The 57,475-nt window shown below is 62.2% G+C and carries 53 protein-coding genes and 1 other RNA gene (2 of these 54 only partly in view); 20 read left to right on the top strand and 34 right to left on the bottom strand.

Annotated elements, in window-relative coordinates:
• On the top strand, positions 1-432 hold the 3' portion of the coding sequence (locus PU133_RS08575) for a hypothetical protein (RefSeq protein WP_126009576.1). It extends 240 nt beyond the left edge of the window; 432 of the gene's 672 nt are visible here — the last part of the coding sequence; its start codon lies beyond the left edge, outside the window; its stop codon occupies positions 430-432.
• A 165-nt stretch (positions 433-597) separates the two neighbouring features.
• The gene (locus PU133_RS08570) at positions 598-2,109 is read left to right on the top strand and encodes an SLC13 family permease (protein ID WP_404864283.1); all 1,512 of its coding nucleotides are present in this window, start codon (positions 598-600) and stop codon (positions 2,107-2,109) included.
• An 80-nt stretch (positions 2,110-2,189) separates the two neighbouring features.
• Here PU133_RS08570 and PU133_RS08565 read toward each other — a convergent pair whose 3' ends face one another.
• On the bottom strand, positions 2,190-3,146 hold the full coding sequence (locus PU133_RS08565) for an MBL fold metallo-hydrolase (protein ID WP_404864282.1): 957 nt from the start codon (positions 3,144-3,146) through the stop codon (positions 2,190-2,192).
• Between the two features lie 9 nt (positions 3,147-3,155).
• On the bottom strand, positions 3,156-3,584 hold the full coding sequence (locus PU133_RS08560) for an organic hydroperoxide resistance protein (RefSeq protein WP_126009570.1): 429 nt from the start codon (positions 3,582-3,584) through the stop codon (positions 3,156-3,158).
• A 129-nt stretch (positions 3,585-3,713) separates the two neighbouring features.
• Between PU133_RS08560 and PU133_RS08555 the strand changes: the two genes are divergently transcribed.
• A complete protein-coding gene (locus PU133_RS08555) occupies positions 3,714-4,187 on the top strand; it encodes a MarR family winged helix-turn-helix transcriptional regulator (protein WP_404864281.1) in 474 nt (157 codons plus the stop codon).
• A gap of 109 nt (positions 4,188-4,296) precedes the next feature.
• Here the strand turns inward: PU133_RS08555 and ilvC are convergent, their stop codons facing one another.
• The 6 genes from ilvC to PU133_RS08525 form a co-directional block, all read right to left on the bottom strand.
• Positions 4,297-5,316 carry a ketol-acid reductoisomerase gene (gene ilvC / locus PU133_RS08550; RefSeq protein WP_126009567.1) on the bottom strand — a complete coding sequence of 340 codons (1,020 nt, stop codon included), beginning with the start codon at positions 5,314-5,316 and terminating at the stop codon, positions 4,297-4,299.
• A 5-nt stretch (positions 5,317-5,321) separates the two neighbouring features.
• Entirely contained in the window at positions 5,322-5,996 is a 675-nt protein-coding gene (locus PU133_RS08545) for a TetR/AcrR family transcriptional regulator (protein WP_404864280.1), read from the bottom strand.
• A gap of 95 nt (positions 5,997-6,091) precedes the next feature.
• A complete protein-coding gene (gene hldE / locus PU133_RS08540) occupies positions 6,092-7,519 on the bottom strand; it encodes a bifunctional D-glycero-beta-D-manno-heptose-7-phosphate kinase/D-glycero-beta-D-manno-heptose 1-phosphate adenylyltransferase HldE (protein WP_404864279.1) in 1,428 nt (475 codons plus the stop codon).
• 57 nt (positions 7,520-7,576) lie between these two features.
• Positions 7,577-8,581, bottom strand: coding sequence for a lipopolysaccharide heptosyltransferase RfaC (gene rfaC, locus PU133_RS08535; RefSeq protein WP_404864278.1), 1,005 nt, complete (start codon positions 8,579-8,581; stop codon positions 7,577-7,579).
• Positions 8,578-9,621, bottom strand: coding sequence for a lipopolysaccharide heptosyltransferase II (waaF, locus tag PU133_RS08530; RefSeq protein WP_404864277.1), 1,044 nt, complete (start codon positions 9,619-9,621; stop codon positions 8,578-8,580). Before waaF ends, rfaC begins: the two co-directional genes overlap by 4 nt.
• A gap of 140 nt (positions 9,622-9,761) precedes the next feature.
• A complete protein-coding gene (locus PU133_RS08525; RefSeq protein WP_404864276.1) occupies positions 9,762-10,508 on the bottom strand; it encodes a pyridoxine 5'-phosphate synthase in 747 nt (248 codons plus the stop codon).
• 118 nt (positions 10,509-10,626) lie between these two features.
• Here PU133_RS08525 and PU133_RS08520 point away from each other — a divergent pair, with 118 nt between their 5' ends.
• Positions 10,627-11,805, top strand: coding sequence for an alkane 1-monooxygenase (locus tag PU133_RS08520; protein WP_404864275.1), 1,179 nt, complete (start codon positions 10,627-10,629; stop codon positions 11,803-11,805).
• On the opposite strand, the gene PU133_RS08515 is transcribed toward PU133_RS08520, so the two are convergent.
• The 6 genes from PU133_RS08515 to PU133_RS08490 all read right to left on the bottom strand — a co-directional run bounded on the left by PU133_RS08515 (position 11,806) and on the right by PU133_RS08490 (position 16,792).
• Positions 11,806-12,933 carry an ATP-dependent RecD-like DNA helicase gene (locus PU133_RS08515; protein WP_126009552.1) on the bottom strand — a complete coding sequence of 376 codons (1,128 nt, stop codon included), beginning with the start codon at positions 12,931-12,933 and terminating at the stop codon, positions 11,806-11,808.
• A 3-nt stretch (positions 12,934-12,936) separates the two neighbouring features.
• A complete protein-coding gene (locus tag PU133_RS08510) occupies positions 12,937-13,326 on the bottom strand; it encodes a type II toxin-antitoxin system VapC family toxin (RefSeq protein ID WP_245451487.1) in 390 nt (129 codons plus the stop codon).
• The gene (locus PU133_RS08505) at positions 13,326-13,571 is read right to left on the bottom strand and encodes a type II toxin-antitoxin system VapB family antitoxin (RefSeq protein WP_126009550.1); all 246 of its coding nucleotides are present in this window, start codon (positions 13,569-13,571) and stop codon (positions 13,326-13,328) included. The genes PU133_RS08510 and PU133_RS08505 overlap by 1 nt, the downstream gene beginning before the upstream one ends.
• A gap of 72 nt (positions 13,572-13,643) precedes the next feature.
• Positions 13,644-14,237 carry a LysE family translocator gene (locus tag PU133_RS08500; RefSeq protein WP_126009548.1) on the bottom strand — a complete coding sequence of 198 codons (594 nt, stop codon included), beginning with the start codon at positions 14,235-14,237 and terminating at the stop codon, positions 13,644-13,646.
• A gap of 101 nt (positions 14,238-14,338) precedes the next feature.
• Complete coding sequence (gene ilvN, locus PU133_RS08495; protein WP_126009546.1) at positions 14,339-14,908, bottom strand: acetolactate synthase small subunit; 570 nt, start codon at positions 14,906-14,908, stop codon at positions 14,339-14,341.
• A gap of 60 nt (positions 14,909-14,968) precedes the next feature.
• On the bottom strand, positions 14,969-16,792 hold the full coding sequence (locus PU133_RS08490; RefSeq protein ID WP_126009544.1) for an acetolactate synthase 3 large subunit: 1,824 nt from the start codon (positions 16,790-16,792) through the stop codon (positions 14,969-14,971).
• A 310-nt stretch (positions 16,793-17,102) separates the two neighbouring features.
• On the opposite strand from PU133_RS08490, the gene PU133_RS08485 reads away from it, so the two are divergent.
• A complete protein-coding gene (locus PU133_RS08485) occupies positions 17,103-19,088 on the top strand; it encodes an ATP-binding protein (RefSeq protein WP_404864274.1) in 1,986 nt (661 codons plus the stop codon).
• Between the two features lie 60 nt (positions 19,089-19,148).
• Here the strand turns inward: PU133_RS08485 and PU133_RS08480 are convergent, their stop codons facing one another.
• Both PU133_RS08480 and miaA read right to left on the bottom strand, forming a co-directional pair.
• The gene (locus PU133_RS08480; protein WP_126009540.1) at positions 19,149-19,928 is read right to left on the bottom strand and encodes a GGDEF domain-containing protein; all 780 of its coding nucleotides are present in this window, start codon (positions 19,926-19,928) and stop codon (positions 19,149-19,151) included.
• 74 nt (positions 19,929-20,002) lie between these two features.
• Positions 20,003-20,899, bottom strand: coding sequence for a tRNA (adenosine(37)-N6)-dimethylallyltransferase MiaA (miaA, locus tag PU133_RS08475; protein ID WP_404864273.1), 897 nt, complete (start codon positions 20,897-20,899; stop codon positions 20,003-20,005).
• Between the two features lie 23 nt (positions 20,900-20,922).
• Between miaA and serB the strand changes: the two genes are divergently transcribed.
• Entirely contained in the window at positions 20,923-21,810 is an 888-nt protein-coding gene (gene serB, locus PU133_RS08470) for a phosphoserine phosphatase SerB (protein ID WP_404864272.1), read from the top strand.
• The gene (locus PU133_RS08465) at positions 21,807-22,382 is read left to right on the top strand and encodes a GNAT family N-acetyltransferase (RefSeq protein ID WP_404864271.1); all 576 of its coding nucleotides are present in this window, start codon (positions 21,807-21,809) and stop codon (positions 22,380-22,382) included. Before serB ends, PU133_RS08465 begins: the two co-directional genes overlap by 4 nt.
• 31 nt (positions 22,383-22,413) lie before the next feature.
• On the opposite strand, the gene PU133_RS08460 is transcribed toward PU133_RS08465, so the two are convergent.
• The 7 genes from PU133_RS08460 to PU133_RS08430 form a co-directional block, all read right to left on the bottom strand.
• A complete protein-coding gene (locus PU133_RS08460) occupies positions 22,414-23,925 on the bottom strand; it encodes a DegQ family serine endoprotease (protein WP_404864270.1) in 1,512 nt (503 codons plus the stop codon).
• 94 nt (positions 23,926-24,019) lie between these two features.
• Positions 24,020-24,205 (bottom strand): DUF2065 domain-containing protein, encoded by a 186-nt coding sequence (locus PU133_RS08455; protein WP_126009530.1) that lies wholly within the window; start codon positions 24,203-24,205, stop codon positions 24,020-24,022.
• A 9-nt stretch (positions 24,206-24,214) separates the two neighbouring features.
• Complete coding sequence (gene hflC, locus PU133_RS08450; protein WP_404864269.1) at positions 24,215-25,240, bottom strand: protease modulator HflC; 1,026 nt, start codon at positions 25,238-25,240, stop codon at positions 24,215-24,217.
• Entirely contained in the window at positions 25,240-26,373 is a 1,134-nt protein-coding gene (gene hflK, locus PU133_RS08445; protein ID WP_404864268.1) for an FtsH protease activity modulator HflK, read from the bottom strand. The genes hflC and hflK overlap by 1 nt, the downstream gene beginning before the upstream one ends.
• 163 nt (positions 26,374-26,536) lie before the next feature.
• A complete protein-coding gene (locus PU133_RS08440) occupies positions 26,537-26,986 on the bottom strand; it encodes a dihydrofolate reductase (RefSeq protein WP_404864485.1) in 450 nt (149 codons plus the stop codon).
• A gap of 65 nt (positions 26,987-27,051) precedes the next feature.
• Entirely contained in the window at positions 27,052-27,846 is a 795-nt protein-coding gene (locus PU133_RS08435; RefSeq protein WP_404864267.1) for a thymidylate synthase, read from the bottom strand.
• A gap of 95 nt (positions 27,847-27,941) precedes the next feature.
• Positions 27,942-28,400: a YHS domain-containing (seleno)protein gene (locus PU133_RS08430; protein ID WP_404864266.1), complete on the bottom strand. Its 459-nt coding sequence runs from the start codon at positions 28,398-28,400 to the stop codon at positions 27,942-27,944.
• 117 nt (positions 28,401-28,517) lie between these two features.
• Here PU133_RS08430 and ssrA point away from each other — a divergent pair.
• From ssrA to PU133_RS08410, 4 genes are all read left to right on the top strand, one after another.
• Positions 28,518-28,891: a transfer-messenger RNA gene (ssrA, locus tag PU133_RS08425) on the top strand.
• 80 nt (positions 28,892-28,971) lie between these two features.
• Positions 28,972-29,529 (top strand): SspB family protein, encoded by a 558-nt coding sequence (locus tag PU133_RS08420; RefSeq protein WP_404864265.1) that lies wholly within the window; start codon positions 28,972-28,974, stop codon positions 29,527-29,529.
• Positions 29,530-29,536: 7 nt separating this feature from the next.
• Entirely contained in the window at positions 29,537-29,746 is a 210-nt protein-coding gene (locus tag PU133_RS08415) for a DUF4169 family protein (protein WP_404864264.1), read from the top strand.
• Between the two features lie 36 nt (positions 29,747-29,782).
• Positions 29,783-30,001 carry a ribbon-helix-helix domain-containing protein gene (locus PU133_RS08410; protein ID WP_126009514.1) on the top strand — a complete coding sequence of 73 codons (219 nt, stop codon included), beginning with the start codon at positions 29,783-29,785 and terminating at the stop codon, positions 29,999-30,001.
• 8 nt (positions 30,002-30,009) lie between these two features.
• Here PU133_RS08410 and PU133_RS08405 read toward each other — a convergent pair whose 3' ends face one another.
• Both PU133_RS08405 and PU133_RS08400 read right to left on the bottom strand, forming a co-directional pair.
• Complete coding sequence (locus tag PU133_RS08405) at positions 30,010-33,924, bottom strand: AsmA family protein (RefSeq protein ID WP_404864484.1); 3,915 nt, start codon at positions 33,922-33,924, stop codon at positions 30,010-30,012.
• Positions 33,925-34,019: 95 nt separating this feature from the next.
• A complete protein-coding gene (locus tag PU133_RS08400) occupies positions 34,020-35,432 on the bottom strand; it encodes an FAD-binding oxidoreductase (protein ID WP_404864263.1) in 1,413 nt (470 codons plus the stop codon).
• A 103-nt stretch (positions 35,433-35,535) separates the two neighbouring features.
• On the opposite strand from PU133_RS08400, the gene PU133_RS08395 reads away from it, so the two are divergent.
• On the top strand, positions 35,536-36,021 hold the full coding sequence (locus PU133_RS08395; RefSeq protein ID WP_404864262.1) for a thioesterase family protein: 486 nt from the start codon (positions 35,536-35,538) through the stop codon (positions 36,019-36,021).
• Between the two features lie 46 nt (positions 36,022-36,067).
• A complete protein-coding gene (locus PU133_RS08390; RefSeq protein WP_404864483.1) occupies positions 36,068-37,702 on the top strand; it encodes a chloride channel protein in 1,635 nt (544 codons plus the stop codon).
• Between the two features lie 24 nt (positions 37,703-37,726).
• On the opposite strand, the gene PU133_RS08385 is transcribed toward PU133_RS08390, so the two are convergent.
• From PU133_RS08385 to PU133_RS08365, 5 genes are all read right to left on the bottom strand, one after another.
• The gene (locus PU133_RS08385) at positions 37,727-40,921 is read right to left on the bottom strand and encodes an efflux RND transporter permease subunit (protein WP_404864261.1); all 3,195 of its coding nucleotides are present in this window, start codon (positions 40,919-40,921) and stop codon (positions 37,727-37,729) included.
• An 87-nt stretch (positions 40,922-41,008) separates the two neighbouring features.
• The gene (locus tag PU133_RS08380) at positions 41,009-42,274 is read right to left on the bottom strand and encodes an efflux RND transporter periplasmic adaptor subunit (RefSeq protein WP_404864260.1); all 1,266 of its coding nucleotides are present in this window, start codon (positions 42,272-42,274) and stop codon (positions 41,009-41,011) included.
• A 330-nt stretch (positions 42,275-42,604) separates the two neighbouring features.
• On the bottom strand, positions 42,605-45,193 hold the full coding sequence (gene ligD / locus PU133_RS08375; protein ID WP_404864259.1) for a DNA ligase D: 2,589 nt from the start codon (positions 45,191-45,193) through the stop codon (positions 42,605-42,607).
• Between the two features lie 12 nt (positions 45,194-45,205).
• Complete coding sequence (locus tag PU133_RS08370; RefSeq protein WP_404864258.1) at positions 45,206-46,108, bottom strand: Ku protein; 903 nt, start codon at positions 46,106-46,108, stop codon at positions 45,206-45,208.
• Positions 46,109-46,190: 82 nt separating this feature from the next.
• The gene (locus tag PU133_RS08365; RefSeq protein ID WP_404864257.1) at positions 46,191-46,376 is read right to left on the bottom strand and encodes a DUF3008 family protein; all 186 of its coding nucleotides are present in this window, start codon (positions 46,374-46,376) and stop codon (positions 46,191-46,193) included.
• A 104-nt stretch (positions 46,377-46,480) separates the two neighbouring features.
• Here PU133_RS08365 and PU133_RS08360 point away from each other — a divergent pair, with 104 nt between their 5' ends.
• On the top strand, positions 46,481-46,966 hold the full coding sequence (locus PU133_RS08360) for an MgtC/SapB family protein (protein ID WP_404864256.1): 486 nt from the start codon (positions 46,481-46,483) through the stop codon (positions 46,964-46,966).
• A complete protein-coding gene (locus PU133_RS08355; protein ID WP_404864255.1) occupies positions 46,963-48,012 on the top strand; it encodes a DNA topoisomerase IB in 1,050 nt (349 codons plus the stop codon). Before PU133_RS08360 ends, PU133_RS08355 begins: the two co-directional genes overlap by 4 nt.
• Positions 48,013-48,081: 69 nt before the next feature.
• On the opposite strand, the gene PU133_RS08350 is transcribed toward PU133_RS08355, so the two are convergent.
• The 3 genes from PU133_RS08350 to PU133_RS08340 form a co-directional block, all read right to left on the bottom strand.
• Entirely contained in the window at positions 48,082-48,966 is an 885-nt protein-coding gene (locus PU133_RS08350; RefSeq protein ID WP_404864254.1) for a dienelactone hydrolase family protein, read from the bottom strand.
• 89 nt (positions 48,967-49,055) lie between these two features.
• Positions 49,056-50,309 (bottom strand): S8 family serine peptidase, encoded by a 1,254-nt coding sequence (locus PU133_RS08345; RefSeq protein WP_404864253.1) that lies wholly within the window; start codon positions 50,307-50,309, stop codon positions 49,056-49,058.
• 75 nt (positions 50,310-50,384) lie between these two features.
• Positions 50,385-50,798, bottom strand: a complete 414-nt coding sequence (locus tag PU133_RS08340; protein ID WP_404864252.1) for a hypothetical protein — start codon at positions 50,796-50,798, stop codon at positions 50,385-50,387.
• 239 nt (positions 50,799-51,037) lie between these two features.
• On the opposite strand from PU133_RS08340, the gene PU133_RS08335 reads away from it, so the two are divergent.
• The 3 genes from PU133_RS08335 to PU133_RS08325 all read left to right on the top strand — a co-directional run bounded on the left by PU133_RS08335 (position 51,038) and on the right by PU133_RS08325 (position 55,007).
• Entirely contained in the window at positions 51,038-51,913 is an 876-nt protein-coding gene (locus PU133_RS08335; RefSeq protein WP_245451484.1) for a PRC-barrel domain-containing protein, read from the top strand.
• A gap of 119 nt (positions 51,914-52,032) precedes the next feature.
• Positions 52,033-54,546, top strand: coding sequence for an ATP-dependent helicase (locus PU133_RS08330; protein ID WP_404864251.1), 2,514 nt, complete (start codon positions 52,033-52,035; stop codon positions 54,544-54,546).
• A gap of 104 nt (positions 54,547-54,650) precedes the next feature.
• Positions 54,651-55,007: a hypothetical protein gene (locus PU133_RS08325; RefSeq protein ID WP_404864250.1), complete on the top strand. Its 357-nt coding sequence runs from the start codon at positions 54,651-54,653 to the stop codon at positions 55,005-55,007.
• A 65-nt stretch (positions 55,008-55,072) separates the two neighbouring features.
• Here the strand turns inward: PU133_RS08325 and PU133_RS08320 are convergent, their stop codons facing one another.
• Positions 55,073-55,507, bottom strand: coding sequence for a MucR family transcriptional regulator (locus PU133_RS08320; RefSeq protein WP_126009480.1), 435 nt, complete (start codon positions 55,505-55,507; stop codon positions 55,073-55,075).
• 377 nt (positions 55,508-55,884) lie between these two features.
• Between PU133_RS08320 and PU133_RS08315 the strand changes: the two genes are divergently transcribed.
• Both PU133_RS08315 and PU133_RS08310 read left to right on the top strand, forming a co-directional pair.
• Positions 55,885-57,150, top strand: a complete 1,266-nt coding sequence (locus PU133_RS08315) for a PQQ-dependent sugar dehydrogenase (RefSeq protein WP_404864249.1) — start codon at positions 55,885-55,887, stop codon at positions 57,148-57,150.
• Between the two features lie 58 nt (positions 57,151-57,208).
• Positions 57,209-57,475 carry the 5' portion of a c-type cytochrome gene (locus PU133_RS08310; protein WP_404864248.1) on the top strand. The gene runs 60 nt beyond the window's last position, so the window shows 267 of its 327 coding nt (coding positions 1-267); its start codon is at positions 57,209-57,211; its stop codon lies beyond the right edge, outside the window.

The following is a 57,475-nucleotide window of genomic DNA, read 5'->3' as shown; positions in this document are numbered from 1 at the left end:
GCTTTTCTCATCCAGTACGCATTCTTCGAACCGGCCAAGCTGATGAACGAGAAGATCTGGGCAAAACTGGCGATCGTGTCGATTCTGACTGCGAATGGCATGTTCATCCACTCGATCGTCATGCCCCGCATCCGGGCGCAGATCGGCCAGACGCTCTTTGCGGGCATGGGCAGGGGTGCGCGCAATGCCTTCGTCATCTCCGGAGCGATCTCGGCCACGTCATGGTATGCGCCGGTGGCGCTCGGCGCATTCTCGCAACTGAACAATACCGTGACGGCCATCGGCATTCTGGCCGCCTACGGGGTCGCTCTGGTGGCGATGACCCTGGCGATGCAGGTCGTCATGCGCATCGCCTCGCGGACTGCTCCAGCTGCACCCGCCTTCGCAATGGCGCATCCGGACTACCAGATCCGGCTGACCTACGGGTCTTGAGGCAGCGAGCCCCGATCCTTCTCGGGTCGGGGTTTGTTGATCCATTGTGCGACGAAATGGCGCTTTGTCCCGGGCAAAGGGTTGCCTCTCGCCGAAAAAGTCTGATTGAACCCCTGAACGTCTTCCCAAGACATTTAGCGAAACGCTCAGGGGTCATCTCATCACATGTCACAGAACTCCAGCAATGCCGGACCGCGCGCGCCCCAGCCCCGGCCGGACACGTCCACGGAACCGGTGCTGTCAGTCTTCAAGATAGGCTCCATCGTCGCCGGACCGTTGGTCGCGTTCCTCCTGCTGGCCCTGCCCGCTCCCGAGGGCATGGCACCGGAAGCATGGCGCATGGTCGCTGTTGCCGCCTGGATGGTCATCTGGTGGCTGACTGAGGCGATCCCAATCCCCGCTACGGCGCTTGTGCCTCTGATCGCCATGCCGCTTTTCGCCATCGGCACCACCGCGGAAATCGCCCGCAGCTACGGCGACCCCATCGTATTCCTGTTCCTCGGCGGATTTCTATTGGCCGGCGCGATGCAGAAGGTCGGCCTGCACCGCCGGCTTGCCCTGATGATCGTGGCGACCATCGGCACCTCGCCGCAAAAGATCATCCTCGGCTTCATGATCGCGACGGCGTTCCTGTCCATGTGGATTTCGAACACGGCCACGGCGGTCATGATGTTTGCTGTCGGCAAGTCGGTGATCGATTTCATCTCCGAGAAGACCGACGACGACACGATCATCCGCAATTTCGGCGTCGCGCTGATGCTGGCCATCGCCTATGCGGCTTCGATCGGCGGCGTCGGCACGCTGATCGGCACACCGCCGAATGCATTTCTCGCCAGCCTGATGCGCGACCAGTACGACATCGAGATCAGCTTCTTCACTTGGATGCTGTTCGGCGTGCCGATCGTCCTCATCATGCTGCCGCTCGCCTGGCTGCTCTTGACCCGCTTCCTTTTCCCCACTCACACGATCGCAATCGACGATGCCGGCGCCGGCATCCGGAAGGAATATCGCGCGCTGCCCCCCATGGGCCGCGGCGAAAAGCTCGTCGGCGTTGTGTTCATGCTCGCTGCGCTCGCTTGGATCTTCCGCACGCTGCTTGCCGACATCACGGGTCTCGCACTGGATGACACCGTCATCGGCATCGCCGCGGCGCTGCTGCTCTTCGCCATTCCGGTGAGCCGCCACACTGGCGAGCGCACGCTCGATTGGGAGACCACGAAGAAGGTGCCGTGGGGAATCCTGCTTCTCTTCGGCGGCGGCCTGGCACTCGCCGGCGGCTTCGCCTCGACGGGGCTGGCGGAATGGATCGGCCAATCGGTCGGCGGTTTGGAGATCAGCGTCTTCATCCTGGTGCTCGTCCTGACCACGGCGATGATCTTCCTCACCGAGATCACGTCGAACACGGCCTCCGCAGCCACGTTCCTGCCGATCCTCGGCGCCGTTGCCGTCGGCCTTGGGCTTGATCCGCTGCTCTTGACCGTCCCGGTCGCCGTTGCCGCCAGCATGGCCTTCATGATGCCGGTCGCAACACCGCCGAATGCGATTGCGTTCTCCTACGACCGCATGCGCCTTACCGACATGATGCGCGCAGGAATCTGGATGAACATCCTCGCGATCATCCTGATCTATGGCCTCTTCCTGGCGCTGGGCCCGATCGTCTTCGGCCTGGAGCTCTGACGAATCCACGCGTCGCATATAAAAAAGGGCCGCGGCACTGGGTTCCGCGGCCCTTTTCATGTGTTCAGACCTGAACGGGATCAGAGCGGGAACTGCCACTCCGCCTGCTGATAACGGAACCGATCACCTTCGGCGACGATGTAGCCGAAGCTCGGAAACGCCACATGGGTGGCAGCGACAAGAATGCCGTCGGCCGCGACGCGGTCGAACTGCGCACGACGCGACTGCGCAGCAAGCGCAGCATCGGTGTCGAAGCCGAAGCCCACATCCGGGTAAGCGGTATGGATCGCGGCATTGTGGAGCGTATCGCCGAGGATCAGCATCTCGTCGTCACCGTTGGCGATGTGCAGCACCGAATGTCCCGGCGTGTGGCCCGGTGCATGAATGAGCGTCAGGCCCGGCGCCACTTCGCCTGCCTGGACCTGTCGCGTGCGATCGGCGTAAGGCGTTAGCGACCGGCGCGCACTTTCGAACAGGCCCTGCGCTGCTTCCGGCGCCTGCGACATCATCCCGTCATCGAACCAGAAGCCGTACTCGTCCTCATGGATGACCACTTCGGCATTGGCGAAGACGGCGGCGCCGCTGCCATCGACGAGACCTTCGACGTGATCGATATGGGCATGGGTCAGGATAACGCCGTCGATCTGATCCGGCGTGATGCCTGCTGCTTCAAGATTGGCCACCGTGCGGCCGAGATTGGGCCCGAAGGCCTGCGACGGACCCGAACCCGCATCGATGAGCCAGGTGCCGGCATCGGAATTGACGACAAAGGTGTTCACCGCCGTCGGGATGGTCGTCCCCTGGCGCACGGAAGCGAGTGCAGCCTCGATGTCGGTTGCCGGAACGCCGGAGAAGAGATCGGCGGTCAGCGCGGTGTAGCCATCGTTGATCGCCGTGATCTCGAAGGACCCGACCTTGCGGCGGACGACGCCTGGAACTTGCACGCCGGCAAGCGGCGCTAGCGCCCAAGCAGGCAATGCCAGAGTGGAAGCGGCGGCAAGCGCCCCGAGGCCAAATGAACGTCTGGTGATATTCATGATCTGTCCCTACGCGCGGTTGACGGAAACGGAGATGTTGCCACGTGTGGCGTGCGAGTAAGGGCAGACGACGTGGGCTTTGGCAATCAGATCGTCGGCGACGGCGTCTTCCACGCCCGGCAGCGAAACGGTAAGTGCCACGTCCAGACCGAAGCCGCCCTCGTCTGCGCGTGGACCAATGCCGACATCGGCAGTCACGTTCGCATCGGCCGGAACGCTGACTTTCTCTTTCGAAGCGACGAACTTCAAGGCACCGAGAAAGCAGGCGGCATAGCCGGTCGCGAAAAGCTGCTCGGGATTGACCCCGTCACCGCCAGCGCCGCCAAGCTCCTTGGGGGTGACCAGCTTGACGTCGACGGCACCATCCTTGGTGGCCGAGCGACCGTCGCGACCGCCGGTTGCGGTGGCCTGGGTGCGGTAGAGAACGTTGACCGACATTGCATATCTCCTCTGTTAAAAGTCGAATTCGCTTATATCGTGCACGATACAAATGACAATAGGATGTCGCTATCGATTGCGTTTTGCGCCGTATCGACCTAACTCAGGGGAACGCGAGCCGGACCAGCCATGTCACAGAACAATGCAGAAGCGCCCGAGACGATCGATCCACAGGCTATGCTGTGTTTCAATCTGTATGCGGTCAGCCATGCCTTCAATCGCTTCTACCAGCCGATTCTGGATCCGCTCGGCATCACCTATCCGCAATATCTCGTTCTTCTGGCGCTGCGCCATGAAGACAAGCGTGGCGTGGGATCGCTCGGCCGCGAATTGATGCTCGATACGAACACGCTCTCCCCGCTTCTCAAGCGCATGGAGATCGCGGGCCTCGTCGGGCGTAAGCGCCAAGCCGACGACGAGCGCCGCGTACTGGTGCACTTGACCGAGCGTGGACAGGAGATCGCTGCCCGCGCGGCACAAATCCCCGATTGTATCCTGTCCTGTCTCGACATGCCCGAGAGCGACTTGCAGCAGGCGACGGAGATCGTCGCGCGGCTGCGCCGGATGCTCGCCGACATCGACCCACCGAAAACACCGGCCTGAGGCAGAGGCATCAGACAACGGCATTTGAGACGGAAAACGGCCGCGGATTGCTCCGCGGCCGCCTCAGTTGTTTGGTGCGGCCGATTAGTCGGCCGCGCCGGTCAATGGATCAGTTGCGTGCCTTGTCGACGAGCGCGTTCGACTTGATCCACGGCATCATGCCACGCAGCTTTTCACCGACTTCTTCGATCTGGTGGCTGTCGTTGACGCGGCGGATGCCCTTGAAGCGCGCGCCGCCCGAACGGTATTCCTGCATCCATTCCGACGTGAAGCGGCCGGACTGAATGTCCTTCAGCACGCGCTTCATCTCGGCCTTCGTCTCATCCGTGATGATGCGCGGACCGGTGACGTACTCGCCCCACTCGGCGGTGTTGGAGATCGAGTAGTTCATGTTCGCGATGCCGCCCTCGTAGATCAGGTCGACGATGAGCTTCACTTCGTGCAGGCACTCGAAATAGGCCATTTCCGGAGCGTAGCCGGCTTCAACCAGCGTCTCGAAACCGGCGCGGATCAGTTCGACCAGACCGCCGCAGAGAACGACCTGCTCACCGAAGAGATCGGTTTCGCACTCTTCCTTGAAGTTCGTCTCGATGATGCCCGAGCGGCCGCCGCCGACGCCGCAGGCGTAGGACAGTGCGAGATCGAGCGCATTGCCCGATGGGTTTTGGTGAACGGCGACCAGGCACGGCACGCCGCCGCCCTTCTGGTACTCGCCACGAACCGTGTGGCCCGGGCCCTTCGGCGCGACCATGAGAACGTCGACGCTCGACTTCGGCTCAATCAGGCCGAAATGCACGTTGAGGCCGTGCGCGAAGGCAATAGCAGCGCCATCGCGGATGTTACCGGCGATGTGGTCGCGGTAGATGTCGGCCTGCAGCTCGTCGGGCGTCGCCATCATCATCAGATCAGCCCACGCGGCAGCTTCAGCGACCGACTTGACCTGAAAGCCATCGGCTTCGGCTTTCTTGACCGTTGCGGAGCCTTCGCGCAGCGCGATCACGACGTTCTGTGCGCCGGAATCCTTGAGGTTCAGCGCATGTGCGCGGCCCTGGGATCCGTAGCCGATGATGGCGACGTTCTTCGACTTGATGAGATTGAGATCGGCGTCGCGATCGTAATAGACACGCATTGGGGTCATCCTTCCCTTGGTTGATCTTTGTGATTGGCAACCCTGCTCGCGGTTCCGAACAGGGCAAGAAACTGATCGACCGCCAAGGCGGCATCCCGCGCGATGCGATCTTCAGTCATGTCGATCCGGTCGCCGAGCAGCAGCCGGATCTGAACGTCGCGGGCAACGAGCCCGAAAAAGGTCTGGAACGCGGCTTCGGCATCGGCAAAGGCAAGCAGGCCGCCTGCCCTTCCGGCCTCCAGCATCGGCTTCATGCGACGGCCGAGCGCGAAGCGGCCGTTTTCCAGCACGATCGCACCGAGCCGGCTGCGCTCTGAGCCGGCATGGCTGATGGCCACGCGGTTCAAGGCAACGGATCGCGGGCCGGAGATGACCCGAAGCCAGCTTGCTGCGTAGTCAGTCAGGTGCATCTTGAGCGAAGAGGCGTCCAGACCGCCCGCCTCGGCATTGGCGATATGGACGCGCGAGGCCTGACGCTGCACGGCAGCCGTCAGCAGACCGTCCCGGTCGCCGAACCACTTGTAGAGCGTTTCCTTGGAGCAGCTTGCCCGGCGCGCGACGGCGGTCATGGTGACGGCGTCGCCGCTCTGGACGAGCAGCGCAAGCACGGCATCGAGCACGTCGCGTTGCCGCTCCGTCCAGTCCGCCTCCCGCTCCATCACCGCTGCCTGCTGCATCATCCTGCCGTACCGTACGTTACGGTTCGGCTCTAAGGCCCCGCCGATGGCATGTCAAGCGCGCGCTGACTGTCGCCTGCAAATTTGGAATGGACTGCTCAGTCCTGACCGCCCGAGCGACCACGGATCGCCTCGACGATGGCCGTCGTCGAGCAATTGTCGAGATGAGACAGCACGCGGACCTCGCCTCCATAGGCACGCACGATCTCGCCGCCGACCACCTGATCGAGCGCATAATCGCCGCCCTTCACCAGGATGTCGGGCCGCACCTTCTCGATCAGGGGCGTCGGCGTGTCGTCATCGAAGGCGACGACCCAGTCGACCGATTCCAGCGCGCTTAACACGACCATGCGCCGATCGAGCGTGTTGACCGGACGCGACGGTCCCTTGAGCCGCTTGACCGAAGCATCGCTGTTGATCGCGACGACGAGACGGTCGCCGAGCGCACGAGCCTGTTCGAGATAGCCGACATGACCCGCATGAAGGATGTCGAAACAGCCATTGGTGAAGACGATGCGCTCGCCCGCTGCCTTCGCGTCGGCGATCGCCGCGACCAGCTGCTCCTCGCTGACAGCGCCGCGATCGTGCTCGCGCTGCACGCTGATCGCGCGGCGCAGTTCCGGGCCGCTGACTGCGGCAGTACCGAGCTTGCCGACCGCGATACCGGCCGCGACATTCGACAAACCGACGGCAGCGACGAGGTCCTCGCCGGCGCCAAGTGCTGCGCCGATGGTCGAAATCACCGTGTCGCCTGCCCCCGTCACGTCGTAAACTTCGCGCGCCTGCGTGGGGAAATGCACAGCCGCCTCGCCGCGCCTCAGCAAGGTCATTCCGCTCTTGCCACGGGTGACGAGCAGTGCGCCGAGGTCGAGCTCTTCGACCAGCGCCCGCGCCTTTTCGAGCAGCACCTGCTCGCTGCCGCAATGGCCGACGACGGCCTCGAACTCCGCGAGATTGGGCTTGAGCAGCGAGGCGCCCCGATAACGCTCGAAGTCGACGCCCTTGGGATCGACGAGCACGGAGCATCCCTTGGCTCGGGCGGCAGTGATGAGAGCCTGGATGTCGCTGAGCGTTCCCTTCCCATAGTCGGACAGGATGACCACCGATGCGCTTTCCAAAGCCTCGTCGAGCGCACCAGCGATCGCGGGAGCATGCACATCGGCAAACCTGTCTTCAAGATCGAGCCGGATCAGCTGCTGGTTGCGGGCGATGACCCGCAGCTTGACGATCGTGCGCTCTCTTTCCACGCCGATGAGCCGGCAGGCGACCCCGGCGGCCTCAAGTTGCCCGGCAAGCGCCTCGCCCGGCTCATCGCGACCGACAAGGCCGATGAGCGAAGCCGCGCCGCCGAGCGCCGCAACGTTGAGCGCCACATTGGCCGCCCCGCCCGGACGGTCTTCCGTTGCGGCGACGCGCACTGCCGGCACCGGCGCCTCCGGCGAGATCCGGGTCGTTTCGCCCATCCAGTAGCGATCGAGCATGACATCGCCAACAATGAGAACGCGGGCGCTGTCGAAGCGCGGCATGGAAAGTTGCATCTTGTAACCGTGACCTTGTTGGCGAATTCGCGCTGGCTGAGCGCTTTAACGCGCTTCTTCGCTCTTTAGAAGCCGATCGAGCGTGGACAGCACGATCTCCGGTGTCAGAGGAGCAAAGATTGCGGGATCGACGTCGCGACCCGAAGGTTGGAAATGTCGGGCTTCAAGGCAGACCTGTCGCTCGCCATAACCGCCGACAAGCCCCGGATCCGTCGGACCGAACAGCACGACATTGGGTCGCCCAAGCGCCGCTGCCAGATGAGAAAGACCCGTATCCACCGACACGATACCCGCCGCCTGCGACAGGACCTGAGCAATGGTGGTGAGCGACGAGCGCGGCAGGACTTCGACCATCGGACCGGCCGATGCCAGCCGCTCCGCACGCGCCTGCTCGGCAGCATTCCCCCAGACAAGCTTGATCCCAAACCCTTGAGCAACCGCAAGCGCGATCAGCTCCGCCCAATAGAGTTCCGGCCAGTGTTTATCGTGGCGCGTGGTGCCGTGCAGGAAGACGAGATAAGGCGCACCATCGGCAACCGCACTGGTCGGCACTTCTATGCCGTAGCGCCCACGCCCCTCCGGCATCGTGTAGCCGAGGGCGCCAGCAAAGAGACGTCGCGTCCGGTCGACAGCATGGATGCCCTTTGGGACTACAATTCCTCGGTCGTAAAAAAGCGCTGCCGCAGGTTCACGTGCGGACGCCCTGTCCATGCCGAACCGCTTGCCTTTTGCCAGCCTTGTGGCGAGCAGCGTGCTTTTCAACAAGCCTTGAGCGTCGATGACGGCGTCGTAGCGCTCGGCAGCCAGCGCAGTGCGATAGCGTCCCCATTCGCCGGAACTCAACGCTTTCAGCGGAGCCTTGCGCCAACGCCTGATAGCGACCGGGATGACCTTTCGAACGCTCGGGTGCCAGGCCGGGACTTCATGAAAAGCCTCTTCGACGACCCAATCGAACACGATCCCCGGCAACGCCTCCGCTGCATCGGTGAGCGCCGGGAGCGTATGGATCACATCGCCCATCGAGGATGTCTTGACGACGAGCACCTTCATGAGGCGGTGGCCGAAAGATTGGGCAGCGCGGCAAGCACCCTGTCCGCGCCGAGATCGCGCATGCATATGTGATGGCCGAGCGGACATTCACGCTTGAAGCACGGGCTGCATTCGATGCCGAGTTGCACAATGCTGGCCCGCGAACTCAGGGGCGGGGTGAAAAACGGCGAGGTCGAGCCGTAGACCGCAACAAGCGGCCGATCGAGCGCAGCAGCAACATGCATGAGCCCAGAATCGTTGGAGATGACGGCATCCGCAAGGCCGAGCAGATCGATCGCCTGTCCGAGCGTCGTCGCGCCGGCAAGGTTGAAGATCTGCGCGCGCAAGTGTTCCGGCACGGTGGCAATCACCGCCTCACCGACGGCCCGGTCTTTCGCCGAGCCGAAGATCCACACCTGATGGCCCTCTTCCAGCAACCGTGTTGCAGACTCCGCATAATGCGTTTCGGGCCAGCGCTTCGACGGTCCGAATTCGGCGCCGGGGCAGAGCGCCAGCACGGGCCTCTCGACGGCGAGGCCGAATTGGGCGAGCGCGGCAGCCGGATCTTGCCGGACCAATCGAGGCTCCGGATGCGGCGCGGGAAAATCGGTCGCAGCGCCGATACGATCCTTGTCGAAAGCGAGCGCATTGAACCGGTCGACCATCAGCGGCAAGGCCGCCTTGTCCAGCCTGCGCATGTCGTTGATCAGGCCATAGCGGCTTTCGCCCCGCCAGCCGGTACGCACCGGGATGCCGGCGAAGAACGGTACGAGCGCGGACTTCAGCGAATTCGGCAGCAGGATCGCCTGATCGTAAGCTTCCTGCGCAAGCGTGCGGCCAAGCTTGAAGCGCGCGCCGACACCGAGCTGGCCATGGGCGAGATCCATGCCGATCGATCGGTCGACTTCGGGCATCCGCGCCAGGAGCGGCTCGCTCCATTTTGGCGCAGCGACATGAAGCTCGACGCCTGGCCGCGTGGCCTTCAGCGTCATGAACAGGCTCTGCGCCATCACCATGTCCCCGACCCAGGCGGGGCCTATGATCAGGATCTTTTCGGGCATGAGCGTTCGGTTCTCCGGCGTCCCGGGCAAAGGACCGGCGACCAGGATGAGGCCGCTGGACCGCAGCCCGCACCGCGTGCAGGCTTTCGTCGGCGCCTCATAGCATTTGGCAGGCGTGAGGCAAATCGAAGCCTTTTCGGCTAGCCCCGGCAAGCCTCAACGAAGCGGCGCACGGTTTCCTTCATGCCGTATTCCAGCGCATCCGCGGTAAGGCCGTGACCGATGGAGACCTCGGCCAGATGCGGAACGCGCCGCACAAGCGCCGGCAGGTTGGCGACCGTCAGATCATGCCCGGCATTGACGCCGAGCCCGAGCGCCTTCGCCGCATCGGCAGTTTTTCCAAGCAGTTCCAGCTCCTTGGCAGCGCGATCGGAATCATCGTGGCAACCGCCGTAGGGTCCCGTGTAAAGCTCGATGCGCGCAGCGCCCGTCGCCTTGGCCAGCGCCACGCTTTCTTCGTCGCCATCGCCATCGGCAAAGAGCGAAACCCGCATGCCCTTGCGATTCAATCTCTCCACGATCGGCGCCAAGTCATTGTGCAGCTTGCGAAAATCCCAACCGTGATCGGACGTCGCCTGGCTCGGATCATCCGGCACCAGCGTCACCTGCTCCGGCTCGATCCGCTCGACCAAATCAAGAAACTCGTCGGTCGGATAGCCTTCGATATTGAACTCGGCTTCCGGAAACTCGTCATCGATCAGCGCGCGCAGATCCGGCAGATCGGAAAAACGGATGTGGCGTTGGTCGGGACGCGGATGAACCGTCAGCCCATGCGCCCCGGCCTGAAGCGCGATGCGACCGAGATGCGTGACGCTCGGCCATGGTAAATCGCGCCGATTGCGCAGCATCGCGACGGCATTGAGATTGACCGAAAGCTTGGTGGACATGGGCTGCTCCGCTGCACTGCTTCTTGGTGTCTTAGTCGGATGATCGCATCCCAACAACCCGCTTGGTTGCCGCACCGTTTCAGCGTATTTTGCCGGATCGCGGCGGAGGGTGGCGTGCGTGATCTTCGTTTCAAGCAGGAACGGCACAGAGGGCATCGAGTACCGGGACACGAAACGCCATCTCTGGCTGATTTCGGTCGTCGCGCCCATCGTCCCGGGCTTTGGCGCCGCGATGCTGATGCTCACCGGCAATCTCGCCTGGGCAGCGTTCGCCATCGTCTTCTATTACGTCGTATTGCCCATCGCCGACACGATCGTCGGTGAGGACCCGAACAACCCTCCCGAGGAGATCGTCGAAAAGCTGTCGACGGACAATTTCTACCGCGTCCTGCTCTACCTTTCGATCCCTATCTATTACGCCAGCTTCCTTTTGTCAGCGGTCGCCATCGGCACGATGACCCTACCCTGGTGGGCCTTTCTACTCGTAACGCTCGGCGCTGGCATATCATCGGGCACAGCGCTTACCGTCGGTCATGAGCTCGGTCACAAGAACAGCGGCGCCGATCGGTGGGCTGCGCGGTTCATCACCGCGCTCACCGGTTACGGCCATTTCTGCATCGAGCACAATCGCGGCCACCATGTGTATGTCGCGACATTCGAAGATCCGGCGTCGGCACGGCTTGGCGAAAGCCTTTTCCGCTTTGCGCTGCGCGAACTTCCGGGCACCGCCCGCCGCGGTTGGGCGTTGGAGCGCGAACGGCTGGCGCGAAAGAGCCTCCCCGTCTGGTCGTCGCGAAATGAAGTGCTGCAGGGCTACGCGATCACGGCGCTGACCGCGCTGATCCTGATCGGGCTGTTCGGCTGGATCATGGTGCCGTTTCTCCTGCTCCACCACCCCATCGGCTGGTTTCACCTGACCATGGCGAACTATGTCGAGCACTATGGGCTGCTGCGGCAAAGGCGCCCCGACGGTCGTGTGGAACCGTGCCAGCCGCGTCATTCCTGGAACACGAACCACATCATCTCAAACCTCATGCTGTTCCACCTGCAGCGCCACTCAGACCATCACGCCAACCCGATGCGACCCTATCAGGCACTCCGCGACTACGAAGATCTGCCGCGGCTTCCCGTCGGCTACGCCGGCTGCTTCGTGCTTGCCGCCTGCCCGCCCGTTTGGTTCGCCATCATGGACAAGAAGGCGCTGGCCTGGGCGGATGGTGACCTGACGAGACTGAACGTCGACCCGAAATGGCGCAGCTGGTATGAGCGCAGGCACGAACAACCGGCCGCAGCCTGATCACCGCACGATCGTCAGGCGTTCCGCTGCCCGTGTGATTGCCGTGTAGAGCCAGCGCTCGCGGGTTTCGCGGAAGGCGAAGCTTTCGTCGAACAGCACGACGTTGTTCCACTGCGAGCCCTGCGCCTTGTGCACCGTCAGCGCATAGCCATAGTCGAAATCATCGAAGCGCTTCTTCGTCGACCAGGGGATGTCCGCGTCGGGATCCTCAAAGGCTGCCTTCAGAAGCCGGATCTTGGCGGAGCCACGATCCATATCGTCGTCTTCCGGCTTGATGAGGAGATTGATGCCGGGCTTGGTCGTCTCCTTCGACGACGTCATCACGGCCCAGAGCGAGCCATTGAGCAAGCCCTTGGCCTGGTCGTTGCGCAGGCAGACGAGCTTGTCGCCCGATTGAGGATGAGCCGCCGTGAAGCCTTTCAGTTCCCGGAGCCGCTGATTGTAACGCCGCCGCGTCCGATTGACGCCGAGAAGCACTTGGTCGGCCTCAAGCACGAGATCCGTCGTCACATCGGATTTCGAAATGATCTTCGCAGTACCCCAGTCGCCATGCATCAGTTCGCGGCCTTCGCGCACATGCATGGCGAGCGTGATGATCGGGTTGTCGCGCGCCTGCCGGTGGATTTCCGTCAGCAGAAAATCCGGCTCGTGATCGGTGAAGAACCCACCCCCGGTGATCGGCGGCAACTGGCCGGGATCGCCGAGAACGAGGATCGGCACGCCGAAGCTCATCAGATCCTTGCCGAGCGCCTCGTCGACCATCGAGCATTCGTCCACCACGATCAGCGCGCATTTCGCGATCGGGCTTTGCCGATTGATGGAAAACATCGGCGAGATCGAGGTCTTGCCGGTCTCTTCGTTCTCGACTTCTTCCTCGCCGCGGGGCCGATAAATCAAGGAATGGATGGTCTTGGCATTTGAAGCGCCGCGCGAGCGCAGCACCTGCGCGGCCTTGCCGGTAAACGCGGCGAACTGCACGTCGCCATCCACATGCTCGGCGAAATGGCGCGCGAGCGTCGTCTTGCCGGTGCCCGCATATCCAAAGAGCCGGAAGATCGGCGAGCGGCCTTCCTTCAGCCAGCGCGCGACAGCCTTGAGGGCTTCGTCCTGTTGGGGTGCAAATTCCATCGATCAGGCAAGATCGGTCTGGGCGAAATCATCGCCCTTGTAAAGGAGCGGCATCCCTGCCCGCTTGGCCATCGCGTAAGAAAAGCAATCGCCCATGTTGAGCCGGGCGGGATGGCCAGAGCCTTTTCCAAAACGGCCATGGGCATCCACCAATCCGGGCAACAAAGAGCGATCGACGCTCTCGATGCTCATATTCAGCCGGCTCACAAATTCATCCACCATGGCAATGGCTGTTTCAAGCCCACCCAGCCGTTTGGAAAGGGCGAGAACAGCCTCGAACAGAGCGACCGTCGAGCTGACGCAGCTTACAGCTTGATCAAGCCGCCCCACAAACTCGTCTCGATCCGGTTCGTTTCCCAGTATAGCGACGATGACCGAAGCATCCACGAACATCAGTCGCCCTCCTGGCCCCACAGCTCATCATAAAATGCCTTATCCGGCTCCGGTCCGGTCTTCGGCAGAGCATCAATCTCGTCGAAAAGCGGCTTCAGGCGTTCCATGAGGGGAATTTTCTGACGCTCCCGCTTCAACTCGTTCTCAACGGCCTCGCGCACAGCCTCGGTGATGCCGATGCCGCGTTTCGTGGCCAACTCCCGCACGAGCTGATCGGTTTTCGGATCGCGGATGTGAAAAGCCATGGCATCGCCCTTCGTCTAGACGTTCAGCACTATCATCTAGACAAAAAGAACACAAGAAGAACGATTTTGCGGCTATCTCAGCATCGGCCAGATCGAAAGGGCGAGCAGGATGCCCATGGAAATGTTGAACCATTTCAGGCGGACAGGGTCCGACAAAAACTGCCGTAGCATCTGGCCGAACGCCGTCCACGCCGTCACGCTCGGCACGCTGACGAGCGAAAACACGAACACGACGATCAGCATCGAGAGAAAGGGCGCTTCGATCGTCGTATAGACGGCAACGCCGGAGACCGAGGCAACCCACGCCTTCGGGTTGACCCACTGGAAGGCCGCGGCCTGCAGGAAGGTGAGCGGCTTGGCGGAGCCATCCGCCGTCGCCACGGTGCGGCTGGATGCGATCTTCCAAGCGAGATAGCACAGATAGCCGGCGCCCGCGATTTTGAGTGCCGTGTGCAGCCAAGGGAATATGGTCAGCAGCGTGCCGAGCCCGAGGCCGACCGCCATGATCAGGACCATGAAGCCGACGCAGACCCCGAGCATATGCGGGATCGTGCGGCGAAAGCCGAAATTGACGCCCGACGCCATGAGCATGATGTTGTTCGGCCCAGGCGTCATGGACGAGACGAATGCGAAGGTGGAAAGCGCTATGAACGTCTCGATCGGCATGTCGGCTCCCTGAAAGCGCAAGGCCTAGCGCCCCCTCGCCTCCCACGTCCAATTCCAAGCGGTGAAGCAGCAATCACCTTCCGTGATCGCTGCACCACATTTCAATCGTCCAGACCGCGGTTCATCGCAGCGATCCCGGTCCGGCAGACTTCCATCAGCCCGAGCGGCCGCATGATGGCGATGAACTGCTCGATCTTCGAGACACGCCCGGTGATCTCGAAGATGAAGTGCTCGATATTGGCGTCGATGACACGCGCGCGGAACGCATCGGCAAGGCGCAGTGCCTCCATGCGGTCCTGCTCGCGCCCACGCACCTTCAAAAGCGCCAATTCGCGCTCCAGCGGTTTTTCATGGCCGAGTTCGCGTGCCCTTACCGTCAGGTCCCTGACGCCGTGGACCGGCACGATGCGCTCGAGCTGCGACTTGATTTGCTCCAGCACGTGCGGCGTGCCGCGCGTCACGATCGTGATGCGCGACAGATGAGCCTCATGCTCGGTTTCCGAAACCGTCAGGCTTTCGATGTTGTAGCCCCGGCCGGAAAAGAGCCCGATGACGCGCGCGAGAACGCCCGGCTCGTTGTCCACCAGTACCGAAAGCGTGTGGGTCTCAACCGCCTCGGTCTCTTTTTGGATGAAATAGGCCGAGCCGGTTGGTTGCTGCTGTGCGTTCATTTCGCTGGTCTCTTTGCTGCCGTGCTATTTCTGAAAAAGCGATTACCGATCAAGTCTGTACTAAACCAGCGAGCGCCCTTCCGCGCTGATGGCATTGGCGACGGCCTCGTCGGTGGCTTCGTCCGGCAGAAGCATCTCGTTGTGCGGCTTGCCCGACGGGATCATCGGGAAGCAATTGGCGAGGTTTGCGACACGGCAATCGAAGATGACCGGGCGCTTGACGTCGATCATTTCCTGGATCTTGTCGTCGAGTTCCGCCGGCTTTTCAGCCCGGATGCCGACGCCGCCATAAGCCTCGGCGAGTTTCACGAAGTCGGGCAGCGCCTCGGTATAGGAGTTGGACAGGCGGTTGCCATGCAGCAGCTGCTGCCACTGGCGCACCATGCCCATATACTGATTGTTCAGGATGAAGATCTTGATCGGCGCATTGTATTGCACCGCGCAGGACATTTCCTGCATCGTCATCAGAACCGAGGCATCGCCCGCGATGTCGATGACGAGCGCATCCGGATGCGCGATCTGCACGCCAAGCGCTGCCGGCAGGCCGTAGCCCATGGTGCCGAGGCCACCCGACGTCATCCACCGGTTCGGCTTCTCGAAGCCATAGAACTGTGCCGCCCACATCTGGTGCTGGCCGACTTCGGTAGTGATGTAGGTGTCGTGGCTCTTCGTCAGCTCATAGAGCCGCTGAACCGCATATTGCGGCATGATCACGTCGCTGTTCGGCTTGTAGGCCAACGAGTTGCGCGCGCGCCACTTCGTGATCTGCGTCCACCACGACTTCATGGCCTCCGGGTCGTTCTTCTTGGAAGACGCCCGCCACAGCCGCACCATGTCTTCGAGAACTAGCCCGACATCACCAAGGATCGGGATGTCGACATGGACGTTCTTGTTGATCGACGAAGGGTCGATATCGATGTGGATCTTCTTGGAGTTCGGCGCGAATGCATCGAGCCGGCCGGTGATGCGGTCGTCGAACCGGGCACCGACGCAGACCATGACGTCGCAATCATGCATCGCCATGTTGGCCTCATAGGTGCCGTGCATACCAAGCATGCCCATCCAGTTCTCGCCGGACGCGGGATAGGAGCCGAGCCCCATCAGCGTCGACGTGATCGGGAAATTGGTCAGCTTGACCAGTTCGCGCAGGAGATGGCTGGCTTCCGGACCCGAATTGACGACACCGCCGCCCGTGTAGAGCATTGGCTTCTTGGCCGAGGCCATCAATTCGATCGCCGCCTTGATCTGGTTCAGATCGCCCTGGATGCGCGGCTTGTAGCTCTTCTGCTCGATGACAGGCGAAGGCGCGTGGTAGGTGCCCTTGGCGAACTGGACGTCCTTCGGGATGTCGACGACGACCGGGCCGGGGCGGCCGGTCTTGGCGATGCGGAACGCCTCGTGAAGGACCTTGGCAAGCTCGTTGACGTCTTTGACCAGCCAGTTGTGCTTGGTGCAGGGACGCGTGATGCCAACCGTATCGCATTCCTGGAAAGCGTCCGAACCGATCAGCGTGGTCGGAACCTGGCCGGTGATGCAGACGAGCGGGATCGAATCCATCAGCGCATCCTGAAGCGGCGTCACCGCATTCGTCGCACCCGGACCCGACGTGACCAGCATGACGCCGACCTTGCCGGTCGATCGCGCGTAGCCTTCAGCCGCATGGCCGGCACCCTGCTCGTGACGCACCAGAATGTGCTGAACGTCGTCCTGCTGGAAGATCTCGTCGTAGATCGGGAGGACGGCACCACCCGGATAACCGAAGATGTGCTCGACACCGTTATCGCGCAGCGCCTGCAGCACGATTTCCGCACCGGTCATCTCCTGGCCTGCCGCATCCTGTCGCCGTGTCGCCTGCGCCGGCGCGTCCTTGGTCGTTACGTTCATGGGTCTCGCTCCCGTCCTGTCGTCTGCGTCCGCTTCACCGCCCGCATCCGGGCATAAAAAAAGGCCCCTTGAGGAGCCTCGTTTGCGCATGGGTGGCTGTCGCCGGGTGGTTACACCACCCTGCCCATGCGCCTTCCCACCACGATAAGAATATGTCTGATCATGACCGTCTCGTAACCGTAAACTGCGCGACCGTCAACTGAACGCCGCGGATTTCAAACTGAGACATGCATTCTGTACGAATCGGCACAACCAAATCTTAACAGCCCGTTGTTAGGCTTGCAGTCTTTCGAAGTGGTTGCGGGGCACGATGGATCTCAGTCACACACCCCGGATGGAAGATGCCGCGCTCAAGGATCGACGAGGCCGTGGTGATCCCCGAGAAAGAATGCTCGGCCGTGTCGTCTCGTGCAATGGCGCCCGGGCCACGATTTCTGCCATCGCTGAAAACGGCGAAGTCGCGCTTGCGGAACTCTGGTCGGTCGGCCGGCTGATTTCCATCAGCGTCGGCGAAAGCCGCATCGTCGCGCTCGTCTACTCCATGAATTCGCCCGCCGAATGCTGGCAGTCGGACGCCGACAATATCCTGCATTTCGAAGTCGAACTCGTTGGCGAGATCCGCAACAGCCCCGATCACAAACCGATCTTCATGGCCGGCATCTCCAACTATCCCTATCTCGGCGCGATCGCTCACCGCATCCGTGCTGCCGATCTTGCGGCAATCTACGACAGCGGCCGAAGCGACAGCGTTGTCATCGGCAAGCTGACCCAGGACGAGACGATGGACGCGGCAGTGCACGTGCCCTCGCTTCTCAACCGCCATTTCGCCGTCGTCGGCACTACGGGCGTCGGCAAATCCTCCGCCGTGTCACTGCTGTTGACCAAAGCGATCGAGACGACGCCCGATCTGCGTGTTCTCATTCTCGATCCGCACAATGAGTTCGCCGCAGCGTTCCCCGATACGTCGATCGTCATCGACACCGAGACGCTGGACCTGCCCTTTTGGCTGTTCCGGCTTGATGAATTTACCGAGGTTCTCTTCCGCGGCCGTCCTGGCATTCCGGAGGAAATGGATTTTCTCCGCGAACTCATTCCCGATGCCAAGCGCGCCTTCCGGGGGGGCCCGGACAATGGCCTTTTCCGTCGTGCGACGGACCGCTCGTCGCTGACCGCCGATACGCCTGTGCCTTACCGCATGGCCGATCTTCTCGCGCTCATCGACGAGCGCATCGGACGGCTCGAAGGTCGAGGCGACAAGCCGCACCTGCGTTCGTTGAAAATGCGCATCATGTCGGCGATCAACGATCCGCGCTTTCATTTCATGTTCTCCACCAACACGATCAACGACACGATCGTGGAGACGATGAGCCATATTTTCCGCATTCCGGGAAATGGCCGGCCAATCAGTTGCTTCCAGCTTGCCGGCATTCCCTCGGAAGTCGTGAATTCCGTCGCATCGGTGCTGTGCCGCATGGCCTTCGAAATCGCGCTCTGGAGCGATGGCGGCATTCGCATCCTGGTCCTGTGCGAAGAAGCCCACCGCTACGTGCCGGCCGATCCCAATCTGGGTTTCGTGCCGACCCGCCAAGCGATCTCCCGCATCGCCAAGGAAGGCCGCAAATACGGCGTCAGCCTCGGCGTCGTGACGCAGCGTCCGGGCGAACTCGACCCGACGATCCTGTCGCAGTGCTCCACCGTCTTCGCAATGCGGCTTGCCAATGATCGCGACCAGGAAATCATCCGCTCGGCCATCGCCGATTCCTCGTCGTCGACAACGAGCTTTCTCTCCTCGATCGGCAATCGCGAGGCGATCGCGTTCGGTGAGGCTGTGGCCGTGCCGATGCGCATGATCTTCGAGCGCATTCCGGAACGCAGCCTGCCCAAGGCCAACGGCTCGACCAAATCTCAGGATGGGCAAGAAGCCGAACTCGATCTGCGCACGATCGTTCAGCGCATGCGCAACCTGTCGACCAATGAGGCAGCCGGCCTGACGGGTGCCCCGGTGCCCGAGTTCTTGCCGCAGGCCGGCGAACCGGCGGCCTATGCCGGCGGCCGGATGAGCCAGCCCGGCGACAATGCGTATGGCACGGCCCGCGCGGCTCCATCGCCCGCTCCTCTCCACCATGGCGAAGTGCAACGACCGGCGCCATCGCTGATGGATGACTCTCGCTACCGGGAACCGCAGCCTTCATTGGGCTCGCAGGATCCGGAAACCGCACCGCCGAGACCGACAAGCGGAGGCAGTTCGCTGCGTGCGCAATTGCTGAAGAAGCCGCTGAGCTCTCTGCGCAAATAGGTCGATCGAGGCAGGACGAAACCTGCCTCGCGCTGCACCATCATTTATATTCTAAGAAGATCAGGCGCAGACGCGGTTGCGGCCCTGCCGCTTGGCTTCGTAAAGCTGCGCATCGGCGCGCTTGTAGAGATGCTCGCCGCTTTCCTGGCCATCCCACAATGCGACGCCGGCACTGACCGTAATGCGCAGGGTCACGTTTCCAGTGCCGACCTTCAGCGACCCGATCGCGGTGCGGACACGATCGGCAAGGCCGTAGAGCTGGCTTGAATTGACGTTCGGCGACAGGATAGCGAACTCTTCACCGCCGAGCCTGGCGACCACATCATGGTAGCGCGTGAAATCGGCGAGACATGCCGCGATCTGGCGCAGGACCTCGTCGCCCACATCATGGCCATGGGTGTCATTCACCTGCTTGAAATGATCGATGTCGAGCAGGATCATGCCCATCGGCTTTTCGATATCGCGAAACGCCAGGAGATACTCATTGAGGGCGTCATCGAAATAGCGGCGGTTGTAGAGGCCGGTCAGCGGATCTGTCACCGCCGCATATTCCAGCGTTTGCGACCGCGCGCTGAGAGACGCCGTCATCCGGCGCAGTTCACCTTGCTCGCGCAGGCCGTGCCAGATCATTGGATAGACGAGAAAAACACCGCAAACGATTGCCAGGCCAGCAAAGACGGCGCTGAGAAAGGTGAAGCGGTAGATCAGGTCGATGTCGGCGATCCGCGCCTGAGCGACGAACGAGTCCACATGCCGAAACGCGCTCCAGCTGAAAAACCCGGTCAATCCAATCAGGATGACCAGGAAAAAGAACAGCAGCTCTGCTTTGTGCAGACGCATCGGCCTAACGGACTCCTCTCGTGCCAGCGCTTTTAAAACTAAAGGCTACCGGCAGTTGGTTGTCTTAGGATTAATTACAGATCGACATTGCTAAGTGTCGGGCTGGAATTCCGGTGCCAGTCCTCAGAAAAGCGATTGCGGAACCACGTCGTCTGCCGCTTCGCATAGCGCCGTGTCGCCGCCGCACCCTGCTCGATGGCGCTCTCGAGTTCGAGGGTGCCACCAAGATGCGCGGCAAGCTCCGGCACCCCGATCGCCTTCATCGCTGGCATCGACGGATCGAGATGCAGATCGAGCAGCCCGCGCACCTCATCCAGCGCGCCGCCCTCGACCATCTGCCTGAATCGGCGATCGATGCGTTCGGTCAGGATGTCGCGCTCGGGCATGAGGAGAATGCGGCGGGTGTTAGAGCCGTCGAGAACCGGCTCCCCGCGCGCTGCCTGCAGGACGCTGATCGACTTGCCCGTCGCATCCAGAACTTCCAGGGCGCGCGCGATCCGCTGACCGTCATTCGGCGAAAGGCGTGCCGCCGTCTCCGGATCTTTCCCGGCAAGCTCACGATGCATCCCCGCCGGCCCGTCTGCCAGCAGCTCGGCGCGACGCGCCATGCGGATTGGTTCGGGAATGTCCGGCATCGTCGCCAGCCCACCCAGGAGCGCCTCGAAATAAAGGCCCGTGCCGCCAACGACGATCGGGACTTTGCCGCGGGCATGCACATCGGCAATCACCTCGGCGGCCTCGCGCATCCACTCCCCGGTCGAATAGGCCTGATCCTCTGACCGGTGCCCATAGAGGCGGTGTTCCACCTGCCCTGTATCGGCCTGGCTTGGGCGTGCGGTCAGGACATGAAGCGCGCCATAGACCTGCATGGAATCGGCATTCACGATCACGCCACCGATCCGCTCGGCCAGATCCAGCGCCAGCGCCGACTTGCCGCTGGCCGTCGGCCCCGCTATCAGGATCGCATCCATCTGTCCCCCGGAGTTCTGTATCGATGGCCCTTGTCGCCACGCTGATTGCTGCGCCCTCAAGGCCGGTCCTCACCCCGTCTCTCGCAGAAGCTGCTGCCGAGCGCCTCTCCGCTGCCGGCCTCTATTGGCTTGCCGACGGGATCGCCTGCGATATCGCATTGCGTGACGGACACGACAAGGCCGACGCCGAGTCCATTCTGGCTTCGATGATTGGTGATGCGCCGATCGATGTGGTCGTGCAGATCACCGAAACCCGTCGGAAAAGCCTCCTCCTGGCGGACATGGATTCCACGATGATCGGCCAGGAATGCATCGACGAGCTGGCCGACGAGCTCGGCCTGAAGGACAAGGTCGCGGCCATCACGGCACGTGCCATGAACGGCGAAATCGCGTTCGAGCCGGCACTGCGCGAACGCGTGGCGCTCCTGAAGGGCCTGCCGGTTTCGGTGGTCGAAAAGGTGATCGCCGAGCGTATCACGCTGACGCCCGGCGGCCGGGAACTGATCGCGACGATGAAGCACTATGGTGGCTACGCCGCGCTGGTGTCGGGCGGCTTCACCGCTTTTACCGGCCCCGTCGCCAACATGCTCGGTTTCGATGAGAACCGCGCCAATGTGCTCTTGGATGCCGATGGCCTTCTCGTCGGCGCCGTCCAGGAGCCGATCCTCGGCCAGCAGGCGAAGCTCGATGCACTTCTGGAACTCTGCGAGGCACGCGGCATCGAGACCGACGATGCGATGGCCGTCGGCGATGGTGCGAACGATCTCGCCATGATCGAGCGGGCCGGCGCAGGCGTAGCACTTCACGCCAAACCCGCGGTCGCCGAGCGCGCGCGCCACCGCATCAACCACGGCGACCTCACCGCCCTCCTCTACATGCAGGGCTATCGGAAGACGGATTTCGTCACATGACGCCCATCGAGACCGACCGCCTCATCCTCCGCAATTGGGTCGACAGCGACCGCGCGCTCTTTCACGAGATCAACTCGGACGAAGCGGTCATGCGGTTCTTCGAGTTTCGGCGCAACCGCGCCGAGGCCGATGCGAAGATGGACGAGATCAGGGCGGAGATCGACGAGCTTGGCTACGGCTTCGGTGCGGTGACCGTGAAGGCGACAGGAGAGCCGATTGGGTTCGCCGGCATCAGGCCGTGCTCCAGCCTGCCCCACTATGCCGAGCAATGCGTTGAAATCGGGTGGCGGCTCGTCGAGCGGTCATGGCGAAAGGGTTATGCCAGCGAGGCGGCGCAGGCCTGGCTGCGATATGGTTTCGAGACCCTGCGCCTCGGCGAGATCATGTCCTACGCCGTCCACGACAATCATGCCTCCACCGGCGTGATGCGCAAGATCGGCATGCAGGCACTGCCGGAATACACGTTCGACTATCCCGGCATTCCCGATGAGCTGTCCCATCTGCGCCGATGCGTCGTCTATCGCATCACCCGCGAAGAATGGGCCGAGCGCCGGCCCGATCCCGCCTCCTGACAGACAGGCCTGCCGGCTTTCCTGGCATGGCTCAGTCCATCCGCAATGTCACGAATCGAAGTGTCCCATCTGCCTGCGCCACCATCAATAGCGCGTTGCGACGCCCTTCTTCGCGCAGCTCGGAAATACGCGCCTCGACGTCCGCAGGCGTCGCCATCGTTTCCTGAGCGATTTCCACGATCACTTCGCCGGCGACGACACCCTTCTCTTCCGCTTCCGAACCTTCCGACACGTCTGCAATCAGCACACCGTTGACGGCAGCATCGATGCCGAAGGCGTCGCGCTGCTCATCATCCAGTACGCTGAGCGTGAGCCCGAGCACATCGACCGTGGCGCTCGGCTCCTCCTCGCCATTCTCTTCGCCTTCGGTGCCGAGTTCGGCTTGCTCCTGGCCGCTTTCCAGTCGACCCAGCGTAACCTCGACAGTCTGCTCCTCGCCATTGCGCAGGATCAGAACGTCGACCACGTCGCCCACCGGGCTTTCGGCCACGATGCGCGGCAGATCGCGCATGTCGTTGATCGGACGACCATCGAATTCGAGAATGACATCGCCGGGCTCGATGGTACCGTCATCGACAGGACCACCATTGATGACACCGGCCACAAGGGCACCGCGCGCGCGGTCCATGTCGAGGCTTTCCGCAATCTCGCTGGTCACTGGCTGGATGCGAACGCCGAGCCAGCCACGGCGGGTCTCGCCGAAATCGCGCAGCTGATTGATGACATTGACGGCAAGATCGGCGGGAACGGAAAAGCCGATGCCGATGGATCCACCGGTTGGCGATATGATCGCCGTGTTGATGCCGATGACTTCGCCGCGCATGTTGAACAGCGGGCCGCCGGAATTGCCCCGGTTGATGGCCGCGTCAGTCTGGATGAAGTCATCGTACGGGCCGGCATTGATGTCGCGGCCGCGTGCCGACACGATGCCGATGGAAACCGACCCGCCGAGACCGAACGGGTTGCCGATCGCCATGACCCAGTCGCCGATGCGCATGGCATCGGAATCGCCGAATTCGACATGGTCGAGCGGCTCGGCCGGTTCGACGCGCAGCAGCGCGAGATCGGTTTGCGGGTCGGTGCCCACGATTTCAGCCGAGAGCGAGGTGCCGTCGGCGAAATTCACTTCGATGTCGTCGGACTGCTCGATCACGTGATTGTTGGTCACGATCAGGCCGTCAGCGGAAATGACGAAGCCTGATCCGAGGGAATTGACGCGGCGGGAGCGCGGAACCGGCGGGGTCTGGCCGTTTTCCTCACCGAAAAAATCATTGAAGAAATCCTCGAAAGGCGAGCCCTCGGGGATCTGTGGCATCGGCGATGTCTCGTCGTCGCTGACGCGCTGCGATGTCGAAATGTTGACGACGGAATCGAGAAGGCCTTCTGCAAGGTCCGCCACCGAGGCAGGGCCATCGACGGGTGCGCGCGGCGGAACGGGGTCCGCCATTTCCTGCGCAGCGGCCGGAAGAGGAAGGATCGAGACGGCTGCGAGAAGCGAGAGCGAACGCGCCCATCTCGATGCTACGCTGATCGTGTGGGTCATTGCCGCCTTCTCCCTGCGATTGCATCCGGCGAGCCTGCCGGTTGCATGGGTATAATAGTTCATTCCGCCGCGGCGGAAATAGGGCTTCGTCGCGTCAGCCGCGAACAAGCCAGATCACGAAGACGCCTGCGGCAAGCGCCACAATACCGGAAAGCCGGAGCGTCTGATCAGACAGCTCCGGCAATCGTTCGGCCATTTTACGCATGGCGGTGGGGGCTGCAGCATAGACCAGACCCTCGATGACGAGGACGAGGCCTATGCCGACGAGCAGATCGCTCATTTTGCCCGCTTACTCGGTCGCGCCTGTCGAAGGCTCGATTGCGACCGGCGGTGTCGACGGCTGAGGCGCTGCAGCGGCATCGCCCGCAGCATCCGCACCTTCGTCGGCAGGCTGCGTGACAGGCTGCTGGGCGCCGCTGGCGACGGGAACAGTGCCGCCGGACGCATCCCGGAAGTAGCGGAAGAACTCCGAATCCGGCGACAGCACCATGGTCGTGTCCGAGTCCTGGCTCAGCGAAACAGCATAGGCCGACATCGAGCGGTAGAAATCGAAGAAGTCTTCGTCGCGCGAATAGGCTTCGGCGTAGATGCGGTTTCGTTCCGCGTCGCCCTCACCTCGAAGGATTTCGGAGTCACGGGTCGCTTCCGAAACGATCTCGACGACCTGACGATCGGCAACGGCACGCAGACGCTGCGCCCCTTCCCGACCGCGGGCGCGGATCAGTTCTGCTTCGGCCAGACGCTCGGCGATCATGCGCTCGTAAGTCTGCTGCGAGACCTGCTGCGTCAGGTCGGTCCGGCGGATACGGACATCCTCGATGCGAAGACCCAGATTCTCGGCGTCCGTACGAAGCTGCGAAGCGACTTCATCCATCATCGCCTGCCGCTCTTCGGAAAGCGCCGCTTCGAAACCGCGCAGACCATAAGCCCGACGAAGAGCCGAATCGAGACGCGTTCTTAGACGCGCTTCCGCGGAAACGATGTCGGCCGACACCGCCTGGCGGAACCGCTCGGCGTCCTGGATGCGATAAACGACGAAAGCGTCGACATCATAGAACGCACCACCGGATACCTGAACGCGGATGTCATCCAGGTCAAAGCGCATGGCACGGTCTTCGACGAACTGTACCGTGTCGGCACCGGCAAACGTGAATGGCAGCTTGAAATAGAGGCCTGGCTCACTGTGCACCGCACGGATTTCACCAAAGCGGGCGACGATCGCTTGCTCGCGCTCGTTCACGACGAAGATGGACGAGAACACCGCGAAAACGACGACCGCCAGGACGATAATGATAGCGGGAAGCTTGTTACCCATTACTGGTTCCCTCCCTGATTTTGCGACTGCTGTGCCTGGCGATTGACCTCAGGCAGCGGCAGATAAGGAACCACGCCCTGACCACCGGTCTGCTCGACGATGAACTTGTTGGAATCGCGGAACACGTTTTCCATCGTTTCGAGGAACATGCGCTTGCGGGTCACTTCCGGTGCGGCAGCATATTCATTGTAGATCGACACGAAGCGCTGCGCTTCACCTTCTGCGGCATTCACGACCTGATCGCGATAGGCTGCGGCCTCTTCGCGAACCTGGGCGGCCTGACCGCGTGCCTGACCAAGTTGCTGGTTCGCATACTGGTTGGCTTCTTCGACGAAGCGATCTTCGTCCTGCTCGGCGCGCTGCACTTCGTCGAACGCATCGGCCACTTCACGCGGCGGCGCCGCGTCTTCGATCGAGACGGTATTGACCGACATGCCGGAGCCGTAACGATCCATCGTCACCTGAATGACGTCGGTGACTTCCATGGCAATCGCTTCACGATTGTCACGGAAAACGTCCTGTGCAGGACGGCGACCGACGATCTCACGCATGGCGCTTTCGGCAACCTGGCGCAGGGTTTCTTCCGGGCGCTGCAGGTTGAAGAGATAGGCCGCGGGGTCGGTCACGGAATAGAGAACCGAGAACTGGACATCGACGATGTTCTGGTCGCCAGTCAGCATCAGGCCCTGCGTGCTGTTGGCCTGATCGCCACCGCCCACGTTGATCTGGCGCTCGACGATCGTGGCACGCTCAACCGTTTCGAAAGGCCAGAAATGGAAGTGCAGGCCGGGCATGGACATTTCGTCCTTGGGAGCACCAAAGCGAAGCTCGATGCCGCGCTCATCCGGCTGGACGGTGTAGATCGATTGGAAAAGCCACAGCGCGACGAGACCGACGCCGATCAGACCGAACAGGGCTGGGCTGGGCCCGCCGCCGCCCGGGATCGCGTTCTTCAGTCGATCCTGGCCACGCCGAATGATTTCCTCGAGGTCTGGTGGACGATTGCCGCCACCGCCGCCACCACCATTGGGACGTTGAGGCCCCTGACCCCATGGGCCTTGGTTGTTGCCTCCTCCTCCTCCACCGCCGCCGCCCCAAGGGCCGCCGCCGCCATTCTGATTACTCCAGGGCATTCAGTCCTCATTCTGTTGGAAGCGTCATGCCGGCTGTTGGGAACAACACGCCGGAACACGCATTTTTATCGTTATGTCTCAAATGCGTTATAGGTGTGACTGGCCGCGCTTTCAACGCGGGGGGCCAACGGCTACAGACGATTTCGGCCGCCAAGCGCAGTGTCTAGCGCTGCTTGCGACGGTAAACCGCATAGCGTGTCGGCTCTGAATCCGACGGCCCGACGGGAATGGAAACCTCTTCCAGACACTCCCAGTCTTCGGCATCGATGTCCGGAAAGTGGGTATCGCCCTCCGGCATCGCTTCCACATGGGTCACATGCAGGCGGTCGACATAGGGCAATGCGTGATCATAGATCTCGCCGCCGCCGATGATGAAAATCTCGTCGGCGCGTTCGGAATGGGCAACCTGGCGGGCAAGGCGCAGAGCCTCGCGCATGTCGCCTGCACGGGTCACACCTTCGGCATGGAACGCGTCGTCCCGCGTCATGACGATATTGGTGCGGCCCGGTAGCGCGCGCCCGATCGTTTCATAGGTGCGACGCCCCATAATGATGGGTTTGCCCATCGTCAGCGATTTGAACCGCTTGAGATCGGTCGACAACCGCCAGGGCATTTCGCCCGAGCGGCCGATAACGCCGTTCGAGGCGACGGCTACGATAATAGAGACAATGGGATCGGTCACACAGCGACCTTTGCGCGGATGTGCGGATGCGGCTCGTAACCCGACAGCGTGAAGTCGTCGAATGTGAAGGCGAAGACGTCGTCTACGCTCGGATTGAGTTCCATCTTCGGCAAGGTCCGCGGCGCCCGCTTCAGCTGCTCGCGTGCCTGCTCGAAATGATCGGAATAGAGATGTGCGTCACCGAGCGTGTGAACGAAGTCACCCGGCTTCAGGCCGCAGACTTGCGCGATCATCATCGTCAACAGCGCATAGGAAGCGATGTTGAACGGCACGCCGAGGAAGATGTCGCCGGAGCGCTGGTAGAGCTGACAGGAGAGCTTGCCTTCCGCCACGTAGAACTGGAAGAGGCAATGACAGGGCGGCAAAGCCATTTCGTCGACTAGCGCCGGATTCCAGGCCGACACGATCAGGCGGCGCGAATTGGGGTTCGTCTTGATCTGGTGAATGACGTTGGCGATCTGGTCGACATGCCCGCCATCGGGCTTAGGCCAGGAGCGCCACTGATAGCCATAGACCGGGCCAAGATCGCCATTCGCGTCCGCCCAGGCATCCCAGATCGAAACGCCATTTTCCTTGAGGTAGGCGATGTTGGTGTCGCCCTTGAGGAACCAGAGCAGCTCATGGACGATCGATTTCAGATGCAGCTTCTTCGTCGTCAGCAACGGGAAGCCTTCGGCAAGATCGTAGCGCATCTGGTAGCCGAACACGGCACGCGTTCCTGTTCCGGTTCGATCCATGCGGTCGACACCGGTCTCCAGCACGTGCTCGAGAAGATCCTGATACTGCTTCATGCCACTCACCGCAGGTCGCTTGTCGGGCGCCGACTATAGAAGCTCAGCGCCGTGAAAGCACGAATTCGCGCGATGCCATCAACAGGAAAGCAAAATCACTTCGAAAGCGTCGGCCAGTTCGTCTGCGCCGAGCGCACATAGCCGGGGATATCGCTCTGCCAGGTCCGCTGAACGCCGCGGCTGTAGTTGAGATAGAGCCGCCCGTCGACGATGTCCCAGATTTCGGGCTCACCCTTTGCGGTGTAGCCTTCGGCCACCGCGTAGGCGCAATACCCGCCGAACTGTGGCGCATAGCGATCCGGATCGGCGCTGAATGCCTGCCGATTTTCGACAGTCGCGAAGTGGAAGATAGCGCCCTCATGCGTGAGCGCAATCGACGGATCGCCACGTCGGGCTTGGCCTTCGGTGAAATAGGCAACGGGGTCATAGCCGCCGACCGCGACACCGTCAACCAGGCCGGTAAACCAGCGATCGGCTTTCTCTGCCTGCGCCTGCGGCATCAGGGGCCACAAGGCAGCGGCGGTCACAACAGCAAGCAGCATGCGACGTTTCATCACGACATCCATCCACGACGAATTCCTCGATCATGGATGCCATCTCTTCGCACAATGCGCATCACACGACTTTTCACGAGCGCGTCACGTGCGATCTGCCGGGATGCGAGCGCATTCCCTCTTTCAATCGAGCGGCGGAAACCCTATATCTCGACTGTCGTCGCAAGGCGACTATGGCAATAAACGGGCGGTGTAATAAGCTCTTCGGACCCGGGGGCGGTACCCGGCGCCTCCACCATGAACCGACGGTTGCAAGCGCGCTTGCCAGGCCGGTTGATGATGGGGGCGAAATAGGATCGACGGGAGTGTAAAGATCGACTTTTTGCCCGGCATGATACCACCGTTATCGGGTCAAACTTGTAGTTGCAAACGACAACTATGCAGAAGCTCGTCTCGCCGCCTAAGGGCAGCGCGACAGTTTCAATTCAAGCCCTAGTCGGTATGCTCGGCTAGGCGGGGTCCGGAGGCACCTGGCAACAGAAGCCTCCACCTTCTCAATGATTTGGTCTATAGACGGCGCATGCCGACTCGCACGGTCGGCCGAAACAGCGAATAAGAAAGAAATGGCCCCATGGTGCAGGACCACATCCGCTACGACATTCTTGCGCAGGACGCGCTTCGCGGCGTGATCCGCAAAGTGTTATCGGAATGCGCCGCCACGGGGTCCCTCCCCGGCGAGCACCATTTCTTCATCACCTTCATGACGAACGCTCCCGGCGTGCGCATTTCGCCGGCGCTGCGCAAGAAGTATCAGGACCAGATGACGATCGTCATCCAGCACCAGTTCTGGGATCTGAAAGTCACCGAGACGCTGTTCGAGATCGGCCTGTCCTTCTCCGATACGCCCGAAAAGCTCGTGATCCCGTTCTCGGCCGTGCGCGGCTTCTATGATCCCTCCGTCAATTTCGAGCTCGAATTCGACAGCGCACCCGGCGAAGTCTCGCTCGTTGGCGAAGACGACACTGCGGAAACCTTCGATCCCGTCGCTTCGCTGACGGAAGAACTGATGGAAGGCCCGCTCGACGACGCGCCTGCCGCATCCGGTGAAGGCGACGACGACAAGCCCAAGGGCGGCAAGAAGTCCGGCGCCGACGTCGTGTCGCTCGACGCATTCCGCAAGAAGAACTGAGCCGACGATGTCCGGCGATGTCGTCAATCTGCGCCAGGCTCGAAAGCGCCGCAAACGGGCAGAGGACGAAAGCCGCGCGGCTCAAAACCGCATCACATTTGGTCGCACGAAAAGCGAGAAGCAAGCGACATCAGCGCTGAACACGCTCGTCGACAGACGCTTGGAGGCCGGCCGCCGTGAAACGACCGAGCCGGTCAAGCCGGATGATGGAAACTGACGCATCCGCTTCTCGTTCCGCTGCGGGCGTCACGGCATGATCCGTAAGCATTCGATTTCGCTGAGCGGCCATCGTACCTCGTTTTCGCTGGAAGACGCGTTCTGGACTGAGCTTCAGGCACTCGCCAAAGCGCGCGAATTGCCGATCGCTGCTTTGATCGGTGAGATCGACGCGGAACGAGCGCCGGACTGCAACCTATCCTCCGCAATCCGGCTTCACGTATTGGCTGCGCTGAAAGCTTCAGCCGGCCACTGATCCGTTGATCATTCGACAGCGTTGAGATCGACCCCGGGAAGCGTCTGGAAATCAGGCGTTGGAGCAGGTCCGCTAGGCAAGCCATTGGCGGGCACGTCGCCAGGAAGTGGCGGATTGATCGCCTGGCCTTCGAAGCTTTGCTCGTCGAACGGCTGATCCCAGCCTTCGAGCGCCGGCTGTTCGCCCGGCACATCGCTCGGGGGTATCTGGAAGGGTGGCGCAGCCGGTAGCGGCACCTCCGGCGGCGGTGCATCGCGCAACGCGTCTTCGGCTGCTTGCGCCTCGGCTGCACGCCGTGCAGCTTCCTCCGCCTGCCGTTCCGCTTCCCGCGCCAACCGCTCGGCTTCGGCCGCAGCGCGCTCTTCGCGCTCCGTTGCCCGTGCGGCGATATCCGCACGCAGAAGCGCTGCTTCACGGCGCAGCCTCTGCTTTTCGAGCACCGCCGCCTGCACCCGTTCGACCCGGCGTCGCTCACGCTCATAGGCACGCAAGGACAGGAAATTGGCGAGGTCGATCGCCGTCAGCGAAACCTCCGGCGCCTCCAAGGTGCCGCGCACGGCGACGTCAACGGCCGGCAATGCGCCGGGCATCGCTTCGTCTCCAGCCTCGAAAGCAAGATCGAAGCTGGCGTTCAGCGCCATGGTGCGAAGATCCACTGCACCGTCACCCGATAAGGAAGCGCCCTCGCCTTGCATCACCATGCTGGAGGCGCGGGCGACGCCGCCGGCCACATTGACCGGCACTGCCAGCCTGCTCGAGGTGAAAGCGCCTGCATCCAGGGCTTCGGCGGCCAGCTCCGCGACCGTCGCCTCGTCGATGATAAAGCCTTGTGCATCTGCGCCTACGAGGATGGCAGAAAATGCCTGCTGATCGAAGCCGTCGATGCGGAGTTTGTCGAGCTGCAGTGTCGCCGATCCGCTAAGTGCTCCAACCACCGCCTGCGGACTTTTGCCCGTGCCATCGAGAGCGATGGCGATCCCTGCCCGGCCGGACAGGTTCTCGAGTTCGGGGTTGTCGGCGAATATCCGCGCGATATCGGCGTCGACCAGCTGTGCCTGCAGCCGCACGACGCCCGTATCGTCGGCAACACCGAATGCCGTATTGCCCGAGATGCGTCCGCCCAGCCAATCGCCTTCGGTCTGGGACAGCATCAGCGTGCCGTCCTGATAGCCAAGCCGCGTCGAGAGTGTCTGGGCAGGTTCGGCGTGACCCAGTTCCGCCGCATCGGCCGTGACGGCAATATCCAGAACGAACGGATAGGGAGCAGTCTGAAGCAGCTCTCGATCGGACCACGCTCCGGTATCGCCGGAACGAAGCGGAGCGCCTGCCAGCGCTTCGGCGAGCCAGGGCAGATCGAGCAAACCGATGTCCAGCGATCCGTCGATGCGGACATCTTCGTCACGACTGACGGTCAAATCGGCCGACAGCGGATTATCCGCAATCTGCCCTTCCAGCCGCTCGATCCTCCAGAGATCGTTCTCGACCGTGACGCTGGCAGTGAGATCGGCGGGCAGACCGCTGCCGAAACCCGGCAGTCCGAGCCCCGTCAGCAGCAGATAAGGATCGAGGTCTTCAGCGGCGAGCACGACATCAAGCTCGCCGGCCGTGAGGCGTGATTGCGCAAACGACGTGGCGCCATCGACCCGCAGGGATAATCCCGGGCCGGCAAGCGTAGCCGCGACCGAAGCGCTGTTGGAAAGAACCCCGTCCACGGCAACGTTGATGCGCATTGGTCCGCCGACATCGAAGGGGAGAACCGGCAACCCGATCTGCGCCAGAAGATGATCGGACCGGGAATGTTCTGCCTCGAACGTCAGATCGAGCGGAACATCGGCCCCGATTGTGGAAACATCACTCGACACGCTGGCGGCGATGATGCTGCCGCCGCTCGTGCCTTCGATATCCAGCGAATAACCGCTGCTGCCGTTCTGACGCGGCGTATCGCGGGCCGAGCCGAGCGTCAGTTCGACAGTCAGATCCGTCTCGCGGAAAAGTGCGGCGTTTTGCCGGAAATGCGACAGGTCGATCACGCCCCGCAACCGGCGCTCGGCCAGAGCCAGTGCCGCAGCCGGATTCTCGGAGGAAATGCGGATGTCTGCCCGCCCCTGCGGTTCGATGCGCAGATCGGAGAAAACGCCGACCGCGGAAATTGCGGCACCTTCGATGTCGCCCACCGACAGCCGCTCGATGTCGAGCAGCCCGCTGCCGTAGGTGAATGCCGTGTCCACATCGGACATAGCGATGCCGTCGGCCGTAAAGTTCTCCGCCCTGAACCGCGCCGCAAGATCATGCCCTGCAATGCCGGGCTGGCTCTCACCATCGCCGAACAACCCGACCAGCGCCGAAAGCGCGTCGAGATCGAGCGTGTCGCCGGAAAGATCGACCGCGAGCGACGGCACTTCCGATTGCGTCACGCGCTCGAAGCGGCCCTGTAGCGTCGCCGGTCCGATCGCGAGTTCCAGGTTCTCGAAGCGCTGGAAACCCGTCGTCAGGTGAACGTCGGCCTGGAAGCCGGCGGCTGTGAGCCCGCGGATGGCTGGCGGCACGGAGCCGCGCAACCAGGATGCCAAACCACTCGGCTGGCTCGATGCCACGACGAGGTCGCCTGAAAAGCCGAAATCCTGTCCAAGCGCCAAGTCTCCCGACGCTTCGATCAACGTCCGGCCCGGCAGCGATGCGCGGAACCGGTCGACACGCCAGGCGTCGCCATTGTCCGGCGCCGCCTCGATGCTGACATCGCGCAGCGTCGTCTCGCCGGCCACGACGGCAGGAAGATTGAGGCTGACGCTGCCCGGAAGATCGGGAATTGGGATTTGAGCGATGATATCGCGGAAGGTCGCGACCCGTTCTGCGGCCGAAAGCGCGACCACATGCTCCTCGGGTTCGGATTCGGTCGCTTGAGTGTCGGTAGCCGCCTCGCCGTATGCCGGCGGGGCCGCATCGCCGATCCGGTCGACATCGATCTGCTGGCCGTCGGCTATAACGAGAAATTCAGGTTCGGGACCGGTATCGAGCGTCGCCTCGCCGGTGACGACATAAGGGTCGGTGGCAGCGCCGACCTCAAGGCGATAATCGGGAATGCGAAGCCGGTCGCTTTCGGCCTCAAACCTTCCGCTGCCGCGCAGCGCCGCCGCTGCAGGCCCAGCTCTCACCGTTTGCGAAGCGCCTGGCTCCGCCTGCGCGCGCAACATCTGCACCACGAAATTGCCGGCATAGCGCGGCTGGCCGTCCGCAAAACGGGCATCGCCATCAAGCTCGAGCGAGATCGGATGGCGATCGGGCGAAAGCCGCGTTGTCACGCGGATCGTGCCCTGATCATTCACGGGGCCGGTCGTGATGGAGAATGCAGCGCTCTCGTCGCCGCGCCGGGCGGTGCCGGTGACGCGCCAAGGTCCGATCAGCGCATCCGCCGAGACGGTCGCTTGGACATCCTCGATTTCATGCACGCGCCCGTTTTGTCCATCCTGAACGGTCAAATGGCCATTGGTGATCGCAACCCGCTCCAGAACGACATTTGCGGTTGGCATCGCCTGTTCGGTGCGTTGCGCCCAGTCGATCACGCCATTTTCGTCGAGTTGCACGGTCAGATGCGGATCCTCGATGCGCATGTCGAAGATGCGCACTTCCCCGCTGAGGAACGGCGCCAGTTCGGCATCCATCGAGAAACGCGCGATCCGCATCATCGCGTCTTCTGCTGGAACGCCCTCGCCGGCCGATCCGCCGACTTCCACATCGTTGAAGGTGACCGAAGGAAACGGCAAAAGCCTGGCGTCGGCGCTGCCGTGAACGACGACCCGCTGGCCAAGAATACGGCTCGCCTCCCGCTCGAATTCAGCGCGATAGTTGCTCCAATCGACGAAGGGAGGAACGATCAGCGCCGCAAACAGAACGACGACGATCAGGCTGCCGATGAAGACGAACAGACGAGCCAGCGCAAAAGTCTCCTTGAACCGCGGGTAGCAATGACGATCCGTGACCGGCTACCGGTCAGATCCGGCTCCGCACTGATACGGGAGAATCACGTCAAATCAAAGATTTTACCGGGGTTCATGATATCGTGAGGATCTAGCGACCGCTTGATGGATCGCATCAGGTCTACAGTGCCGCCGAGTTCCATGGGCAGATACCGCTTCTTGCCTTGGCCGACACCGTGTTCGCCGGTACATGTTCCATCCAAAGCGAGGGACCGGGCGTTCAACCGTCCGATGAAAGCTTCCGCGCGCTCGATCTCATGGGGATCGGCCATGTCCATCAGCACGAGTACGTGAAAATTGCCGTCCCCCGCATGGCCGACGATCGGCGCGATCAGGCCCGTCTCGATGATGTCTCTCTGCGTTTCCTCGACGCATTCCGCCAGCTTGGAGATGGGAACGCAGACATCGGTTGAAACCGCACCGGCACCCGGCCGAAGCTGCAGAGCCGCCCAATAGGCATTGTGCCGCGCCTTCCAGAGCCGTGCTCGCGCCTCCGGGTCCGTTTCCCAGGCAAAAGTGCCGCCGCCGCACTCTTCGGCGATGTCGGCGAAAAGGGCCGCCTGCTCGCGCACGCCTGCTTCCGTGCCGTGGAATTCGAGGAACAGTGCCGGGGTCTCCGGGTAGTTGAGCCCCGAATAGGCGTTGCAGGCCCGAATCTGCAAAGCATCCAGCAGTTCGATGCGGGCGACGGGTATTCCCATCTGGATCGTCATGATGACTGCCGAGCAGGCATCATGGATCGTCTTGAACGCGCATACACCACCGGACACGGCCTGCGGGATGCCGGCAAGCCGCAGCGTCACCGACGTGATGACGCCAAGCGTGCCTTCGGCGCCCACGAAGAGCCGCGTAAGATCATAGCCCGCGGAAGATTTGCGCGCGCGGCGCGCCGTTCGGATCTCTTCACCGCTTGCCGTGACGGCCGTCACCGCGATGACATTGTCCCGCATCGTGCCGTAGCGCACCGCGTTGGTTCCGGATGCACGCGTTGACGCCATGCCGCCGATGCTCGCATTGGCGCCCGGATCGATGGGGAAGAAAAGGCCCGTATCGCGCAGCTGGGCATTGAGCGCTTCGCGCGTAATGCCGGGTTCGACCGTGCAATCCATGTCTTCAGGATTGACCTCGATGATGCGGTTCATCCGCGACATATCGAGCGAGATCCCGCCATTCGGCGCATTCACATGACCTTCCAGCGAACTGCCGACGCCGAAGGGAATGATCGGAATGCGGTGGGCGGCCGCGATCTGAACGACTGTCCGCACATCCTCCGCACTTTCGGCGAACACCACGCCGTCGGGCAGTTGCCCGGCGATATAAGTCGTGGTGTGCGCATGCTGCGCCCGCATCGCCTCGCCTGTCTGCAGCCGATCGCCAAACCGATCGCGCAAGGTCTGGAGCACCTCGCCGATCGCTGTCTCGTCCCGTGCGCCCGATCGGATATCCGCCAAAGCCACTGATCGTCCCTCCACCCCAATGCAATTGCCTGCCTTGCCGGCACGGCCTCGACCGTTAAAGTGTCATCTGCACCTTGATACAATCGAAGCAGCGGGACGATCCATGCTTTTTGATAGTCCGGTCCTCGCTCCGCCCGAGGAAGTGCGCCAGGAGTGGATCGACTTCAACGGTCATCTCAACATGGCCTACTACAACGTCCTCTTCGATCACGCGGTCGACCACCTGTTTGCCAAGCTCGGCTGCGGGCCGGAGTATGGAGAGCAGCGCAAGCTGAGCTTCTTCACGGCCGAGGCGCATGTCCGTTATGTCAGGGAACTGCATGCGGGCGACATGACCCGCTGCTCGCTGCAACTCGTGAACCACGACGGCAAGCGGCTCCATCTCTATCAGGAACTGGTTCACGCCGATGGCTGGCTGTCGGCCACCAGCGAAACGCTGCTGCTGCACATCGACATGAGCGTTCGAAAGGTGGCGACCATTCCGGATGATATCCGCGAGAAAATTGATGCTCTTGCCGCCGCCCACCAGTCGCTGCCGCAACCAGCCACGATCGGTCGCGGCATCGCATTGAAGCGGCAACAGCCTTGAAGGCGATGTTTGCGCCAATGGTCTTGTGGAGGCAGCATTGAAACCTGTGCTGCCGGATTACATTGCCGGACTTCCGCGTCTGCTGAAAAGTTGGATCGCACCGAACTTCCACGCCTTTCGCCGCGATCGACTTTCCCTTCTCTGGCTCCTGTCGCTTCTGATCGGTATCGGGGTCGCTCTTGCTGCAATTGCATTCCGCGAGGCGATCGGCCTCGTCCAGCTGTTGTGGCTCGGCGATCGATCGGAGCGTGTTTTGAGTGCCGCGCGTGAGGTTCCTGCCTACGTCATCTTCCTGGCCCCGGTCGTCGGCGGCCTCGTCGTCGGAGCGATGCTGCATTATTTGATGCCCTCGAAGCGCACGCAAGGCGTGGCGGACGTGATCGAGGCACGGGCAATGTCGGGACGGCCCATCGGCTTTCGCGAGGGGCTTCTGTCTTCGATCATCACCGCGATCTCGCTCGGCAGTGGCGGCAGCGCCGGACGTGAGGGACCCGTCGTCCACCTCGGCGCGACCCTTGCAAGCGGCATCGCACGGCATCTTTCGCTGCCGGAGTGGAGCCGCCGCACGTTGCTGGGCGCGGGCGTTGCGGCGGCGGTCTCGGCAAGCTTCAATGCCCCGATCGCAGGCGTCCTGTTTGCTCATGAGGTCATTCTCGGCCACTACGCCATGCGTGCCTTCGTGCCGATCGTCATCTCCTCGGCGGTGGCGGGCGTTCTGTCGCGCGTCTATTTCGGCGATGCCGCCGCCTTCATGCTGCCGGCCTATGGCATCACATCCTACTGGGAGTTCCCAGCCTTCGCCCTGCTCGGCGTCGTCTCGGCCCTTGTCGCCATCGGCTTTCAATTCACCTTGTTTTCAGCCGATTTCCTTGCGCGGCGGATGACGGTGCCGCTTTGGACGCGACCGGTCATCGGTGGTGCCGCGATTGGCCTGATCGGCATGGTGCTGCCGCACGTACTCGGCGTCGGCTACGAAGTGACTGATCTGGCGCTGTGGGGGCAGTTGCCACTTATACTGATGCTGGTCCTCATCGTGGCGAAGACGATCACGACCGCAATCACGCTTGCCTCCCGCTTCGGCGGCGGCATTTTCTCGCCTGCTCTCTATCTCGGCGCGCTGACCGGCGGAGCGTTCGGCATCGTTGCGGCAGCCCTCTTCCCTGACCTCGCTTCGAGCCGGTCCCTCTACGCCATCCTTGGCATGGGCGCTGTCGCCGGCGCGGTCCTGGGGGCGCCGATCTCCACGACGGTGATCGTCTTCGAACTGACCGGCGGCTATGCGCTGTCGGTCGCGCTGCTGCTGTGCGTCGCGATCGCCCATGGCATCAACCATGCGCTCCACGGCCATTCCTATTTTCAGTGGCAATTGGCGAGCCGCGGTATCTTTGTGCAGGATGGGCCCCACCAGACCTTGCGCCACGCGATCAAAGTCATGGACTTCATGACGCCAATAGAGCCGGACAGCGAAGGCTCGTTCGACCGCGAAAAACAGCCGGATGCCCTGAAATCGTCCGACACGTTGGAGCGCGCCTTACGTCTCTTCGACCATGGCGGCCACTCCCGCCTCCCGGTGCTCGACGAGAAGAGCGGAACGACCCTCATCGCATGGGCAAGCCAGATACAGGCACTGGAGTATTACAACGCCAGACTGGTTGCAGCGAGCGAAGAGGAGCACCGCTAGTCAGCGGCGCTCCTGCCGGTCTTGCTAAGTGTTGCGCATGGCCGCGGCGGCATCGAGCTCGCCGAGCAGCTTCACTTCCTCTGCTGCGCGCGGCTTGCTGAACCGGGCCAGCAGCAGATAGGCGACCGGCGTGACGAAGAGCGTCGCTGCAACGGCAAGACCCAGCCCCCCCACGATAATCCAGCCGAGAGCGATGCGCGCTTCCGCGCCCGCGCCTGACGCCGCCACGAGCGGCACACCACCGATGATCGTTGCGATCATCGTCATCATGACCGGACGCAGGCGAATGGCGCAGGCCTGTTCGATGGCCTGGCGCACATTGCGCCCCTGGTCGCGGAGCTGGTCGGCAAATTCCACGATCAAGATGCCGTTCTTGGCCATGATCCCCACCAGCAACACCAGACCGATCTGGCTGTAGATGTTGAGGCTGCCTCCGGTCAGCACCAGCGCGAACACCGCACAGGCGAGCCCGAGCGGCACGGTCGCCATGACGATCAGGGCGCTGACGAAGCTCTCAAACTGGGCCGACAGCACCAGGAAGATGATCAGGATGGCGAAGCCGAAGGTAATCAGCATGCCGCTGGAGTTTTCCTGCAGCGTCGCCGCCTCGGCCAGCGGGATGATGCGTTCGCCGGCCGGGAGGATCTCGTCCGCCATCGCCTGAACTTCGCTCAGCGCTTCCCCGAGCGGGAAATCTCCCACCAGCCCAGCGTTGATCGTGATTGAGCGCAGTTGACGCTCGCGGTCGAGAGACGGCGCGATCGCCCGTTCCTCCACCGTCGCGATGGTGGCCATCGGCACGTTCTTGCCGTCGGCGGTGCGGATGAAAATGTTTTCCAGATCCGTCGGGTCGTTGATCGGGTTGGTGGTCGATTCGATCAGCACCGGAACCGCGCGACCATCGACGAACACATCGGCGAGCTCCCGCCCATCGACCATCGCCTGGATCGTGTCCGAGAGGCCGGTGATGTCGATACCGAGATCGTAGGCGCGATCACGGTCGATCGACACATAAAGCTGCGGCTGCGTCGTCTCGAAGGACTGCCGGACCTGGTTGAACCGTGGATCTTCCTCCAGCCGCCGCACGATCTGATCGGCGGAGTCTGCGAGCGATTCGTAGGTGTTGCCCACGATCGCGAACTGAAGGCCGTTGCCGGCCCCGCGGATGCCGAGACTGTTCGGCTGGATTGCAAAGGCACGCACCGACGGCACCTGCGCGACGGCCGCGTTGATGTCGGCCACGATCATGGCCTGGGAGCGCTCGCGCTCGCTCCAGGGCGCCAGCGTCATCACCACGAACGCGCTGTTCGGTTCGCCGCCCTGCCCTGTATTGGTGAAGATGTTGCGGATTTCGCCGCTGTCCATCAGCGGCTGCAGCGCCTGCTCGATCTTGCGAACCTGCACGCCCATGTAGTCGAGGCTGACACCCTGCGGTGCCGAAACGCGCATCAGCGCGAACGAGCGATCTTCCGCTGGCGTGAGCTCCTGTCGCACGCCACCCAGAGCCAGGAGCGACGCCCCGAGGAACAGCACCGACACCAGCACGACGATAAATGGCGCATTGAGGCAGGTCGCCAGGGCCCGATTGTAGAGCTGCGCACCCGCGCCCGCGATGCGCATCTTCAACGATTTGCGACTGCCTTCCATGTGCGGCAGCGAATCCTTCGTCAAAAGCAAGGAAGCCAGCATCGGGCAAAGCGTCAGCGCAACGAGCGATGATAGGGCCACGGCAAAGGCGAGCACGAAGCCGAACTCGCGAAAGAGACCACCGGTCTGGCCAGGCAGGAACGAGATCGGCACGAAGACCGCTGCAAGCGTCGCTGTCGTGGCGATCACGGCGAAGAACATTTCGCGCGTCCCGATGACCGCTGCGGCGCGGCGGCCAACTCCTTGGGCGCGACGCCGGACGATGTTCTCAAGCACGATGATCGCATCGTCCACCACAAGCCCCGTCGCAAGCACGATGGCGAGCAGGGTCAGGATGTTGAGCGAGAAACCCGCAAGATACATTGCTGCGAGCGTACCGATCAGCGCCACCGGAAGCGTCAGCATCGGGATCAGCGTCGCCCGCCAATCCCCGAGGAAAAGGAAGATGACGACCAGCACGGCGACGACCGACACGGCGAGCGCAAGCTCGACCTCGTGGAGCGCACCTTCCACGAAGACGGCGTCGTCGCTGGTGATCGCGATCTGCACGTCATCCGGCAGCACGTCCGCCTGCAATTGCGCGACGGCAGCCGCGACACCCGACGAGATGTTCAGCGTGTTCGACTGCGCCTGGCGGATGATGCCGAGGCCGACACCGGTCCGGCCGTTCGATCGAAGGCCGCTCGCGCCGTCGTCGGCGGCAAGCGTCACGGTCGCCACATCGCCAAGCCGCACGCGGCCATCGATGTAGAGCTGCTCGAACTGTTCGGGCGTCGTGACATCGGCCGTGGCACGGACAACGAGGTCCTGGTTGGCGCTCGATAGCGAGCCGGCCGGCACGTCGTATGAAACGGAATCGAGAACCGCCCGCATACTGCCGACCGTCAGGCCGCGCGCAGCGAGCTTGGTCTGATCGACATCGACGCGGAAGATTTTCTGGCGGTCGCCATAGACCTGAACGTCGGCCACACCTTCCACGGCGGCCAGTCGGTTGACGACTTCGTCTTCCACGAGGATCGTTAGATCCTCGATGTTCATGGCGTCGGCCGTCACCGCCAATCGCATGATTGCCTGGGCGTTCGCATCGGCCTTCACGATGATGGGGTCGTCGGCGTCATCGGGCAGCCGCCCAAGCGCGCGCCCCATCGCATCGCGCACGTCCGACGCTGCGACATCCAGGTTGACGTTGTCGTTGAACTCGATCGTGACCCGACTGTCGCCGAACTCCGACGACGAGGAGATCGACCGAACGCCGGAAACGCGGGCGACCGCACCTTCAACGACTTCGGTCACCTCACGGTCCATCGTCTCGGGCGCAGCGCCTGTGAACGAGGTACGCACGGTGATGACGGGACGGTCTACATCTGGCAATTCGCGGATTTCGATGCCGACGAAGGCAGCAAGCCCTGCAACGATGATGAGCGCGTTGAGCACGAACGCGAAGATCGGGCGGCGGACGAAAAGCGCGATGCCGCCGGTGGAGCGGTTTGCAAAAAGAGCCTCTTCCTCGCGGTCGGCCAGTTGTTCGGCCGCGCGCTTGTCGTCACTGGGGCGAATCTCCGTTGGGCTCATCAAATGCGCTTTCTCGGAACGATGTCTCGGGGCTGATCTCGAAACCTAGACGGGTCCAGGATCGAGGCGGCGAACAATTGGAGGCTTTCAAGAGCCCGACGGTGCGGCGGAAGGCGTGACCGGATTATTTCGTGCAACCGGAAGACCATCGCGGCCGACCGCGACCGCATCACCGGCTTCTTCACCGGCATCATCCGTCACGGTGACGACTTCGGCGCCATCGCGCAGCTGCATCAGGCCTTCTACGACCACGTTGTCGCCTTCCTTCAGCTCGGCCTCGACCAGAATGGAATCCGAGTTGCGCTGAACGATGCGGACAGGCACGCGCTCGCTGCGACCGTCCACCACGCGCCAGACGAACGAGCCTTCCGCGCTCCACTGCAGTGCGAGCGGATCGACAGTCGGGAAGTCGTCACCATCGAAGGTCAGCTCGACCGAAAACGACATGCCGGCGCGGAGGCGGTCGTTCTCGTTCGGAATCGACGCCCGAACCCAAAGCGTGCGGCTTTGAAGATCGACGCGGTTGTCCACTGCGCTGATCTCGCCTTCATGCACCTGATCGGGGCTCGAAATCGCGTGTGCTCTGACAGGCAAGCCGACGTCGATCATGTTGGCGAAACGTTCGGGCACCCAGAAATCGACCAGCAATTCCGAGCGGTCGTCGATGCGCACGATCTCCGTGGTGGTCGTGACGTAGTCGCCGGGATTGACCGAGACGATGCCGATGACGCCGCCGATCGGGGCAGTGATCGAGCGGCGCGAGAGATTGAGCTCGGCTTCGCGCAGCTGGAGACGTGCGGTCTGCACTGCAAGCTCCGCCTGCGTGATCTCGACATTGGCGACGGACGACGCGGAGGATTCGCGCAGCGTCCGGCGCCGCTGCAGCGTGGTTTCGGCATCTTCCAGGTCAAGGCGCGCCCGTTCGACGGCGATGGCCTGCTCGTCGGAGGCAAGCTGTGCGATGACGTCGCCTTCTTCGACCGATTGTCCCGACTGAACGAGGACTTCTTCGAGGTTACCCGTCACATAGGGCGTGACGTTGACTGTGCGCACGGCCTCGCCATTGCCGATCGCCGACAATCGGTCGTTGACCTGTGCCCGGCCCGCGGGTTCGGTCATGACAAGCCGCGCCTGCGAACCCATGCCGCCGCGACCACCGGCGCCGGGAGCCCCACCAGGGCCCGCGGCAGGTGCCGATTCCTCAGCGCCGGTCGCTGCAAGCGCGGTTAAAGCGGGATGCGCCAACCCGACCTGCTCAAGCCTCGTCACCGCACTCGGATCTAGCTTCAGCCAAGCGAAACCGGCACCCGCCACGATGATGAGGGCCACAGCCCCCTGCTTGAATGCTGACATTGATGATCCTCAAACCGCAAAAACGGAAGGTTGTTCGCTTGCTGCACTGCAAACTTAACACGCAAATGAAATTCTACAGATGTGCGATAGGACGGCGAACCTGAACGCACTCTGAAGAAAGATAGCCGCACTATCGCGTAACCAAGAGGATGACGAGAATACGTCGACACCAATGCGCCGGTTCAGGCGCGATCATGGTCGATTTTGCGCCGAATTGACAATGTATCGGCCATTTTCTGGCCTCAGAGGCGATTTGGCGGCCCGTTCAATTGCCATAACTTTTCCGTGAGTGCGTCGATCGGCGTTGTCCAAACGACACACCAGCTGCGTTCAGCCCGAGAATGCCTTGAGCATGGCCTTCGTCAAAGACTGGCGCCAGCCTGCCGCGTCCGCCCAAGGGTCTGGCGCTTCCAGACGCTCGGGCATGTCGTACAGCCGGAACGAGTTGGCCTCCTCCAGACCCGCCAACTCTTCCCAGGAAACCGGCGTTGCCACCGGCGCACCCTCGCGCGAACGTGTCGAATAGGGTGCAATCGCCGTGGACCCCCGCTCGTTTCGCAGCCAGTCGATGAAGATGCGCCCCTTACGCTTCGCCTTGGACATGGTCGCGACGAACCGATCGGGCTCCTCCTCGGCAAACGCCGTTGCAAAGCTCTTCGCAAAGGCTTTCACCTCAGTCCAGGTTGCCCGCCTTTGCAGCGGTACGATCACGTGCACGCCCTTGCCACCGGTCACCATCGGTACGCTCTGCAACTTCAACTCCGCGAGCCGGTCGCGCATGGCGAATGCAGCCTCGCGCACATCATCGAAAGTCAGCCGCTCGTCGGGATCGAGATCGAAAACCATGCGAACCGGCTTTTCGAGGTCGGTCATGTTCGAGCCCCAAATATGGAACTCGAGCGTTCCCATCTGGACTGCGGCGACGAGGGCCTCGGCGCTGTCGAGGACCATGTAATCCTCGGTGTCGCCGGAATTCTCCTTGATCGGCACACGCTTGATCTCGGCGGGGAACCCGTCGCTGGCATGCTTTTGGAAGAAGCACTGCTTGGTCCGTCCCTGCGGGCAGCGCACAAGCGACACGGGATGACCGGCAACGAAAGGCAACATCCGGTCCGCAGCCACCGCAAAGTAACGAGCGAGGTCGATCTTGGTAACGCCCTGCTTTGGAAAGACCACGCGATACGGACTGCTGATCTTGATGCCGAGCACTTCTTCCGAAGCCGCGCTCTTGGCGCGCGCATTTTGTTTGGGCGTGATGGGCTCGTCGTCCGCGCTCACATCCGTCCCCTTGTCTGAAGATGCACTTTCGAGCGTAATGTCGTCCGCCGCCTTGTCCTCGCGCAGGCCAAGAAATGAGCCATGGCGGATGTGCCCGTCATCGGTCAGCTCCGCATAGTCGACCTCGGCAACGAGGTCGGGCGTTACCCAGACGGCGTCACGACGGAACTGTGCGTCGACACTTTCGAAGGGCATCGATTTGCGGGCGCGCTCCTTTAATAGCGCGCCGAGTTCCTCGAGCGTCTCGCCTGTGAACCCGGTGCCGACACGCCCGCGATAAACGAGCTTGTCGCCTTCCCGCGTTCCAAGAAGAAGCGAGGCGAAAGCCCTGCCGCGCTTGTCGGATTTCGAATAGCCGCCGATCACGAATTCCTGCCGCTTGGTGCATTTCACCTTCAGCCATTCGCGTCCGCGACGGCCGCGATAAGGCGCATCCGCCTTCTTCGCGATGATGCCTTCCTGACCAGCCTTGCAGATGGAGCGGAAGACGCTCGGACCATGGCCGCGCACATGCTCGCTGTATTGCACCACCGGCGAGCCCGCACTTTCAGAGATCAGCGTCGAAAGCGCCGTCTTGCGATCGATCAGCGGATCCTTCTTCAGATCCTTGCCGTTCAGCGACAACAGATCGAAGGCGAAGAAACGCTTGGCATCGCCGCTCTTGATCGCCTTTTGCAGTGCCGAGAACGCCGAGCCGCCATCCCTGATGTCGCTTGCCATCACCTCGCCGTCGATCAGCGCGCTCTTGCAGTTCAGCCCTTCGAGCGCCTTGGCGACGTCCGGAAACTTGTCCGTCCAGTCCAAACCGGTGCGGGTGTAGAGAGCGACGCCTTTCCCGCCGATCGCCGCCATCAGGCGATAGCCGTCGAACTTCACCTCGTGCAGCCAGTCGTCGCCCTCGGGCGCGGCATCCACGAGCGTCGCCAGCATCGGAGGCTCGAAGTCCGGCATCGCGATGTTGGATGATCGCTTGGGGCGCTTTGCCTGCGCCGCTTCCGTCTTGGCGGTCTTGGCTGCCGGTTTCGCGTTTGACGACCATACGGCATCGGCGGACGCTGCGATCTCCTCCATCGACCGGCCGGACGTGATGCTGGTCATGTTGGCGGTGGTGATGATGTCGCCCGTTTCGCCTTCGAAGCTTTCGGCCACGGCGTCCCGCTCCTTGATCAGAAGCCAGTTGTCGCGCTTCTCGCCCTTGCGCGGCTTTATCCGGACGAGAGCCCAGCCGCCCGTCATCCTCTCGCCGTGCAGGTTGAAGTGTAGCTTGCCTTCCTTGAGGCCCTCTTCCGGGTCGTGCAGCGGCTCCCACGTGCCCTGGTCCCAGAGCATCACGGTGCCCCCGCCATATTCCTTCTTGGGAATCACGCCCTCGAAATCGCCATAGGACATCGGATGATCCTCGGTCATGACCGCGAGCCGCTTGTCTCCGGGATCGACGCTCGGGCCGCGGGTGACAGCCCAGCTCTTCAGCACCCCTCCCCATTCGAGGCGCAGGTCGTAGTGCAGACGCGTCGCGTCGTGCTTCTGCACAAGAAATCGGAGCTTGTCCTTCCGCGTCCGCGCCTTCTTGCCCTTGGGCTCGCGTGTGCGGGTGAAATCCCGCTTGGCGTTGTAGGTTGAAAGCGGATCAGCGGACGCCATCGATCAGGGCCCTCAAGCCGATTTCTTGCGTGGAGCGGCCTTGGGTTTCGCCGCAGCTTTCGTCTCCGTCTTGGTGGAACGAGAGGCGCTTGGTTTCGCGGCCGCGGCCTTCTTCTTGCCGTCGGACGTTTCCAGGCTCTTCTTCAGAGCCGACATCAGGTCGACGACATTGTCGCCGCCCTTGGCCTGCTTGTCGTCGTCGCCCGTGTCGATGCGCTTCGACGTCTTGCTCTTCGTCTTGGAATCGATGAGATCGCGCAAGGCGTCGGCATAGTGGTCCTTGAAGACTTTCGGATCGAACTTCGCGGTCTTCCGGTCGATCAGCGCAGTCGCCACTTCGAGGAGTTCCTCGTCTGCGCCGGCCCCGCTGATTTCAGAGAACAGCGGATCTGCCTTTCGGATCTCGTCAGCATAATGCAGCGTCTCCAGCAGCAGACCATCGCCACACGGCCGGATCGCACACAGATATTCGTGGCCGCGCATGGCAAGCTGGCCGAGGCCCACCTTTTCGGATTTGCGGAGCGCATCGCGGACAACGCGGTAGGCGTCCTCAGCAAGTTCATCGGTCGGCACGACGTAGTATGGCTTGTCGTAGTAGAGCGGCGAAATCTCGCAGGATCCGACGAACTGGACCAGTTCGAGCGTCTTTCGCGTCTCGAGCTTCACCGCTTCTATCTCGTCTGGATCGAGCAGCACATAGTTGCCCTTGTCGTACTCGAAGCCTTTGACGATCTCGTCGGCATCGACCGGGCCGTGCCCGTCGACGACCTTTTCGTAGCGAATCGGCTTGCCTGTCGGTTCATGGATCTGGCGGAAACTGATGCGGGCGCCCGTCTTGGTGGCGCTGTACAATTCAACCGGGATGGAGACGAGTGAAAGGCGCAGCTGGCCTTTCCACATTGCACGTGCAGCCATGGCATTCCCCTTGACGCGAGACAGTTTTCAACAAAACGCTAATGTGACGTGCACGTTCCCCCGGTCGCAAAAGAGCTGGCGATCACGACTTCTTCTTGTTCGGCAGCTTCTCGCGCTTGGTCTCTGCCAGCTCTTCCAGTTGCTTTTCGGTCATGGACTCGACCATGTCCTTCGAAGCACCCTTAAGATCGGATTTCTTGGTGTCGCCGCGCTTGGCAGAGAGCGCCGCACCGGCGGCTTTCTGCTGGGCTTTCGATTGTGCAGGCATCGTCGATCTCCGGGAAGCAGTTTGGATCTCCTGAAAATCCGCACGCGCACGAATGTTCCCGGGCGCCGATGGAACAATCGATGCGATGCTGAATTTCAGCGGCGATGGAAAGCATCATCGCCGACATGACCCACTCGACCTTCCTTCCGACGCCCGTCATCTGGGCACGGTTCGTCGGAGCGCTTCTCTTCGGCGCCGTGATCGGCTTCGAACGGGAATTAAGGTCACGTCCGGCAGGGCTGCGAACCCACGCGCTGGTGGCCGTCGCCGCCAGCGCCTTTGCAATACTCGCAACCGAAGTCATCCACTCCGAGAATCTGGGCGACAATGACGTTCAGATCGATCCGTTGCGCGTCATCGAAGCGGTCACTGCGGGCGTCGCGTTCCTCGCAGCCGGATTCATCGTCTTCGCCAAGGGCGAGGTCAAAGGTCTCACGACCGGTGCCGGCATCTGGCTCGCCGCCGCGATCGGCCTTTCCATCGGCTTCGGCTATTGGATGATCGCTCTACCGGCCACGATCCTCGGCGTTGTGGTGCTTGCACTTCTTCGCCGATTCGAAGGTTTCGTCGAATTGAAAGCACCTAAATGATAGAGCGTATTTCAGCTGAAGAGCATGCTAAGGCAGCGCGTCTCATCTATGTGAGCGACGAAACACCCGGCTTTCGCCGCCGCAAGGCCGGGCGGGGTTTCTATTATGTAACGCCGGAGGGCGACAAGCTCGGCGCCGGCGATCATATCGATCGCATTCGGTCGCTTGCTATCCCGCCTGCCTACCAGGATGTCTGGATCACGGTCGAACCGCTTGGCCATCTTCAGGCTACGGGGCGCGACCAGCGCGGGCGCAAGCAGTATCGATATCACCCAAAATGGCATGAATCCCGCGACGCGACGAAGTACGGCGAACTCGCCGCCTTCGCACAGCTGTTGCCCACGATCCGCGAACAGGTGGATGCTGATCTTCGCCGCCGATCACTGTCCTATGAGAAGGTCACGGCATCGGTGGTCTGGATGCTGGACAATCTTCTGATCCGTGTCGGCAACGAGATTTACGCAAAGCAGAACAAGAGCTTCGGCCTGACGACGCTGAAGAAGCGTCATCTCGATATTTCTGGCTCTGTCATGCGGTTCCGCTTCAAGGGCAAATCCGGTAAAGAATGGAACCTGACCCATACCGACCGGCGGATCGCCAAGATCATCCGAACCATCCACGAACTGCCCGGCCATCAGCTCTTTCAGTATGAGACGGGCGATGGTGGACGCTCTACGGTCAAGTCGGATGACATCAACGCCTATCTGCGCGAGATCACCGGCTCGGAGCTGAGCTCCAAGCTATTCAGGACGTGGTCCGGCACAAGGCTGGCCGCCATTGCCTTGTCGGAGCTGGAAGCCCCTACCTCAAAGACGGATGCATCCCGCAAGATCAACGCAGCTGTCGACGCAGTCTCGTCGCGTCTTGGCAACACTCGCGCGGTCTGCCGCCGGTGTTACATCCATCCCGCAGTGATCGACGCATTCGAGGAAGGCTCGCTGAAAGATGAGCTGAAAGCCATCCGCCCATCGCGTGGGGCAGCGTCGGAATGGATGGACGACACCGAGCTTCGGCTGATGCGCTGGCTGGAAAACCAGCGCGGCTGAACCGGGAACGAATCCCCGTTCAACCACTTCGACCAGTTGCCGGATCCGGGCTCTCAGCTAGATGGATCGTCAGGCGGGCGTCGCTAGCTTTTCTCTGAAAAAGTCCAGCGTCCGCTCCCAGGCCACCGCCGCCGCGACAGGGTCGAAACGGGCGCTCGACGTGTCGTTGTTGAAGGCGTGGTTTGAGCCCTCATACATGAACAACTGATATTCGACGCCGTGTTCCTTGAGGGCAGCTTCATAGGCCTCGATGCCGGCATTGATGCGATCATCGAGCCCTGCATAGTGCAGCATGAGTGCCGCGCGGATATTCGGCACCTGATCAACGGCGGCCTGCCGACCATAATAGGCGACGCCCGCGACGAGATCCTCCGAAGCACCGGCCAGATCATTGACCATGCCACCGCCCCAGCAAAAGCCCACGGCCCCGACCCTTCCGTTGCTGCTTTCATGGCCTTCGAGGAAGGCAAGGGTTGCTGTGGCGTTGGCGATGGTTTCGGCAGCATCGAGTGCACCGATCATTTCGCGGGCGCGGTCTTCATCTTCCGGCGTTCCACCATCCGGCGAAAGGAAATCGGGGGCGAGAACGAGGAAGCCCTGCAGCGCGAGCCGCCGTGCGACATCGCGGATATGGGGGTTGAGTCCGCGGTTTTCGTGAATGACGATGACGGACGGCATGGGGTTTGCGGCGTCGCGCATGCGCACCAGATAGCCTTGCATCTCGCCATTGCCGCCCGGATAGGTAATGTCTTCCGCCACCAGGCGATTATCATCCTCCGGCACCTGCTGCGCCGCCGCGTTGCTTGCGGCCAGCATCGGCGCAATGGCAGCGGCCGCCGCTCCCGAGCCGGCAAGCTTGGTCAGCTTCTCCATGAACCCACGCCGGTCGAGGGTGAGATGGGTGTACTCGTCATAAGCGGAAATCATGTCTTGGGTGATGGTCGGGCGGGTCATGCTCTTCCTCCTGCGCGTGTCATAATGACAAGCATAGGCTGCAATTAGGGCCACAACCCGATCCGACCATTGCCCCCACCCGACGATCCCTAGCGGCAGATCCCATCCGTTTGCACGAGGCCCCACCCGAACACCTCGTCGCGCCCGGGAGCGCCGAGATCGGCAGCCTGCGCTGCAAGTGCCGAAACGAGCTGCGCGCTCGGCGTTTCCGGCTCGCGTGCGCGCGCAACGGCCAACGCAGCCGAAACGAACGGAGCGGCATAGGATGTACCGGATCGGAAGCGCCCGCCGCTCACGGAAGCGGCAGTCCACAGCTGAACGCCCGGCCCTGCAAAATCGATATGCGGTCCATTGACGGCGCGCCGATAGACACGTCGCTCGCCATCCACCGCGGTGACGGCCACCACACCTTCGTAGGCTGCCGGGTAAAGAGGCTCCGACCGGGGCCCGGCATTGCCGGCCGCCGCGACAAGAATGACGCCGCGCTCGGTTGCAGCAGCCGTCACGCGCTCGAGCACACCATTGGACGGCCCGGCGAAGCTCATATTGATGACGGAGACGTCCTGTCGAACAAGTTGGTCGATCGCGCGCGCGATGTCGAAGGTGTCGGCGCGATCCTCACCATCGCTCGCCCGATGGAATGCCTCTGCCGCCACCAGCCTCACGCCGCTCAGGAGACCGGGCGTACGCGTGTCGCTTCCGCCGGCGAGAAGGATCGCGATTGCCGTACCATGAACGGCGCTGCCGACCATGCGATCCGCGGCCAGGACTGGCACCTTGTCCAGTGCGACACCGGCCAGCGCCGCATGCTCGGCATTGACCGTCGTGTCGATCATCCCGATCGTCACCCCTGCCGGGCAGGCCCGCGCGTCGTCCGTCCAGCCGATCAGCTGGAATGCCTGGCAGTCGCCATCGGCGCAGGCGAGTTCGCCCGGCTCATAGAGATGGTTGAGGTCGAAGATTGCGCCCGGAACGAGACCAGTGATCTCGGCTTCGGCTTGCGCCACGCTTCGGTTCGGCGGCAACGTGAAACGCCCAAGCTCCAGCGTCACGATACCGATCGAGGCACGCTCGATAAGGGCGTAGCCCTGTGCTGCGATGAGGTCGAGACCGCCTGCATCCGGCGTGGCGACGACGATTTCCGGTCGCGGCGGCGCCGGCCGGGATACGACGCCCGAACCACTGCCAGATCCCGCCGAACCAGCCGAGCCGTCAGAAGCGCGGGCCCGCGTCACACCCGTCAGAAGGGGAGCCGCATACACCGCCGAGGCAGCAAGACCCATGCGCCGCAACACCATCCGGCGCGTTAGGCGCTGCGATCGAGAGGAAGGCGGTGATGTCATGCTATCTCCTGTTGCCGTGAGGCGCGGCGCTCTCAGAGCGATAAAGCTCGCAGGAGAACGCGTGACGGCGTGCCTTTATTCCCCGTTCTCTTCCGCGCTCAACCCGAAACGATCGACAACGCTCGGCTGGATCAGCTTGGAGTGCAGCGTGAGCAGGATCAGATCGGCATCCACGCCCTCCCCAGCTTCCAGCGCGGCATCGATGCGAGCTTCGATTTCTCGGGCGCGATCCGGGCCAACTTCCCCCTCGAACGTCTCATGACCGAGCAGGCAATAGGCAACCAGATCTGCGACATGGGGATAGGTGGCAACGTCGGCGTATCGTCCGCCGTTGTCATCCTTCAAGAGATTGGAGATGGCGAGTTTGGCGCCCTCAGGGACGAGCGCCGGATGCAGGCCAGCTCCTCGGAAGGCAGCATCCAGTTGGCGGAGATCCTCAGATCGGCCGAAAAGCCCGAACAAACCCATGGATGATCCGCGTCGTGCCATGTTCGGCCTCCTTTGGGACATGTGTGATGTCGCCTTGGTCGAGCGGACTTAAAACGCTAGCTAATTCATCCAAGCGAGTAAAGTTCCGTAATAAATTGTTTCATTTCGTTACCGTCAATTGATCGGACCGTTACCGAACCAACCCGGATGTGCACCGTTCCTCCAGCATCGATCTGCCGATAACAAAATCGTGAAATCGCATCAGACGGATGCCGGCCGATCATAAAGAGGAGAAGACCATGAAACGCACGCTTCTTACATCGGTCGCCCTGGGGGCAATGTTCGCCGGCGCAGCCTTCACCAACCCCGCAATTACCGACAGCATTGTCGGCCCGGCAGCCGCTCAGACACAGCCTGCTCCGGGCGCTGACGCGACGACGGATCAGCCGGCAGAAACGATGGACGACGCTACCGACAGCATGGGCGAAGCCGCCGATGATGCAGGTGACGCGGCCAGCGACGCTGCGGAAGACGCCGCCGACACGGTCGATAACGAGATGGAGCCGGATGCCGATATCGAGGACGGCGATGAAGTTTCTCCCGTGACCACGACCGGCGACACCAACGATGCAAATGACGGCACGGTCGACGACGCAGACGCCAGCCAGGAAGCTGACGAAATGCTTAGCGACACGGACGACACGACGACGCCCGACGCTGGCGCAGCCGCTCCCATGACGGACGACAGCGCTTCGATGGACGCACCGTCCGGCGAAATGTTCATCACCATGCAGGAGCAGAACGAAGTTTCGGCCAATACCTATATCGGCCAGTCGCTCTACAACATGGAAGACGAGTCGATCGGTTCGATCACCGATCTGATCTTCTCCGATGACGGTGGTGCGCGCACGGCAGTTGTCGGCGTTGGTGGCTTCCTCGGCATTGGCCAGAAGGACGTCGGCGTAAACTTCGACATGATCACCATCGAGCAGCAGCCGGACTCCACCGATGTCCGACTGGTAATCGAAGCTACCCGCGAAGATCTGGAAAACGCTCCGGAATTCATGGATCTCGATGATCAGGCATCCGAGCAGGACGCCGAGATGGCACCGGCAACCGATACGGGCGGCGCCATGGATCCTGCCACGGCACCTGCACCGGCTCCGGCGCAGTAAAACCTGCAACGAAGGGTCTGAATGGAACCGGCGGTCGCAAGACCGCCGGTTTTTCTATGCAATGTGGTCACCGAGGTCGATTGCTGGCCTTCGACGCCCGAATCACTACATTGGTGGCCATGATCGACAGCAGCGACGATATTCCTTTCTTCGGCGACAGCGAGCCGGTAAAGCGCCCCTCCGGCTTGGCGGCGCGCGCAATGGCCGCGCGCAATCAATCGGCACCGGCCCCTGATTATCTGATTGGCCTCAACCCCGAACAGCGACAGGCCGTCGTCACGACCGAAGGCCCCCTGCTGGTGCTCGCGGGTGCCGGCACGGGCAAGACGCGCGTGCTGACCACGCGTATCGCCCATATCCTGGCGACAGGCCTCGCCTTCCCGTCGCAGATCCTGGCGGTGACCTTCACCAACAAGGCTGCCCGCGAGATGAAGGAGCGGGTCGGCATGCTCGTCGGCGGTGCCGTCGAAGGCATGCCCTGGCTCGGCACCTTCCACTCGATCGGCGTGAAGCTTCTGCGCCGCCATGCCGAGCTTGTCGGGCTGCGCTCGGATTTCACCATTCTCGACACCGACGATGTCGTGCGCCTGATCAAGCAGTTGATTCAGGCCGAAGGTCTGGACGACAAGCGCTGGCTCGCCCGCCAGTTCGCGCAGATGATCGACGGCTGGAAGAACAAGGGTATGGCGCCGCACGAGATTCCCGAAGGCGACGCACGTGCCTTCGCCAACGGCAAGGGCCGCGAGCTCTATGAGGCCTACCAGAACCGCCTGAAGACGCTGAATGCGTGCGATTTCGGTGACCTGCTCTGCCATCCGATCCGCATGCTGAGGGCGAATCCGGATGTGCTGGCGGATTACCACCGCAAGTTCAAATATTTGCTGGTCGACGAGTATCAGGACACCAACACGGCCCAATATATGTGGCTGCGCCTGCTAGCCCAACGCCCCCAATCAAAGGAACCAGGCCAGCGCGGCGGCAGCGTCAATGTCTGCTGCGTCGGTGACGACGACCAGTCGATCTATGGCTGGCGTGGTGCTGAGGTGGACAACATCCTGCGCTTCGACAAGGATTTCCCGGGCGCGACCATTATCCGCCTGGAGCGCAATTACCGTTCGACAGAGCATATCCTTGGTGCAGCTGGCCATTTGATCGCGCACAATGAGGGGCGTCTTGGCAAGACGCTGTTCACCGAACAGTCCGACCCGGAGCACGAAAAGGTTCAGGTTCACGCCGCGTGGGACTCCGAGGAAGAAGCCCGTGCGGTCGGCGAAACGATCGAGCAGCTACAGCGCCCCGACGCCAATGGCCGCCGGCACAATCTGAACGACATGGCGATCCTCGTGCGCGCCTCGTTCCAGATGCGCGAATTCGAAGATCGCTTCGTGACGATGGGGTTGAACTACCGCGTCATCGGTGGACCGCGCTTCTATGAGCGGCAGGAAATCCGCGATGCGATGGCCTATTTTCGCGCCGTCTGCCAACCTGCCGACGATCTCGCTTTCGAGCGGATCGTGAACGTGCCGAAGCGCGGCCTTGGCGACGCAACGATCCGCCAGCTGCACGATTACGCCCGCGCGCGGGACATCCCGATGATCGCCGCCGCGCGCGATCTCGTCGAGACCGAAGAATTGAAGCCCAAGGCGCGCAAGAGCCTGCGCGACGTGGTGGAGGGTTTCACCCGCTGGTCGGCAGCACTCGAAAACACGCCGCATACCGAGCTGGCCGAACGGATTTTGGAGGAGTCCGGCTACACCGAGATGTGGCAAAACGACAAATCCGCCGAAGCGCCGGGTCGCCTGGAAAACCTCAAGGAACTCATCCGCTCGATGGATTTTTACGAGTCCATGCGCGGCTTCCTCGAACATGTCGCGCTCGTTATGGACGCCGAGCAGAACGAAGACATGGATGCCGTCAGCATCATGACGCTGCACTCGGCCAAGGGCCTCGAGTTCGAAACGGTTTTCCTGCCGGGCTGGGAAGAAGGTCTCTTCCCGCATCAGCGCTCGCTCGACGAAGGTGGCCGCTCCGGCCTCGAGGAAGAGCGGCGGCTCGCCTATGTGGGTCTGACGCGTGCCAAGAAGCGTGCGCATCTGTGGTTCGTGTCCAACCGGCGCATCCATGGGCTGTGGCAATCGACTATTCCATCGCGCTTTCTCGACGAGTTGCCGGAAGCCCACGTCGAGGTGGCCGAAGCGGAAATGTCCTATGGCGGCTACAACCGGTTTGGTGGCGGCTCGTCCGGCTTCTCGGCGGGACGGCAGAACCCCTATGGTGCGTCGCGCTTCGACAACCCGGAAATATTCGCCTCGACCTATGAGACGCCGGGCTGGAAACGCGCCCAGGCGAACCGCACCGATGCCACCGATCGCAACTGGGGCAGCCGCTCCGGCCATCAGGTTGAGCGTGTCGGTTACGGCGAAAGCGGGCCACGCGGCGTGCGCACGATCGAAGGCGAGCTCGTCGCGAAATCGACGACGGACACACCCAGCGCCTTCTCCATCGGGGATCGCGTCTTCCACATGAAGTTCGGCAACGGCAATGTCGCGGCGATCGAAGGCAACAAGCTGACGATCGATTTCGACAAGGCCGGTCAGAAGCGCGTGCTTGACGGCTTCGTCACACCCGTCTGAGCACAAATCTAAGAACGCCTTCCGCATCGGCCGTTGGAACCGGATGCGCGAAGGCGCGTTCTTGAGCACTTCATGCTAAAACAACTGCTTAAGGACCACCGATCATGAACCGTGCCCTTCCCATTCTGCTTGCCGCGCTCGTCGGCCTGGCTGCTTGCGGTGACGATCCCAGCCAGACCGGGAACGCCACGGCTCCCGGCGTCGAAGACAACGATACGTCGCGCGAAGCCGGCGAAGCCATGGACGCTATCGGCAATGCCGCGCGCGAGACGGGCGAAGCTGCCCGCTCTGCAGCCGAGGACGCGGCCGATGCCGTCGGCCCTGCCATCGATCGTGCGGGTGAAGCTGCACGTGATTTTCTGAATTCCGCCGAAGACACGGTGAATGACGCGACCCGCTCGGCAGCCTGCCAAACGGCACGTGCGGCCGAGGACCAGGAAGGCATTCGCGCCAACTGCTGATCCAGATGAGGCGAAGGCGGCCGCAGGTGTGCGACCGCCTTTCGCATCGTCATGCTTGAGAAGATTTACTGGCTTTCGACCGCGCGCAGCGGAGGAGCCGACCGTGGGGCTTCGCGTCCCAATCCCATGGACTTTGCCAGTTGGGAACGCTTTGCGGCGTAATTCGGTGCAACCATTGGGTAATCGGCCGGAAGACCCCAACGAGCGCGGTATTCTTCGGGTGAAAGACCGTATTGTGCAGCCAGATGGCGCTTCAGCGATTTGAACCGGCGGCCGTCTTCCAACGAAATGATGTATTCCGGAGTCACCGATTTGGCGACGGGGACGGCCGGCACAAGCGGCTCGGCAGGCACTTCGCCGGCGGCCAGTTGATCGAGCGATGCATAGACGTTTTGCAGCAGAGCCGCCAATTCCGACGATGGAATGGAGTGTTTGCCGACATATGCGCTCACGATCGCGCCTGTCAGTCTTAGTTTATTTTCATTATCAATCTCGGACATGCCGGGACTCCCAATATGACGCAGCATTCCGCTTCAGAGTACTCGTCACAGTTTAGCCGCCCAGCCCGACAGCATAGATTTTATCACCAGCCCCCATGGTTTGACACCCATCAAATATAGCAGGTTACCAAAGGTTTATCTTGAACAGGCCTGCGTGGGCGAGCGGTCCCGATTCGGCACATCCCAAGCCAGTGTCTCGCAGGATGAGCGCGCCTGCCCCAAGAAGAGCGCCGAATCAGAAGGCGCACATCCATTTCCGTTCGACGGCGCTGATCCGCGCTTGTACCAAAGCGGCAGAATTACCGCCTTGACGGGTTGTGCAATCTGGCCGCTAATTCTTGCACCCGGTGGTGGAGCACCGGTCTTGGGAGGAAAACATGAAGACCAGATTGATCTGTGCCGCCTTGGCGGCAAGCGCTGCCTATTGCGTGCCCGCTTTCGCACAATCCAACGACACGCTGGAGCGGCTTGGCAGCTTCCGCACCACCGGCACCACCGAGTTCATTACCGTCGATCAGAACAGCGAAAGTGCCGATGCGATCCGCTTGACGCTCGAGCGCATCGAACTTCCCGACGGGTTCTCCATCGATCTCTATGCCCTCGTGCCGGATGCCCGTCACATGGCCGTCGGACCGCAGGGCATCGTCGTCTTCGTCGGCACCCGCAAGACCGAAGTCTGGGCCGTCACCGATCGCGACAAGAACCGCGTCGCGGACGAAGTGAAGAATTTCGCGCCGTCGCTCGCCAAGGCGATCCCGAACGGGCCCTGCTTCTCTCCTGAGGGCGTGCTGTTCATCGCCGAGCAGAACCGCGTTCTGCAGTACCCGGCCGCTGAATTCTTCTACGAGAGCCCGGACGTCGTCGCCGTCCCGGTCATCGCCGATGGTGAACTCGTGCCGGAAGAGGAAGTCAGCTACAACCACACCGCGCGCGTCTGCGACATCGGGCCGGACGGCAAGCTCTACGTGTCGCTCGGCCAGCCCTACAACGTGCCGCCGGCTGAAAAGATGGATCTCTACAACGAGCAGGGCATCGGCGGCATCATTCGCGTCAACCAGGATGGCTCGGATCGCGAAGTCTACACCCACGGCGTGCGCAACTCCGTCGGCCAGGATTTCCACCCCGAGAGCGGCGAACTCTGGTTCACAGATAACCAGGTCGACGGCATGGGCGACGACATCCCGCCCGGTGAGATCAACCGCCAGACCGAAGCCGGCCAGAACTTCGGCTTCCCCTGGTATGGCGGCGGATCGATCCGTACCAACGAGTACAAGGATGCCGAGATCCCGGCAGACGTCGTGATGCCCGTCGTCGAGATGGAAGCGCATGCAGCCGACCTCGGGATGATGTTCTACAGCGGAAACCAGTTTCCGGATGAGTACAAGAACGGCATCTTCTCGGCCCAGCACGGGTCCTGGAACCGTACCGAGCCGGTCGGGGCACGCGTGATGTTCACCCCCGTCGATGCCGAAGGCAATGTCGGCGAGACCGTACCGTTCGCCGAAGGCTGGCTCGACGAGAACGGGGAATATCTCGGCCGTCCGGTGGATGTGGCGCAGCTGAGGGACGGGTCCATTCTCGTCTCGGACGACCTGGCAGGCGCGATCTACCGCATCTCCTACGAGGCGCCCCAGGCCCAGTAATGCGTTCCGGCGGCGGGCAGCATCATGCCCGCCGTCCTTCTCAGCCAGGATCAAAAACATGCGTTACATCGTTGCTTCAACGGCACTTATCGCTGCCTGCTCTATCGCCTCCCCCTCACTTGCGCAGGATGCCGCATCAGGCCGCACGTTGGCTGGCCAGTGCCGGACATGCCATGGTCTCGACGGCATCGCGCAAATCCCGATCGCGCCGAACCTCGCCGGCGAAAGCCAGATCTATCTCGAAAAGCAGTTGAAGGCCTTTCGCAGTGGCGAGCGTGAAAACGAGATGATGAGCGTCGTTGCCAAGAACCTGACCGACGAACAG

The organism is Georhizobium sp. MAB10 (assembly GCF_045012825.1).
Classification (GTDB): Bacteria; Pseudomonadota; Alphaproteobacteria; order Rhizobiales; family Rhizobiaceae; genus Georhizobium; species Georhizobium profundi.
Note: the sequence above shows the minus strand (reverse complement) of the source record. Positions and strands in the feature narration are given on the sequence as shown.

Coding starts and splice junctions, on each gene's coding strand:
- hflC (WP_404864269.1), bottom strand. CDS start 25,240: ATGGGTAACAAGCTTCCCGCTATCATTATCGTCCTGGCGGTCGTCGTT.
- PU133_RS08500 (WP_126009548.1), bottom strand. CDS start 14,237: ATGCCGATCGAGACGTTCATAGCGCTTTCCACCTTCGCATTCGTCTCG.
- PU133_RS08315 (WP_404864249.1), top strand. CDS start 55,885: ATGAAGACCAGATTGATCTGTGCCGCCTTGGCGGCAAGCGCTGCCTAT.
- PU133_RS08505 (WP_126009550.1), bottom strand. CDS start 13,571: ATGGCTTTTCACATCCGCGATCCGAAAACCGATCAGCTCGTGCGGGAG.
- ilvC (WP_126009567.1), bottom strand. CDS start 5,316: ATGCGTGTCTATTACGATCGCGACGCCGATCTCAATCTCATCAAGTCG.
- hldE (WP_404864279.1), bottom strand. CDS start 7,519: ATGCCGCGCTTCGACAGCGCCCGCGTTCTCATTGTTGGCGATGTCATG.
- PU133_RS08355 (WP_404864255.1), top strand. CDS start 46,963: ATGATAGAGCGTATTTCAGCTGAAGAGCATGCTAAGGCAGCGCGTCTC.
- ilvN (WP_126009546.1), bottom strand. CDS start 14,908: ATGAACGCACAGCAGCAACCAACCGGCTCGGCCTATTTCATCCAAAAA.
- PU133_RS08335 (WP_245451484.1), top strand. CDS start 51,038: ATGAAACGCACGCTTCTTACATCGGTCGCCCTGGGGGCAATGTTCGCC.
- PU133_RS08330 (WP_404864251.1), top strand. CDS start 52,033: ATGATCGACAGCAGCGACGATATTCCTTTCTTCGGCGACAGCGAGCCG.
- PU133_RS08440 (WP_404864485.1), bottom strand. CDS start 26,986: ATGCCCTGGCGGTTGTCGACCGATCTCAAGCGGTTCAAATCGCTGACG.
- miaA (WP_404864273.1), bottom strand. CDS start 20,899: ATGGATGCGATCCTGATAGCGGGGCCGACGGCCAGCGGCAAGTCGGCG.
- PU133_RS08415 (WP_404864264.1), top strand. CDS start 29,537: ATGTCCGGCGATGTCGTCAATCTGCGCCAGGCTCGAAAGCGCCGCAAA.
- PU133_RS08325 (WP_404864250.1), top strand. CDS start 54,651: ATGAACCGTGCCCTTCCCATTCTGCTTGCCGCGCTCGTCGGCCTGGCT.
- PU133_RS08435 (WP_404864267.1), bottom strand. CDS start 27,846: ATGAAGCAGTATCAGGATCTTCTCGAGCACGTGCTGGAGACCGGTGTC.
- PU133_RS08385 (WP_404864261.1), bottom strand. CDS start 40,921: ATGAGCCCAACGGAGATTCGCCCCAGTGACGACAAGCGCGCGGCCGAA.
- PU133_RS08460 (WP_404864270.1), bottom strand. CDS start 23,925: ATGACCCACACGATCAGCGTAGCATCGAGATGGGCGCGTTCGCTCTCG.
- PU133_RS08340 (WP_404864252.1), bottom strand. CDS start 50,798: ATGGCACGACGCGGATCATCCATGGGTTTGTTCGGGCTTTTCGGCCGA.
- PU133_RS08490 (WP_126009544.1), bottom strand. CDS start 16,792: ATGAACGTAACGACCAAGGACGCGCCGGCGCAGGCGACACGGCGACAG.
- PU133_RS08455 (WP_126009530.1), bottom strand. CDS start 24,205: ATGAGCGATCTGCTCGTCGGCATAGGCCTCGTCCTCGTCATCGAGGGT.
- PU133_RS08480 (WP_126009540.1), bottom strand. CDS start 19,928: ATGCGTCTGCACAAAGCAGAGCTGCTGTTCTTTTTCCTGGTCATCCTG.
- PU133_RS08360 (WP_404864256.1), top strand. CDS start 46,481: ATGGAAAGCATCATCGCCGACATGACCCACTCGACCTTCCTTCCGACG.
- PU133_RS08565 (WP_404864282.1), bottom strand. CDS start 3,146: ATGAATATCACCAGACGTTCATTTGGCCTCGGGGCGCTTGCCGCCGCT.
- PU133_RS08510 (WP_245451487.1), bottom strand. CDS start 13,326: ATGTTCGTGGATGCTTCGGTCATCGTCGCTATACTGGGAAACGAACCG.
- waaF (WP_404864277.1), bottom strand. CDS start 9,621: ATGCCCGAAAAGATCCTGATCATAGGCCCCGCCTGGGTCGGGGACATG.
- PU133_RS08485 (WP_404864274.1), top strand. CDS start 17,103: ATGGATCTCAGTCACACACCCCGGATGGAAGATGCCGCGCTCAAGGAT.
- PU133_RS08515 (WP_126009552.1), bottom strand. CDS start 12,933: ATGGAATTTGCACCCCAACAGGACGAAGCCCTCAAGGCTGTCGCGCGC.
- PU133_RS08525 (WP_404864276.1), bottom strand. CDS start 10,508: ATGTCCACCAAGCTTTCGGTCAATCTCAATGCCGTCGCGATGCTGCGC.
- PU133_RS08570 (WP_404864283.1), top strand. CDS start 598: ATGTCACAGAACTCCAGCAATGCCGGACCGCGCGCGCCCCAGCCCCGG.
- PU133_RS08420 (WP_404864265.1), top strand. CDS start 28,972: ATGGTGCAGGACCACATCCGCTACGACATTCTTGCGCAGGACGCGCTT.
- PU133_RS08365 (WP_404864257.1), bottom strand. CDS start 46,376: ATGCCTGCACAATCGAAAGCCCAGCAGAAAGCCGCCGGTGCGGCGCTC.
- PU133_RS08410 (WP_126009514.1), top strand. CDS start 29,783: ATGATCCGTAAGCATTCGATTTCGCTGAGCGGCCATCGTACCTCGTTT.
- PU133_RS08555 (WP_404864281.1), top strand. CDS start 3,714: ATGTCACAGAACAATGCAGAAGCGCCCGAGACGATCGATCCACAGGCT.
- PU133_RS08320 (WP_126009480.1), bottom strand. CDS start 55,507: ATGTCCGAGATTGATAATGAAAATAAACTAAGACTGACAGGCGCGATC.
- PU133_RS08380 (WP_404864260.1), bottom strand. CDS start 42,274: ATGTCAGCATTCAAGCAGGGGGCTGTGGCCCTCATCATCGTGGCGGGT.
- hflK (WP_404864268.1), bottom strand. CDS start 26,373: ATGCCCTGGAGTAATCAGAATGGCGGCGGCGGCCCTTGGGGCGGCGGC.
- serB (WP_404864272.1), top strand. CDS start 20,923: ATGGCCCTTGTCGCCACGCTGATTGCTGCGCCCTCAAGGCCGGTCCTC.
- PU133_RS08345 (WP_404864253.1), bottom strand. CDS start 50,309: ATGACATCACCGCCTTCCTCTCGATCGCAGCGCCTAACGCGCCGGATG.
- rfaC (WP_404864278.1), bottom strand. CDS start 8,581: ATGAAGGTGCTCGTCGTCAAGACATCCTCGATGGGCGATGTGATCCAT.
- PU133_RS08465 (WP_404864271.1), top strand. CDS start 21,807: ATGACGCCCATCGAGACCGACCGCCTCATCCTCCGCAATTGGGTCGAC.
- PU133_RS08430 (WP_404864266.1), bottom strand. CDS start 28,400: ATGAAACGTCGCATGCTGCTTGCTGTTGTGACCGCCGCTGCCTTGTGG.
- PU133_RS08560 (WP_126009570.1), bottom strand. CDS start 3,584: ATGTCGGTCAACGTTCTCTACCGCACCCAGGCCACCGCAACCGGCGGT.
- PU133_RS08350 (WP_404864254.1), bottom strand. CDS start 48,966: ATGACCCGCCCGACCATCACCCAAGACATGATTTCCGCTTATGACGAG.
- PU133_RS08370 (WP_404864258.1), bottom strand. CDS start 46,108: ATGGCTGCACGTGCAATGTGGAAAGGCCAGCTGCGCCTTTCACTCGTC.
- PU133_RS08395 (WP_404864262.1), top strand. CDS start 35,536: ATGCTTTTTGATAGTCCGGTCCTCGCTCCGCCCGAGGAAGTGCGCCAG.
- PU133_RS08545 (WP_404864280.1), bottom strand. CDS start 5,996: ATGATGCAGCAGGCAGCGGTGATGGAGCGGGAGGCGGACTGGACGGAG.
- ligD (WP_404864259.1), bottom strand. CDS start 45,193: ATGGCGTCCGCTGATCCGCTTTCAACCTACAACGCCAAGCGGGATTTC.